54 protein-coding genes and 1 pseudogene (1 of these 55 only partly in view) are annotated in these 56,457 nt (G+C 63.1%); 27 read left to right on the top strand and 28 right to left on the bottom strand.

Translation table 11 applies throughout. The features are described from left to right. The 3 genes in view from VNW74_RS07090 to VNW74_RS07080 are tightly spaced (at most 36 nt apart) and all read right to left on the bottom strand, a layout consistent with a single transcriptional unit that may run on beyond the window. Positions 1-850: the 5' portion of a wax ester/triacylglycerol synthase family O-acyltransferase gene (locus VNW74_RS07090; protein WP_325675895.1), read on the bottom strand. It extends 587 nt beyond the left edge of the window; 850 of the gene's 1,437 nt are visible here — the first part of the coding sequence; the start codon lies at positions 848-850; its stop codon lies off the left edge, out of view. Between the two features lie 36 nt (positions 851-886). Next, positions 887-2,707, bottom strand: a complete 1,821-nt coding sequence (locus tag VNW74_RS07085) for an acyl-CoA dehydrogenase (protein WP_325675894.1) — start codon at positions 2,705-2,707, stop codon at positions 887-889. Between the two features lie 6 nt (positions 2,708-2,713). Continuing rightward, positions 2,714-3,400, bottom strand: a complete 687-nt coding sequence (locus tag VNW74_RS07080) for an isochorismatase family cysteine hydrolase (protein ID WP_325675893.1) — start codon at positions 3,398-3,400, stop codon at positions 2,714-2,716. A 162-nt stretch (positions 3,401-3,562) separates the two neighbouring features. On the opposite strand from VNW74_RS07080, the gene VNW74_RS07075 reads away from it, so the two are divergent. The 4 genes from VNW74_RS07075 (at position 3,563) to VNW74_RS07060 (ending at position 8,804) form a co-directional block, all read left to right on the top strand. Next, entirely contained in the window at positions 3,563-4,330 is a 768-nt protein-coding gene (locus tag VNW74_RS07075; RefSeq protein WP_325675892.1) for a glucose 1-dehydrogenase, read from the top strand. Between the two features lie 46 nt (positions 4,331-4,376). After that, a complete protein-coding gene (locus tag VNW74_RS07070; RefSeq protein ID WP_325675891.1) occupies positions 4,377-4,853 on the top strand; it encodes a winged helix-turn-helix transcriptional regulator in 477 nt (158 codons plus the stop codon). A gap of 61 nt (positions 4,854-4,914) precedes the next feature. Next, a complete protein-coding gene (locus tag VNW74_RS07065) occupies positions 4,915-7,653 on the top strand; it encodes an AAA family ATPase (protein WP_325675890.1) in 2,739 nt (912 codons plus the stop codon). 62 nt (positions 7,654-7,715) lie between these two features. Next, positions 7,716-8,804: a hypothetical protein gene (locus VNW74_RS07060; protein ID WP_325675889.1), complete on the top strand. Its 1,089-nt coding sequence runs from the start codon at positions 7,716-7,718 to the stop codon at positions 8,802-8,804. A gap of 24 nt (positions 8,805-8,828) precedes the next feature. Here VNW74_RS07060 and VNW74_RS07055 read toward each other — a convergent pair whose 3' ends face one another. Beyond that, the gene (locus tag VNW74_RS07055) at positions 8,829-9,362 is read right to left on the bottom strand and encodes a hypothetical protein (RefSeq protein ID WP_325675888.1); all 534 of its coding nucleotides are present in this window, start codon (positions 9,360-9,362) and stop codon (positions 8,829-8,831) included. Between the two features lie 236 nt (positions 9,363-9,598). On the opposite strand from VNW74_RS07055, the gene VNW74_RS07050 reads away from it, so the two are divergent. Beyond that, entirely contained in the window at positions 9,599-10,105 is a 507-nt protein-coding gene (locus VNW74_RS07050) for a carboxymuconolactone decarboxylase family protein (RefSeq protein WP_325675887.1), read from the top strand. Positions 10,106-10,127: 22 nt separating this feature from the next. On the opposite strand, the gene VNW74_RS07045 is transcribed toward VNW74_RS07050, so the two are convergent. From VNW74_RS07045 to VNW74_RS07035, 3 genes are all read right to left on the bottom strand, one after another. Continuing rightward, a complete protein-coding gene (locus tag VNW74_RS07045; RefSeq protein WP_325675886.1) occupies positions 10,128-11,960 on the bottom strand; it encodes an APC family permease in 1,833 nt (610 codons plus the stop codon). Positions 11,961-12,136: 176 nt separating this feature from the next. Next, positions 12,137-13,156: an alcohol dehydrogenase gene (locus VNW74_RS07040; protein ID WP_325675885.1), complete on the bottom strand. Its 1,020-nt coding sequence runs from the start codon at positions 13,154-13,156 to the stop codon at positions 12,137-12,139. 164 nt (positions 13,157-13,320) lie between these two features. After that, the gene (locus VNW74_RS07035) at positions 13,321-14,055 is read right to left on the bottom strand and encodes a class I SAM-dependent methyltransferase (RefSeq protein ID WP_325675884.1); all 735 of its coding nucleotides are present in this window, start codon (positions 14,053-14,055) and stop codon (positions 13,321-13,323) included. A gap of 81 nt (positions 14,056-14,136) precedes the next feature. On the opposite strand from VNW74_RS07035, the gene VNW74_RS07030 reads away from it, so the two are divergent. Then, positions 14,137-14,775, top strand: a complete 639-nt coding sequence (locus VNW74_RS07030; protein WP_325675883.1) for a TetR/AcrR family transcriptional regulator C-terminal domain-containing protein — start codon at positions 14,137-14,139, stop codon at positions 14,773-14,775. Here VNW74_RS07030 and VNW74_RS07025 read toward each other — a convergent pair. The 5 genes from VNW74_RS07025 to VNW74_RS07005 form a co-directional block, all read right to left on the bottom strand. Further along, positions 14,749-15,063 (bottom strand): hypothetical protein, encoded by a 315-nt coding sequence (locus VNW74_RS07025; protein ID WP_325675882.1) that lies wholly within the window; start codon positions 15,061-15,063, stop codon positions 14,749-14,751. The genes VNW74_RS07030 and VNW74_RS07025 overlap by 27 nt on opposite strands. Before the next feature lie 762 nt (positions 15,064-15,825). Continuing rightward, on the bottom strand, positions 15,826-16,497 hold the full coding sequence (locus tag VNW74_RS07020) for a nitroreductase family protein (RefSeq protein ID WP_325675881.1): 672 nt from the start codon (positions 16,495-16,497) through the stop codon (positions 15,826-15,828). 18 nt (positions 16,498-16,515) lie between these two features. After that, positions 16,516-16,899 carry a carboxymuconolactone decarboxylase family protein gene (locus tag VNW74_RS07015; protein ID WP_325675880.1) on the bottom strand — a complete coding sequence of 128 codons (384 nt, stop codon included), beginning with the start codon at positions 16,897-16,899 and terminating at the stop codon, positions 16,516-16,518. After that, entirely contained in the window at positions 16,896-17,717 is an 822-nt protein-coding gene (locus tag VNW74_RS07010) for an SDR family oxidoreductase (protein ID WP_325675879.1), read from the bottom strand. The genes VNW74_RS07015 and VNW74_RS07010 overlap by 4 nt, the downstream gene beginning before the upstream one ends. 15 nt (positions 17,718-17,732) lie before the next feature. Further along, positions 17,733-18,380 carry a TetR/AcrR family transcriptional regulator gene (locus VNW74_RS07005; RefSeq protein WP_325675878.1) on the bottom strand — a complete coding sequence of 216 codons (648 nt, stop codon included), beginning with the start codon at positions 18,378-18,380 and terminating at the stop codon, positions 17,733-17,735. 288 nt (positions 18,381-18,668) lie between these two features. Here VNW74_RS07005 and VNW74_RS07000 point away from each other — a divergent pair, with 288 nt between their 5' ends. Both VNW74_RS07000 and VNW74_RS06995 read left to right on the top strand, forming a co-directional pair. Then, entirely contained in the window at positions 18,669-19,379 is a 711-nt protein-coding gene (locus VNW74_RS07000; RefSeq protein ID WP_325675877.1) for an SDR family oxidoreductase, read from the top strand. Then, positions 19,366-19,725 carry a nuclear transport factor 2 family protein gene (locus tag VNW74_RS06995; RefSeq protein WP_325675876.1) on the top strand — a complete coding sequence of 120 codons (360 nt, stop codon included), beginning with the start codon at positions 19,366-19,368 and terminating at the stop codon, positions 19,723-19,725. Before VNW74_RS07000 ends, VNW74_RS06995 begins: the two co-directional genes overlap by 14 nt. A gap of 10 nt (positions 19,726-19,735) precedes the next feature. On the opposite strand, the gene VNW74_RS06990 is transcribed toward VNW74_RS06995, so the two are convergent. From VNW74_RS06990 to VNW74_RS06975, 4 genes are all read right to left on the bottom strand, one after another. Continuing rightward, positions 19,736-22,585, bottom strand: coding sequence for an RND family transporter (locus VNW74_RS06990; RefSeq protein WP_325675875.1), 2,850 nt, complete (start codon positions 22,583-22,585; stop codon positions 19,736-19,738). Continuing rightward, complete coding sequence (locus tag VNW74_RS06985; protein WP_325675874.1) at positions 22,582-22,980, bottom strand: MmpS family transport accessory protein; 399 nt, start codon at positions 22,978-22,980, stop codon at positions 22,582-22,584. Before VNW74_RS06985 ends, VNW74_RS06990 begins: the two co-directional genes overlap by 4 nt. 273 nt (positions 22,981-23,253) lie before the next feature. Continuing rightward, positions 23,254-23,679 (bottom strand): hypothetical protein, encoded by a 426-nt coding sequence (locus VNW74_RS06980; protein WP_325675873.1) that lies wholly within the window; start codon positions 23,677-23,679, stop codon positions 23,254-23,256. Positions 23,680-23,767: 88 nt separating this feature from the next. After that, positions 23,768-24,649 (bottom strand): aldo/keto reductase, encoded by an 882-nt coding sequence (locus VNW74_RS06975; RefSeq protein WP_325675872.1) that lies wholly within the window; start codon positions 24,647-24,649, stop codon positions 23,768-23,770. Between the two features lie 415 nt (positions 24,650-25,064). Between VNW74_RS06975 and VNW74_RS06970 the strand changes: the two genes are divergently transcribed. From VNW74_RS06970 to VNW74_RS06950, 5 genes are read left to right on the top strand one after another with little or no spacing between them, the layout of a single operon-like run. Then, complete coding sequence (locus tag VNW74_RS06970) at positions 25,065-25,808, top strand: SDR family NAD(P)-dependent oxidoreductase (RefSeq protein WP_325675871.1); 744 nt, start codon at positions 25,065-25,067, stop codon at positions 25,806-25,808. A 51-nt stretch (positions 25,809-25,859) separates the two neighbouring features. Beyond that, complete coding sequence (locus tag VNW74_RS06965) at positions 25,860-26,726, top strand: ABC transporter substrate-binding protein (protein WP_325675870.1); 867 nt, start codon at positions 25,860-25,862, stop codon at positions 26,724-26,726. A 19-nt stretch (positions 26,727-26,745) separates the two neighbouring features. After that, complete coding sequence (locus VNW74_RS06960) at positions 26,746-27,690, top strand: aldo/keto reductase (protein ID WP_325675869.1); 945 nt, start codon at positions 26,746-26,748, stop codon at positions 27,688-27,690. A gap of 5 nt (positions 27,691-27,695) precedes the next feature. Further along, entirely contained in the window at positions 27,696-28,934 is a 1,239-nt protein-coding gene (locus VNW74_RS06955) for a thiolase family protein (protein ID WP_325675868.1), read from the top strand. A gap of 15 nt (positions 28,935-28,949) precedes the next feature. Then, positions 28,950-29,558 (top strand): DNA-3-methyladenine glycosylase I, encoded by a 609-nt coding sequence (locus VNW74_RS06950; protein WP_325675867.1) that lies wholly within the window; start codon positions 28,950-28,952, stop codon positions 29,556-29,558. Here the strand turns inward: VNW74_RS06950 and VNW74_RS06945 are convergent. Genes VNW74_RS06945 through VNW74_RS06930 form a run of 4 tightly spaced genes read right to left on the bottom strand, consistent with a single transcriptional unit; the run spans position 29,555 to position 32,445 of the window. Further along, positions 29,555-29,854: a hypothetical protein gene (locus tag VNW74_RS06945; RefSeq protein WP_325675866.1), complete on the bottom strand. Its 300-nt coding sequence runs from the start codon at positions 29,852-29,854 to the stop codon at positions 29,555-29,557. The genes VNW74_RS06950 and VNW74_RS06945 overlap by 4 nt on opposite strands. Positions 29,855-29,869: 15 nt before the next feature. Beyond that, positions 29,870-30,757, bottom strand: a complete 888-nt coding sequence (locus VNW74_RS06940) for a fructose bisphosphate aldolase (RefSeq protein ID WP_325675865.1) — start codon at positions 30,755-30,757, stop codon at positions 29,870-29,872. Between the two features lie 38 nt (positions 30,758-30,795). After that, the gene (locus VNW74_RS06935; RefSeq protein WP_325675864.1) at positions 30,796-32,007 is read right to left on the bottom strand and encodes a thiolase family protein; all 1,212 of its coding nucleotides are present in this window, start codon (positions 32,005-32,007) and stop codon (positions 30,796-30,798) included. A gap of 39 nt (positions 32,008-32,046) precedes the next feature. Continuing rightward, the gene (locus VNW74_RS06930; protein WP_325675863.1) at positions 32,047-32,445 is read right to left on the bottom strand and encodes a Zn-ribbon domain-containing OB-fold protein; all 399 of its coding nucleotides are present in this window, start codon (positions 32,443-32,445) and stop codon (positions 32,047-32,049) included. 279 nt (positions 32,446-32,724) lie between these two features. Between VNW74_RS06930 and VNW74_RS06925 the strand changes: the two genes are divergently transcribed. Both VNW74_RS06925 and VNW74_RS06920 read left to right on the top strand, forming a co-directional pair. Continuing rightward, positions 32,725-34,386: a PP2C family protein-serine/threonine phosphatase gene (locus VNW74_RS06925; protein ID WP_325675862.1), complete on the top strand. Its 1,662-nt coding sequence runs from the start codon at positions 32,725-32,727 to the stop codon at positions 34,384-34,386. A gap of 49 nt (positions 34,387-34,435) precedes the next feature. After that, positions 34,436-34,783, top strand: a complete 348-nt coding sequence (locus VNW74_RS06920; RefSeq protein ID WP_325675861.1) for an STAS domain-containing protein — start codon at positions 34,436-34,438, stop codon at positions 34,781-34,783. Positions 34,784-34,810: 27 nt separating this feature from the next. On the opposite strand, the gene VNW74_RS06915 is transcribed toward VNW74_RS06920, so the two are convergent. Next, positions 34,811-35,380 carry a TetR/AcrR family transcriptional regulator gene (locus VNW74_RS06915; protein WP_325675860.1) on the bottom strand — a complete coding sequence of 190 codons (570 nt, stop codon included), beginning with the start codon at positions 35,378-35,380 and terminating at the stop codon, positions 34,811-34,813. A gap of 69 nt (positions 35,381-35,449) precedes the next feature. On the opposite strand from VNW74_RS06915, the gene VNW74_RS06910 reads away from it, so the two are divergent. The 4 genes from VNW74_RS06910 (at position 35,450) to VNW74_RS06895 (ending at position 40,555) form a co-directional block, all read left to right on the top strand. Further along, positions 35,450-36,382, top strand: coding sequence for a TauD/TfdA family dioxygenase (locus VNW74_RS06910; RefSeq protein WP_325675859.1), 933 nt, complete (start codon positions 35,450-35,452; stop codon positions 36,380-36,382). 86 nt (positions 36,383-36,468) lie between these two features. Beyond that, positions 36,469-37,065 carry a TetR family transcriptional regulator gene (locus VNW74_RS06905; protein WP_414686620.1) on the top strand — a complete coding sequence of 199 codons (597 nt, stop codon included), beginning with the start codon at positions 36,469-36,471 and terminating at the stop codon, positions 37,063-37,065. Positions 37,066-37,226: 161 nt separating this feature from the next. Further along, complete coding sequence (locus VNW74_RS06900) at positions 37,227-37,661, top strand: MmpS family transport accessory protein (protein ID WP_325675857.1); 435 nt, start codon at positions 37,227-37,229, stop codon at positions 37,659-37,661. Continuing rightward, complete coding sequence (locus tag VNW74_RS06895; RefSeq protein ID WP_325675856.1) at positions 37,658-40,555, top strand: MMPL family transporter; 2,898 nt, start codon at positions 37,658-37,660, stop codon at positions 40,553-40,555. The genes VNW74_RS06900 and VNW74_RS06895 overlap by 4 nt, the downstream gene beginning before the upstream one ends. A gap of 7 nt (positions 40,556-40,562) precedes the next feature. Here VNW74_RS06895 and VNW74_RS06890 read toward each other — a convergent pair whose 3' ends face one another. From VNW74_RS06890 to VNW74_RS06870, 5 genes are all read right to left on the bottom strand, one after another. Then, the gene (locus tag VNW74_RS06890) at positions 40,563-41,492 is read right to left on the bottom strand and encodes a TIGR03564 family F420-dependent LLM class oxidoreductase (protein ID WP_414686616.1); all 930 of its coding nucleotides are present in this window, start codon (positions 41,490-41,492) and stop codon (positions 40,563-40,565) included. Further along, positions 41,422-41,703: a hypothetical protein gene (locus tag VNW74_RS06885; RefSeq protein WP_325675854.1), complete on the bottom strand. Its 282-nt coding sequence runs from the start codon at positions 41,701-41,703 to the stop codon at positions 41,422-41,424. The genes VNW74_RS06890 and VNW74_RS06885 overlap by 71 nt, the downstream gene beginning before the upstream one ends. An 84-nt stretch (positions 41,704-41,787) precedes the next feature. Then, complete coding sequence (locus VNW74_RS06880; protein ID WP_325675853.1) at positions 41,788-43,563, bottom strand: SulP family inorganic anion transporter; 1,776 nt, start codon at positions 43,561-43,563, stop codon at positions 41,788-41,790. Between the two features lie 27 nt (positions 43,564-43,590). Then, positions 43,591-44,673 (bottom strand): sulfate ABC transporter substrate-binding protein, encoded by a 1,083-nt coding sequence (locus tag VNW74_RS06875; RefSeq protein WP_325675852.1) that lies wholly within the window; start codon positions 44,671-44,673, stop codon positions 43,591-43,593. A gap of 133 nt (positions 44,674-44,806) precedes the next feature. After that, entirely contained in the window at positions 44,807-46,024 is a 1,218-nt protein-coding gene (locus VNW74_RS06870) for a GNAT family N-acetyltransferase (RefSeq protein WP_325675851.1), read from the bottom strand. A gap of 130 nt (positions 46,025-46,154) precedes the next feature. Between VNW74_RS06870 and VNW74_RS06865 the strand changes: the two genes are divergently transcribed. The 7 genes from VNW74_RS06865 to VNW74_RS06835 all read left to right on the top strand — a co-directional run bounded on the left by VNW74_RS06865 (position 46,155) and on the right by VNW74_RS06835 (position 55,004). Then, positions 46,155-47,252, top strand: coding sequence for an LLM class flavin-dependent oxidoreductase (locus VNW74_RS06865; protein WP_325675850.1), 1,098 nt, complete (start codon positions 46,155-46,157; stop codon positions 47,250-47,252). Between the two features lie 296 nt (positions 47,253-47,548). After that, positions 47,549-48,754, top strand: a complete 1,206-nt coding sequence (locus VNW74_RS06860; protein WP_325675849.1) for an LLM class flavin-dependent oxidoreductase — start codon at positions 47,549-47,551, stop codon at positions 48,752-48,754. A 26-nt stretch (positions 48,755-48,780) separates the two neighbouring features. After that, entirely contained in the window at positions 48,781-50,175 is a 1,395-nt protein-coding gene (locus VNW74_RS06855; protein ID WP_325675848.1) for an NtaA/DmoA family FMN-dependent monooxygenase, read from the top strand. A 5-nt stretch (positions 50,176-50,180) separates the two neighbouring features. Further along, the gene (locus tag VNW74_RS06850; protein WP_325675847.1) at positions 50,181-51,305 is read left to right on the top strand and encodes an LLM class flavin-dependent oxidoreductase; all 1,125 of its coding nucleotides are present in this window, start codon (positions 50,181-50,183) and stop codon (positions 51,303-51,305) included. Between the two features lie 344 nt (positions 51,306-51,649). Continuing rightward, a complete protein-coding gene (locus VNW74_RS06845) occupies positions 51,650-51,865 on the top strand; it encodes a hypothetical protein (protein ID WP_325675846.1) in 216 nt (71 codons plus the stop codon). Between the two features lie 467 nt (positions 51,866-52,332). After that, positions 52,333-53,043 (top strand): hypothetical protein, encoded by a 711-nt coding sequence (locus VNW74_RS06840; protein WP_325675845.1) that lies wholly within the window; start codon positions 52,333-52,335, stop codon positions 53,041-53,043. Between the two features lie 2 nt (positions 53,044-53,045). Further along, positions 53,046-55,004 (top strand): YhgE/Pip domain-containing protein, encoded by a 1,959-nt coding sequence (locus tag VNW74_RS06835; protein WP_325675844.1) that lies wholly within the window; start codon positions 53,046-53,048, stop codon positions 55,002-55,004. Between the two features lie 179 nt (positions 55,005-55,183). Here the strand turns inward: VNW74_RS06835 and VNW74_RS06830 are convergent, their stop codons facing one another. Next, positions 55,184-55,501 (bottom strand): hypothetical protein, encoded by a 318-nt coding sequence (locus VNW74_RS06830; RefSeq protein WP_325675843.1) that lies wholly within the window; start codon positions 55,499-55,501, stop codon positions 55,184-55,186. Positions 55,502-55,663: 162 nt separating this feature from the next. After that, positions 55,664-55,930 (bottom strand): YdeI/OmpD-associated family protein, encoded by a 267-nt coding sequence (locus VNW74_RS06825; protein ID WP_325675842.1) that lies wholly within the window; start codon positions 55,928-55,930, stop codon positions 55,664-55,666. A gap of 150 nt (positions 55,931-56,080) precedes the next feature. Between VNW74_RS06825 and VNW74_RS31845 the strand changes: the two are divergent. Next, positions 56,081-56,206, top strand: a pseudogene (locus VNW74_RS31845) (VOC family protein); the annotation flags it as partial. Between the last annotated feature and the right edge of the window lie 251 nt (positions 56,207-56,457).

Genomic DNA, 56,457 nt, shown 5'->3' with positions numbered 1-56,457 from the left:
GCGCCATCACAACGTCGTTGACGGTGACACCGGCGGCGTTCTTGATCGCCTTTACTTCCGCCAGCGGGACGCTGGTGAAGGCCCATCGCCGATGCGGGCCGATGTTCTTGTTGAAGGGCGTTGCGGGCGCGATCAACGGCGGCGCCGACAGGATGACACCTCGGTCACGGCGCAGCAAAAACCGGTCGATCAGCGGCAGCCAGGGGCGCACGGGACTGTTGACCATCGCCGGCAACGAACGCACGATCTCCGCCGAGACCCGCGCGGCCCGAACCGGGTTAGTTGCCAGCGACACCGCGCTGCGCGCCAGCAGCTCCGCAGCCCCGGGCTCGGTTTCCGGACGCCACGAGTCTGGCTCGTCGGCGCCGCGGGGTTCCGGCGTGGTGTCCATCAACGCGGCGAGTAAATCGTTTCCCGAGACCCCGTCGATGGCCGCGTGGTGCACCTTGATGTAGACGGCCTGCCGGCCACCCTGCAGGCCGTGGATGAGATAGGTCTCCCACAGCGGGCGGCGGCGGTCCAGTGGCCGCGCGTGCAGCCGCGCCGCCTGTACCGCCAGCTGGCGATCATCCCCCGGGGCAGGCAACGCGAGTTCGCGGACATGGAATTCGATGTCGAAGTCGGGGTCTTCGATCCAGTAGGGATTGTCGAGACCGAACGGCACCTCCGCCAGACGTCGTCGAAACGGCGGGACCAGATGCAAGCGGGACTCGATGAGCGCGGTCAGCCGCTCAAGCGTCACCGCCCCGCCCGCCGGAGGATCAAGGATGGAGACACTGCCGACGTGCCCGTAGGCCGTCGGCGAGTCGAGCGCTAAAAATGCCGCATCCAAACCGGTTAGCTGCTGCATCCCACCTCCATGGGGAAACTTGGTCCAGCCCTCCCACTAGAACCAGTTTTCGTTCAAATCGGTCGTGGTTCGGTCACCGCTATCGAGCAGGTCGAACTGCGTGGCCGTCTTGGGGAGTTCGTAGTGGAAGAAGTATTGCGCGGCAAGACGCTTACCGTCATAGAAATCGCCGGTCTCGCCGTGCGCGGCTACAGCCTGCTGCAGCCAGATCCAGGCCAGCACGACGTGGCCGACGGCCTCCAGGTACGCCGTCGCGTTGGGCAGCGCGGCGCCGGGGTCGCCATCCTTCCAGAGCGATAGGGTGGCGTGCTCAACCCGCTGCGCGGCCGCTGCCAGTGCGTCTGCCCAGGCCGCCAGCGGATGTCCCAGTGCCGACGCCTGGCCGCTCGTGCGTCGGATTCTGTCGATCAGCAGGCGCAGGCCGCGGCCGCTGTCGATGAGCACCTTGCGGCCGAGAAGATCGAGGGCATGAATGCCGTGCGTGCCCTCGTGAATGGAGTTCAGTCGATTGTCGCGGTATAGCTGTTCGACGTTGTAGTCGCGGGTGTAGCCGTATCCACCGTGGACCTGGATAGCCAGACTGTTGGCCTCAACACACCACTGCGAGGGCCAGCTCTTGGCGATCGGGGTGAGCACCTCGAGCAGGAGCCGTGCGTCGTCGCGGTCGGCATCGGCTGGGGCGGAGAGTGTTTCGTCGATAAGGCGGCCACAGTACAGACCGAGCGCCAGAGCGCCCTCGACATAGCTCTTTTGGGCGAGCAGCATTCGGCGCACATCGGGATGGGAGATGATCGGAATCTCGTCGACGGATTCGCGCCCGCGCAACAGGGGTTTGCCCTGCGCCCGGGTCCGGGCGTAAGACAGCGCCTGCAGATACCCCGTATAGCCCAGGGCCGTGGCCGCTAATCCGACCCCGACCCTAGCCTCATTCATCATGTGGAACATTTGGCGCAGCCCGTCGAATTCCTGACCGACAAGGTAGCCGACCGCCCCGTTGACGCCGTTGGGCGTGATGGAGTCGTCGCCAAAATTCAACAGCGCGTTGGTCGTTCCGCGATTGCCCATTTTATGGTTGAGTCCGACCAGCACCACCGAGTTACGGGTCGACGGGCGGCCGCCGTCATCGACGAGAAATTTCGGAACGACGAACAGCGAGATGCCTTTGACGCCCGGTGGGCCTCCGGGTGTCTTGGCCAGGACGAGATGAACGATGTTGTCCGACATTTCGTGATCGCCGCCGCTGATCCACATCTTGGTACCGGTGACGCGGTATGTGCCGTCGTCCTGCTGGACCGCCTGTGTCGTGATGTTGGCCAGCGATGACCCCGCGTGCGGCTCCGACAAGCACATCGTGCCCAGATAGCGGCCGTCGAGCATCGGCCGCACCCAGGTGTCGATTTGTTCCTTGTTGCCGTAGGCGGCCAGCAGGTGGGCGTTGCCGATGGTCAGGCCCAGGTAGGAGGCGGTACTGATGTTGGCCGCCTGCAGCCAGGCGAAGGCGGCCCTCGACACGACGTAGGGGAGTTGGTACCCGTCGATGTCGTGGTCGAATTCGCCGGCAAGAAGTCCGGCGGTCCCCACCGCCGACAATGCCGCTTTCATCTCGGGCAGCGTGGTCACGGTGCCGTCGGGATTGGCGAACGGCTCCTCCGTGTCGGCGGTCTTGAAGTGCGGGGCAAAGCGTTTGACCGCAATGTCTGCCGCGAGATCCAGAACCGAGTCGAAGGACTCGATGGAGTGCTCGCTGTACCTCGGCCGGTCACACAGTGCTGCCACGTCGAGCCATTCGTAAAGCAAAAAGTCGATGTCGCGGGGATTCAGTAGCGGGGGGTGAGAGTCGGCGTAGATGCGCTTCATGAGGACCTAACTATTGATGTTCGTTGGGTTTCCGAATGTCCTCGGCCGTCGATGTGACTGAAAGCGTCCGACGATCTCGTCGGTCGAGACGACCGAGCCCGCGTAAGCCGGGATGTTGAACTGCAGCGAGGCGTCCATTTCGGCGTGCCCAAAGCTGCCGACAGCGTCCTTTACTACCGTGACCTCGTAGCCGAGCTCGGCTGCGAACCGGACGGTCGACTCGATGCAAGTGTTGGCGCGCATGCCGATCACAATGACAGCGCGGAGGCCGTGCTTCTTAAGCTGGAGGTCGAGGTCCGTGTTGGCGAATCCACTTGAGAGCCAATGCTCCTGAGCGACGACCTCGTCGGGATGCGGCTCGAAATCGGGGTGAAAACCTCCGCCCCAGGTTCCGTCGGCGAAAATATGCCCCTTGGCGGCGGAGGCCTGGACCGGCGGCATCGTCTTCCAATGACTATATGGATCACTTTCGCGCCAACGATGGTGCGGGGCGATGAAGACCCGCACGCCATTCGCCCGCGCGGCGGCGAGGACCTGCCGCATATGCTCGACAACGTTGTTCGCCTCGAGTGTCGAGCGGCTGAGTTCGTAGAGCTTGCCCCCCTCGGAGAGAAAGTCGTTGTAGGGGTCGACGATGAGCAACCCCGTCAGTTCAGGTTCGTAAGTCAACTCAGCTTGTGACGGCTGCGCCATACCGCTACTCCCTTTGGTCCACCGGGCGAGCTGCCAGCCGCCACCGTCGGCTCTTGCTCAGCGTCTGGGTCAACACCGGGTGGCTTCACACCGTACTCCGCTAGTAGTAATTTGCAACTAGATGGGAAATGGCGACTGTGCCTTGGACGAAAGGACAACCAGATGACGACGACGGTCCTCGATCGCTTCCGGCTCGACGGGAAGGTGGCAATCGTCACCGGAGCATCGTCCGGGCTGGGCATCGCCTTCGCCGAGGCGCTGGCCGAGGCGGGTGCCGACCTGGTGCTGACCGCGCGCCGCACCGATCGGCTCGAACAGACTCGCGCCCTGATCGAGCAGCGGGGCCCGCGCGCGCTAACCGTGACCGCGGACGTCGCACGTCCCGAGGACGCACAGGCCGTGGTCGACGCGGCGATGGCGGAGTTCGGCCATGTCGACGTGCTCGTCAACAACGCCGGTAAGGGCACCGCCGTACCGGCGACGCGCGAATCACCCGAGCAGTTCCGCGAGGTGATCGATATCAATCTCAACGGATCGTATTGGATGGCCCAAGCGTGTGGCCGGGTCATGAAACCGGGCAGCTCGATCATCAACGTGTCTAGTGTCGTCGCCCTGACCAGCGGCGGATTGCCCCAGGCGGCCTACTCGGCCAGCAAGGCCGGTGTGACGGGTCTGACCCGGGACCTGGCCGTGCAGTGGACCGGTCGTAAGGGCATTCGCGTCAACGCCCTGGCTCCGGGGTTCTTCCCCTCAGAGATGACCGATCAGTTCCCCGAGGGCTACATCGACAGCCAGCTTCCGCGGGTGCCGGCCGGTCGGCCGGGAGATCCAGATGAGCTTGCGGCCGCGCTGGTGTTCCTCGCGAGCCCCGCCGCGAGCTACGTCACCGGCACCACGCTCGTCGTCGACGGCGGCCTCACCATCTCGTGAACTAAGTTTTGAAACGCAACTGCAATCAGCGCTATCCTCATCGATGATGAAGCATGCCGATCTGCTCGAAGAAAACTGCGCGATCGCTCGTTCAGCGGCCATCGTCGGCGAGCGGTGGGTGTGGGTCATCCTGCGCCAAGCATTCAACGGGGCCCGGCGGTTCGAGGATTTTCAGCGGGGCATCGGTCTGGCGCGCAACGTGCTGTCGGAACGGCTGAACAGGCTGGTCGACCAGGGCATTTTGGAACGACGCCGCTACGCCGAGCATGCCGTGCGCGATCTCAACGAGTATCGGTTGACCGCCAAGGGCCGTGCGCTGTTTCCGGTCTACGTCGCTCTGATGCAATGGGGCAACGAGTGGACCGGTCTTGCGGCCCCGCCCGTTGACCTGCTGCACAAGCCATGCGGGCATCGCGTCGGCGTGTCGGTGGTGTGCTCCGACTGCGGTCAGGAGATCGATGCCCGCGATACCGAGCCGGTCGTCGGTCGCGGCTTGATCATGCATCGCGGTAATCGGCTATGAGCCCCCTCCCGCGGGGGGAGCAAACATCGTCGCCGTGCCGGCGGGGCTGAAAGGTCGGCCGATGAGACCTTATGGGCCGCTGCGGGGTCGCGACGAGGTCTTGGCGACGGCACTCGCTACCGTGCGCCGCACGCGTGTGCACGGGGCCAGCGGGGTGGTGCTGATCACCGGTGAGCCCGGGATCGGAAAGACGGCGCTGCTCTCCGAGATATGCCGTCAAGCAGCCCACACCCGCATCCGGGTCGCGCGCAGCAAGTGCGACGAAATCGAGCAGGCCTCCCCCGGCGCACCGATCATCGGGCTGCTGCGCAGCGGACGGGATCCGCTACTGACCGCGGCCCAATTCCAGGAGATCGCCGGGCTCGCCGCCGAGCCGCTGATACTGGTTGATCGCATCGCCGGGCTCCTCGAGCAGCTGGCGGGTGTGCATCGGTTGATGATCGCTGTGGACGACGTGCAGTGGGCGGACCGGCTCAGCCGATACGCGTTGCGGTCGTTGATCGCTCGGCTGTCTGGGCGACCCGTGGTGTGGGTGCTGGCCAGTCGCTCCGACGATGCCGGTCTCACCGTCAGCGCTGCGGACACCGTCGGAGTCGAGCACCTGAAGCTGGACCCGCTGCCGCGTGCGGTGCTCGCCGAGATCGCTCGGGATCGTCTCGGGAACAGCCTTGACGGCTGCGTCGACGAGCTGCTTGATGCCGCTGGTGGGAATCCGCTGTTGGCCACCCACGTCATTGACGGCGCGGCGCGGTACGCCGAGACGGGGCGCGACGAAGACATTCCAGCCGAATTCCGCGCCGCCGTGTATCGGCGATTGGATGACTTATCCTGCACGGCAGCAGAACTCATCGAGGCCCTAGCCGCTGCCGGACGCGCGATGTCAATCACCGATCTACCCGACCTATATGACGCGATGCCGGAAGGCCAACACGACGACGCGGTCACCGCAGCACTCGCGTCGGGGTTGGTGACCCTGGCCGCCGGCGAACTCAGCTTCGGACACGACCTGGTGCGGCAGGCGGTCTACGAACGCCTGTCCGGCGAGAAGCGGCGTCGGCTTCACGGACGATTGGCACGCCATTTCGCGGGCGCTGCGGCGGATCCGGTGTCGGCCGGCGTGCACGCGCGCGCAGCCGCCGCCTTCGGTGACGAGTCCAACGCTCGGATCATGGTCGCCGCCGCGGAAGCCCTGGTCACAACGAGTGCTGTCGACGCCGCCGATCTTGCGCTTCAGGCCTTTGCGACCGTGGGCCCCGGACAGCCGTACTGGCTGGAGCTGGGCGAACGAGCGGTATCGGTGCTGTCGCACGCACAACGTGCCAATGACACGATCGCCGTGGCCGACCGGCTGCTGGCCACCGTCGATGACGTGGACACGATCAGCCGGATCCAGACCCACGGTGTGAAAGCCCTCTGGCTCAGCGGACGCGTCGCCGACCTGATGGATCGCGCGGAGGACGGACTCGCTCGTAGTTCCGGTCGGCCTGATCTGGCTGCCCGATTTCAGGCCGCGCATGCGTTGGCGGCCACCCGTACCCTGGGTGCCGACGCGGCCGCTGAACAGGCCAACGCCGCGCTGTCGCAAGCCCGCGCGTCACGTGACGGTGACGCAATCGCGCTGGCCTTGCAGGCAGCGGGTGAAGCCGCTCACGCTCAGCGCCGACATCAGTTGGCGCTGAAGCATTTCCGCGAACTGCGATCGGTCACGAGGAATTCCTACCTCGCTGAGGAGATCATGGAATTGCAGCTTCTCGATCGCTACGACGATGCCCAGATACTCCTGGATGCCGCACGTGAGGACAGCGATAGTAAGTCCGAGTCGCTGCTGCCCGATCTGCTGTTCGCTGACGCTAAACAGCACTACAACCTCGGCCACCTGCCCCAGGCCGATCAGGTCGCCGAGGCCGTTGTGGAACTGGGGCAGCTAGTGGGCAACATGGTGCACGTCGTGGAGGGCACGTTGATCCGCGCTTTCGTCGCGTTGCTGCGCGGCCAGGCAGCACTTGCCGAGCAACGACTTGGGCTGGCCATCGACATCACGGCCGGACAACCGAGCGCGCATCCGGGTGTGACATTCACCCAGGGCTGGCTCACCGCGCTGCAGGGCGACCTTGACAATAGCCGCCAAATCTTGTCGGAACTCATGGCGGCGCCGCACCGATCGCGCAGCTACTGGGCGTGGTGGCCTTGCTGGATGACGATTCTTTTTGAAGTTGGGATAGCATGCGGCGCTTCCGATTTCACCGAGCGCGCGATTGAAGTTGCTGAAGAAGGTGCGCGGCATAATCCGGACGTCGCGACGCTGACCGGGTTGGCATTGAATATGCGCGGGCTGTTCAACCGTGATTCGGCCATGGTGGCCGAGTCGGTGAAAGTCCTGCAACACAGTCCGCGGCGGGTTTTGCGGGCCGTCGGAGCGGAAGGCTACGGCGGCATGCTGCTCAACGCCGGCGAACGTGAGGCTGCGCTGCACCAACTCGACGCCGCGTGGGATGACTACGACCATATGGGTGCGGTTGCCCGCCGGGCAGGGGTTCAGCGCGTCATGCGGCGAGCGGGCGCCCGGCGCGCAAAGTGGGCCCGCGACCACAGCGACCCGCAGCCCCGGTCACTCACCGAGGCCGAACGACGAGTGGCGTATCTGGTCGCCGACGGCCACACCGACAAAGCGGCTGCCAGGGCGCTTGGCATATCCGTTAATACCGTCGGGACCCACCTCCGCTCGATATATTCGAAGCTTGCAGTCCAGTCGCGCGTGCAGTTGGCCAATGCGCTGCGTGAACGCGGCGAACTGAACTAAGTGAATGTGGCGGCGGTGTGGTGATCGGTGCGTGGCTAGGCTTCGCTGTGGGGCTCTTTGTTGTGACGAGCACGACGTTCAGCGTGGTGGGCTCCCTTGTGGTGCCGCGCGGCGTCTATTCCCACATTTCACGCTTGGTCGATAAATCCTTGGACGTCGGGTTCTTCCAACTGACCAGACGGGTCCAGTCGTTCGAGCGTCGCGACCGGATGCTGGCGTGGCAGGCGCCGCTGTCGTTGCTGGTACGGCTGGCGGTATGGCTCGGCCTACTAACTATCGGCTTCGCGCTGCTGCTGTTGCCGAGTATGGACGGGCACGTCGCAGATGCGCTTACGCATGCTGGATCGTCGCTGTTCACTCTGGGGTACGCCGCCCCGACCGGTACGGGCAGCACGACGCTCGAATACTTGGCGGCCTTCACGGGGCTTGTCGTCATCGGCTTGCAGGTCGGCTACCTGCCCACGTACTACGCCGCGTTCACCCGGCGTGAGACCGAAGTCACCCTGCTTGGCTCCCGCGCCGGCGTCCCGGCGTGGGGGCCGGAGATTCTGGCCCGCACTCGTTGGGGGATCGGGGAGGACGGCGACGTACCGTTTCTCCTCGACGACCTGTTCACCAGATGGGAACGGTGGGCCGCCGAGGTCGCCGAATCCCACACCACCTATCTGACATTGGCCAGGCTCCGCTCGCCGCGACCGCTGTCGCACTGGCTGATCGCGCTGATCGCGGTGATGGATGCCGCTGCCCTGCACCTATCGCTGACTCCGTCGCGAGAACCCAAACTTTCCACGCGGTTGTCGCTACGGATGGGCTTTGTGGCGTTGCGGGAGATTGCAATTTCCATGGGCTTGCCGGTGCCCGACGACCCCCCTGACCCCGACGGGGCGGTCACGGTGTCGTTCGACGAATTCAAAGCGGCTACCGCGATGCTGCGCGAAGTCGGGTACCCGATCGAACAGACTGACGAGGAAGCCTGGCCGCATTTTCGCGGCTGGCGAGCCAACTACGGCAGCGTCGCAATGATGCTGACCTACAAGCTCGACGCACCACCGGCACTGTGGACCGGGTCGCGGCGATGGCCGTCGACGCCGATCCCGCCGCAGCGCCCTCCGGCCAGATTCTCACGGGACGTCCGACGACGGCGAACATAGCGAAGCACGTTCCGCGACAACAGATTAAAGGTTGCGCATCACGGTTTGCTTTGAGCGTGTCTCGCTTACTACGGGGTGATTCGGGAGCCAGCGAAACGCTTTGTAGCGCTTGGCATAGCCGTGGTAATGGACACCGGCTGGGATTTCGGCCAGCGCTGACGGCGAGTACTCGAAAACACGGCAGCCATGTCCGTCAATACGCAGTGGCATGGTCAGCGTGTCGTCGGCACCGTGTGCCTTCGGCAGGCGATCAGGCGCAGGTCCTCTCCAGGTATGCAGGTAGTCGAGGCGGTGCGCGCCATGGCCGCGCTGGGTCAGGCCAACGCTAGTGACGGTTACGGGTTCGGATCCGTTGTTGATCACGGCCAAGAGGAACACGGCACCGGCCGAGTGAATCGGCCCGTGCGGCGATGTGGTGGCGGGCAGCTCGCCGTTATGGCGTACGGCTACCTCGACGACGATCCGGGGCCACTTGAGCCACATCAACGCGACGTTTGTCACCAGCGCCGACAGCGAGATGAAAAACGCTGCCGCGGCGATCTTGTCCGTCGGTCCCATCCTTATGCACCCCGATCCCATCACCCAGGACGCGTGCGCACTCTATGACGACCACGCTGGTATATGACGATTACCACAGGCTCGTCAACGACATGGACGGGGAGTCCGCCTCGCCCAGGCCTTGGACCCGACAATGCCGCGCTTGTGTGTCTCTCCAATGATGCCGGTATTCTATAATCCAAGTGGCACAATGTGTTTCGGTTGCGTTACGGGTGTCGCAGACGTACCGTTTGCCCATGACGGATACACCCTGCTTACGTGTCAGGGCGCTTCGACATCGTGAAAAATATCCCAGTCTCGACAGACTGAAGGCTTGCACCGCTGCGCTGATCGTTGGCGTTGCCATGCTCATCCACACCGCCCCACCGGGTCGGGCCGATGGGTGCGGCGACGCTGCCGGTCCCGCCGCGGCGACCGGTGACTGCGCTCATCCCGGTGCGGACCCATCTGCACCTCCATGGCTCGGAGCGATCGGGCAGCGCGATCCGCAGTTCGGCGACTCCTACACCGCGATGCGCGAGCACATCTTGAAAGACGGTGCCATTTCGGGCAAGTACAAGCTACTCATGGGCATGGTCACCGACGCGATCGCCGCGCACCCGGACGGTGTGCGGGACCTCGCCAACGCTGCTCGCGCCGCGGGCGCCTCGGAGGCCGAGATCACCGAGGCTGTGGAGGTCGGATACCTCTACGGCGGGACGGCGGCGCTTGTGATGGGCTCCAACGCATTCGGGAGTGGCTAACAACTTTTGGCCGGGGCTCCGGTCAGTCGATGTGGATCGCCAGCGAGGCAATGATCGCGTCGGTGCGTGTGCGAAGTGCCGCCTCGAGGAGCGGGCCGCGCTGGTTGTACAGCAACCGGTGGCGCCAGTGCTTGGGCGAGACTTGGGCGAGCAACACGGTGACGTGGCGGCCTTTGTCGATCTCGCTTCGTACGAAGTTGATGGTGGGAGTGACTAGGCTGCGGTGCGGGCTGGGCAAGACCGTGAGTTCCACCCCGGGGTCCCAATCTTGCCATTGTCTGACCACCCGCTGAGTCGAATCCGGGTCGACCTCGACAGTGATTGGTACGACTTCGCCGCCCATCCGCAGCGCGGCCTGCACCGCGCGCTCGGCCACGCAGCTGACCGCGACGATCGGGACAACGATCATCGCCTGCGTGTCGACACCGCGCTCCGGCTTGACAGGTACCTTCCCTAGGCCCAACTGGACGGCCGCGTACCGGTAGTAGCGTTCGATCCGGTCGAAAAGCAGGATCAACGAGGGCACCAGTATCAACAGCAGCCACGCGCCTTCGGTGAATTTGCTTGCAAATAACACGATCCCGGCTACCGCTGTGAGGATTGCGCCGAAGCCGTTGAGCAGGATGTAGCCCTGCCACCGCGGGCCGCGTTCACGGCGCCAGTGCAACACCAGGCCGGTTTGGCTGATCGTGAACCCGATGAATACCCCGATCGCGAACACCGGTAGTAACCGCTGGGTGTCGGCGTTGACGGCGGCCAGCACCGCGGCGGCCAGCAGCGCCAACGCTGTGACGCCGTATCGGAACACCGGTTTTTCGGCGCGCAGCGCGAACATGTGTGGCAGACGGTGATCCCTGGCCAGCAGCTGCAGCAGCACCGGCAGGCCACCGAAGCTGGTATTGGCCGCAAAGGCAAGCACGAGGGTGACCGACAGGTTGATCACGTAAAAAGGCCATCCGGTTCCGAACGCGCCTGCCGACAACTGCGCCAGAATGGTCACGTTGTCGCGGGGAACTACATGGTGCAACCGGATTTGGACGGCCAGACCCAAAAGCATCGCCCCCAGCAAGACTCCCAATGCGATCTCACAGCGCTGGGCCCGCTTGACCGCCGGCGACCGGAACGCCGGCACCGCGTTGGCGATCGCCTCCACCCCGGTCAGCGAGGAGCAACCTGCTGAAAACGCCTTGAGAATCACCACCACGCCCAGCGCCTCGGTGGCGTGAATCGGGTGGAAATCGCCGATCATTTTCACCGGAGCGTCTTCGAAGAAGCCGAAAATGATGATTGCGAACATCCCGGCGATGAACAACAGTGTCGGACCCATCAGCACCTTGGCCGACTCTGCGATACCGACCAGATTGATCACGGCGAGTATGGCGAGTCCCGCCAGACACAGCGCGAGCCCGTGATGCGCCAGTGGCGGAAACACACTCGCCAAGCTGTCGGCCCCCGCTGACAGGCTCACCGCCACGGTCAAGACGTAGTCGACGACCAGACTCGCCGCGGCCAGCAGAGCCGGCCCTCGGCCTAGATCCTTCTTCGCCACCGCATACGAACCGCCACCGTCGGGATGGACGGCGATCACCTGCCGGTAGGAGATCACCAGCACCAGCAGCAACACGGCGATCGCTATGGAGATCGGCACCGTGAAACTCACCGCGGCAGCGCCTGCGACGACCAGACCGAGGACGATCGCTTCCGGGCCGTAGGCGACGCTGGACAAGGCGTCCAGCGACATCGCGGCAAGACCTCCGAAGGCGGTCAGCCGGTGCGAGTCGCCCTTATGATGTCGCCGGAAGCGAGGATCAGGGATTCGATGGACGTGCGGTGCTCGCTCTAGGGTTTCAACCACGGTCCGATTTAACCGCGTGAACGCGCGGGCCGCTGCATTAAAGCTCACCCAGGCCGTTTAGGTGACGATCAAGCAATCCAGTGTCAACGTGCGCATGTACGCAGGCCGACATCCAAATGAAATCGCGCGCCGTGGAACAATTTTCATTACTCGTTGCGGTAGCTGCGCTCTGTCGGCTATTGGGACTGCATGTCGAGGACCACACGAAATCTGGCCTGGCCGGACATCATTCGTTCATAAGCCGCGGGTGCATCTTCGAACGGCAGCACCTCGGTCATGGGTACGACGCCATGTGTGGCGCTGAACTGGAGGCTGGCCTCGTTTTCGATCGATGAGCCGGTCAGGCTGCCGACGATCGAGCGGCTACCAAAGACAAGAGCGGAGGCGTCGACCTCAATCGGGTCATTGCCGACGCCGACGACCACTAGCTGACCGCGCGGTGCGAGCCCGGCCAACAGCGGCGACATGGATGCGCCGCTGGCCGCGGTGGCGACGATCGCAACTGCTCCGCCGAGTTCCTGTAACGCCTTGGCGGGATCGACTGCGGCACTATCGATGTAGTGATGTGCGCCAAGCGCATCCGCCAGCGCGGCCTTATCGGTACCTCGTGCGATGGCAGCGACTCGGTAGCCCAATTTGTTCGCGTATTGCACACCCAGATGACCTAGTCCACCGATGCCCTGGATCGCGACTAGCGCGTCGGGTTCGGCCTTCAACTTCTGCAATGCGTTGTAGGTGGTGATGCCGGCGCACAGCAGCGGGGAGGCATCGACAGACTCCAGGGCGTCGGGAATGCGGACAAGCCCGCTGGCGCGGGCGTAGACCGCCTCGGCGTATCCACCGTCCGCGTCCGTGCCGGGTCGAGGTTGATCTTCGCAGTTGACGAAATCCCCGTGACGGCACCAGACACACACGCCGCAGTGACCGCCCAGAAAGCCAACGCCGACGCGGTCACCGACGCTCCATCCGGTTACCTCGTCTCCGAGGGCGTCGATGACGCCGACCACCTCATGCCCCGGCACCACCGGCTGGCGGGGGTCTGGACGCAGGCCCTCGACGGCGAGCACATCGCTGTGGCAGACACCGCAACTCTGCACACGAAACCGCACATGACCAGGCTGCGGGTCCAGCAGCTCACGCTCCGCCAATTCGAATTGCCGCTGCCCTGTGACTTGAAAGGCGCGATAGGTCGACATGCCAAGCCTCCTCCGGTGGGTTCAACGTGGCACGGCTTCGGCTGGCGCACCGTCATCCATTTAGGTGAGGTGCCCGCAGATTCCCGCCCGTGAGCGCCGGATCTTTGGGTCTGCCTGACGTCAGAGGTTTTTGGGCCTCGTTATTCATCGGGCGGTCATCGCGGTCAGTCAAGTCGGGTGGCTGCGAGTGCCCACACGGGCAGGTGGACCAGCTGGCTATCGCGCGCTGCGCCGGTTGTTTCCAGTTGCTCGACTAGCGATTTCATCACGGGGGCGATGCCGCGCCCTGATTCCACCTGCGCGAGAAAAGCCATCGTCTGAGGGCTGAAAACACTCAGGTAGGTTGACGTACTGAGATGATCGATTCGCCATCGAGCAGTAGTAAGCACCCGTTCGAGGGTGTCAGCGGACAGCCCGTCCAGATGCACCCCGTTGACCGGGTGACGCCCCAGCTCGAACATGAATAACCGTGCGCCTGGCCGGGTAACGCGGTGCAACGTGTGGGCGTAGCGCGCTTGGGCTTCCTCATCGTCGGCGAGGACGTGATAGAAGGCGCAGTCGATCACGGTGTCAAAGCAGTCGTCGAATCCGGTCAACGTCGTCGCGTCTGCTACCTGAAAGTCGACTCGCACGCCGGCGCGCTCTGCGTTGTGTTCTGCTCGGTCGATCGCCGCCGCCGAGGCGTCGACCCCGACCACCGAGTATCCGTGCGACGCACAGTGGATCGCGTGATATCCAGGGCCGGTGCCCGCGTCGAGTACCCGACCGCGCACGCCGCCGTAGGCCACCAACTGCTGCACGACCGGTTGGGGTCCGCCGATATCCCACGGAACCATGTCGGCGGCTGCGTGCTCGCCACCGTACATGGTGTCAAAGGTCGGATCGATCTGACTTGCCATGGCGTGAACTCCCTCGCCTGCCGAACGGACTCGCGGTGTTTCTCTATCGCTGACCAAGACTCGTCCAGTTATACTTGGTCAGTGACCAAGAGGCAAGAGGTTCGGCGCGCGAAGGCGGGGCTAACCCTCGATCACGTCGTTAGCGCCGCGTTCGTCGTCTTGAACCGCGACGGTCTGGCCAAACTGTCGACACGCGCGATCGCAGCAGAACTGGGTGTCAGCATGAACACCGTCATGTGGCATATCGGCACCAAAGACCGACTCTTGGACGTCATGGCCGACACCATCGTCGGGCAGGTTGATCTCGCAAAACTGCATGGATCAGACCGCGAGCAGGCCAGCGAGCTAATCGAACGGTTACGCCAGGCGATGCTGAGCCACCGCGACGGGGCGAGCGTCTTCGCGGGGACATCCCCCGTCATGTCCGCAACCCTGGCCTTCGGTGACCAGCTGCTTACGGTGCTGTTCGAGGTGTGCCCGACGTACAGATCGGCTGCCTGGACAGCATGGAATCTCCTCTACTTCACCTTGGGCCTCGTTCAAGAAGAACAACGCGCATCCACCGCAATCCGTCCGCAGTTGGAAAACGCCGTCGACGAGCACCGCTTCCCCGCGCTCAACGCAGTTCTCGACGACTTCACATCTCTTGACTACGGCGCCCGCTTCAATTTTGGTGTCGAGCAGATACTCCGCTCAGCAGCGAGCATGCGAGCGCCTTGATGACAGCGCACCCAACTCACCTGAATGGGTGATACGCCGCCAGCGAAAAGCTTGCCATGGTGGTCGCGGGTCGAGGAAGCGCCAACGCGAGAGGTTCTGTCCCACTTCAAATCCGGGTGACAACGCATGGGCGATCGGGTTAGCGGCCAGCACGTCCTGATAGCGACTCACGAGGATCGCCGGCATAGGGAACTGGTCGACGAGTTCTGCGATCGCGGTCGGCACATGCCCGGGGTGTGGTTGGCGGTGTGGACGGGCGCAGGGCAAGAAATTCAGTCTGGACGACATTCACTAGGCGGTAACCGAATCCGAATCGGTCGGGCGCAGCGGCAAGGTCTTTATCGTTCCCAACGCCGAAGACGACTGACGTTAGGCGGACGCTGTGGACGCCGGCTGGTCATTGGCGGCGTCCACAGCGTTGCCGGTCACCTCTCTCCTCACCTATCGGTCAGCAGGGAAGGAACGGGATGCAGGCTGGCGGTGGGGGAGGTGGCGGTCCCCACATCGGTGGCGGCTGGGGTGGGCCCCAAGCTGCCGCGGCGGGTGAGGGGCGTGATCCCATCTCGATCTCCCTTCGTTGGCGTAACAACACCGACGCTAGGCAGGGGACTTTGCCCTGACCTTTCGCTAACCTAAGTGTTAGCTATGTAGCACCGTTTTGTTGCGAATGGACCGCGAAAGTTCTTTCGGCGCTGGACTATTGACGACGTCATGCAGGTCGGTAACCCGCTGACCGCCGTGTTATCAGTTTGCCCTGCTGCCCCAAAGTCACCACTGGCACACGCGCCCGGACCGATGTCTCACACAAATCTGTGACCGATCGCGACATCGCCGGGTGGCAGTGTCGCTGGCGCGGTCTTCGTCGATACGTTGGCCCGACCGACTTCGAGAGAAGGTGAGGAACATCCCAATACCCTTCGATCGTGGCGAAGAACTAGCCCGAGCTCTCCCCGGCAGCGGACCTATCGCAGGCATCGATGAGGCGGGTCACACGCCGCCGGTCAGCCACCCAGAGCACACTCTGGAAGCTGCCACACGCTTCTTGAGTAGTTAGCCCTTCGCGCGAAACGGCTCACCGTCAAACCGCTCCCGGGTTGCGAGTTCGGCGACGCTGTTGCGCTTCAGCTTCGTCAGCTGCCGCTGCGGCTTTCCCAGCGGCAAGACCGCGGCGACCGCGTATGACTCCGGCAGGCCGAGTAGATCGCGGACCCGCGGTTCCTCCGCCACGACGTTGGTGGTGAGGGTGCCGCCGTAGCCCTCGTTGCGCGCGGCCAGCAAGATGTTCCACACCAGCGGGTATATCGAGGCGCCGCTGATCACGCCGATCCGGTCGAGGTCTTGGTCGATCGCGGCGACGACCTCGAGGTTGACGCAGACGACGAGCACCACCGCGGCGCTGAGTAGCGGCGCGGTGAAATGGGGCGGCACATCGGTGGCCGCTATCTCGGCCGCGGTCACCTTCGGCGGGTGCAGTGGGTTCCACGGGCTCTCACCGTTTGCCAGCTGCGCGGCATACCGTCGGACGCCCGGAATCGACAGCTCGGCCAGCGCTTCGCGGGTGGCCCGATCACGCACCACGATTACATGGGCGCCCTGGCGGTTCCCGCCGCTGGGCGCGAACCGCGCGTTGTCGAGAATGCGCTCGAGCACATCGTCAGGCAGGGGATCGCCGGTGAACTCGCGCACCGCGGCGGTGCTGCGCATGACGTCATAAATCTCCACGAGTCCATCCTGGCGTCCCTAGGTTGTGGCTCGCGGTGTGGGTAGCACTTCGCGGCCGATATTGCGGGCTGTCGCCGCTGCCGGGAAACCCGCGTAGCCGGCCATGTGGTAGACCACCTCCTCGATCTCCTCGATGGTCAACCCGTTGCGCAGGGCAATGGGGAAATGAAACCTAAGTTCTTCGGTGGCACGCAGCGCGATGAGCGCGCCGAGCGTGACGAGGCTGCGGGAACGGCGGTCCAACCCGGGACGGGTCCACAAGCTACCGAAAACGTGGTCGAAGCTCAGGTCAGCGAGTTCGTCGGCGAAGCTGCCGTCGCGCAAGCTTGCCAGGTTGTCCGGGATCAGTCCGGGCATCAGCTCTTTGAATACGTTGAGGCCATCCGTTCGGGCATCGCTCATCGGTCTTGGCCTTTCGGTGCGGAGGGTTCACGGGAGATCTGGTAATCGAGGTAGGCATCCCAGCTGTCGACGCGCCGGCGTAGCTCATCGACGACCTGCGGGTGGGTGGGCACGAAAAAGCGGTTGTGCAGAATCGCGTCGGCCACCAGGTCACCGACTGGTGCGGGGTCGAGCAGTTCGAATTGATCGCCGGGGGTACGCATGGCCGCGCCGGCGCCGAACTTCGGTACCGACGACGCGATGTTGGTCAGCACTGGTCCCGGGCACAGCAGCGTGACGCCGATATTCCTGGGTCGCAGATAAAGTGCCAGACCCTCGCTGATCTGAACGATGGCGGCCTTGGTCGCCGCGTAAGGCAGCCGGTCGTAGGAGTAGGTGAACAGGCCGGCGAATGACGCGGTGTTGACGACGTGTCCGCTGCCTTGGTCGAGGAGCAGCGGCAAGAACACGGTGTTGCTGCGGACAATCGACATCAGGTTGATGTTCAGGATGCGTTGCCATTCGCTGACCGGAATGTCTTGTGGCAGACCGTTGGTCAGCACGCCGACGTTGTTGACCACGATGTCGACATGGCCGAACCGCTCCAGTGCCGTGTTACGGACGTCGTCGAAGGCGTCAGCCCCCGAGATGTCCGCGGTGCAGGCCGCAGCGGTGGCTCCCTGGGCCGTGAGCTCCGTCGCCAACGTCGTGATGCCGACGGTGTCGATGTCGACCGCGACGATGTGAGAGCCGTGTCCGGCCAGGGAGTGTGCGATCGCGCGGCCGATACCGCTGGCCGCTCCGGTGACGACGGCGACCGTGTCCTCAAGCGTGTTCATCGGGTGCACCGCATTTCACGTAACCGTGGAGACAGATTGGGTTGCTCTCGCCTTCACACTGCGCAGGGTGGCAGCCGACGCAGCGGCGCTGAGATAGCCAACCAGTCCGTCGAAGAGGTCGTTGACGTGCAGCGCATAGTTGCGCCGCGGCGCGCCGAAGTGCAGCGCCCGCTGACGGTCAGCCGAGGCATGCAGGCACAGGGCTGCAACAGCTCCGATCCTCTCGGCCCGAAGTGCATGAGGCAGGTGCGGCATCAGATTTCCCGCCGTCCGCAGAAACTTGTTATGCGAGTTACGCAACGGTGCCGAGACACGCAGGAACGGGTGGTCGGCGCTGCGTCCGTACCGCTGCAATTGCTCGATGAACATCAGATAGTGGTTGTCGGCACTCTCGGCCATATCCACTGTGGGCAGCAGATGGGCTTCCAGCACCGACCGCAAATCTTCGGGATCGCAACGGGCAGCGAGTAATTCGCGGCGTTGGATGATGTGCGGTAGCCGGTACTCGACGATCGCCGTTACCAGGGCATCTTTGGAGCCGAAGTGATAGCGCACCGCCGAGTTATTCGAGGTGCCGGACTCCACAGCGATCTGGCGCAGCGAGACACCGTCGAGCCCGTGCATCGCAAACAGCCTTTCGCCGACTTCGATCAGCCGGTCCACCGTCGATCCCCGTGGCTCAGGGGATGTTTGGCGCGCCATGTCCCAAGGACAGCACTGCATGAAAATTATGTCAAGTGCCTTAATCTCCATAACATTTTACGGAGTCGCAGTGGTCGAACCTGCGCGCTCTTGACGCGTCACCGACAATTGATTGACGAGGAGGGTTGTAGGAAAGGGTCGGGGCGATGGCGCCGGGCAACATGCTGCTGTGCTGCACGCGACCAGCCCGCCCCGCAGAACCGATCGTCGTCGACCTGTGACAGCCACAAGCCGTTAAGGACCGGAACAATGAACGCTCAGCCGGTAGTCGTAATCAGCGGCGCCTCCCAGGGCATCGGCGCCGGCCTAGTCGTCGGCTACCGTGGGCTCGGCTACGCGGTGGTAGCCAACTCGCGGACTATCGCCGCAAGTGACGACCCTATGGTGCTCACGGTTCCCGGCGATATCGCGCAACCCGGTGTCGGCCAGCGCATCGTTGATGCCGCGATGGAGCGGTTCGAACGGATTGACACGGTTGTCAACAACGCCGGCGTCTTTGTCGCCAAACCCTTCACGCAGTACACCGACGAGGACTATGACGCCGTCACCGGGGTGAATCTCCGTGGCTTTTTTGAGCTTTCCCGTGCGGCGGTGTCAGCAATGCTAGCTCGCGGGGAAGGCGGCCACCTGGTCAACATCTCCAGCAGCCTGGTCGACCAGGCGAACTCTGCAGTTCCGGCCGCGCTAGCATCGCTGACAAAAGGGGGGTTGAACGCAGTGACCAAGGCGCTGGCCGTCGAGTACGCCGTGCGCGGCATCCGGTCCAACGCCGTCGCCCTCGGCAACATTCGCACCCCCATGCACGGCCCAGCGACCTACGAAGCTTTGGCAGAGATGCATCCAATGAGACGCATGGGCGAGATCGACGATGTGGTCGGGGCCGTGTTGTACCTGGAGAACGCGCATTTCGTCACCGGCGAGATCCTGCACGTGGATGGTGGTCAAAGTGCCGGACATTGACGCATTGCGCGATGCCCTGGACCGGTGGAAGGCTGCGATCGACGCGCAGGAGCCCGAACGGGTCGCCGATGTATTCACCGAGGACGCCATCTTCCAGGGTCTGCGCCCTTACAGCGTTGGCCGCCGAGGCGTCATTGACTATTACGCGAGCCAACGGCCGGGCATGACAGTCGACTATGAGATCCTGCAGACCCGCCCGCTGGGCGCTGATCGGGTGCTCGGATATGTCCACGCCGACTTCGCATTTCCAGACCGGCCCACAACCAGCGTGTTCCTCGGTGTGGTGATCGAGCACAACGGGGACGGCTGGAGCATTGCCTATTACCAGGCATCTCGGCTCGACTGACCGTCAACTATTAGCGTTGGCCCACTGGTTGGTCTTGTCGCTGCGGTAGCGGACGGGTACGCACCAGCGTTGGCCACCAGAACCACGGTCCGAGGATTCTGAGGACGCACGGTACGACGAACGAACGCACGATCAACGTGTCGAGCAGCAGGCCGATGCATACGGTGGAGCCCACCTGGCCGACAGTGCGGAGGTCGCTGCTGAGCATTGCGAGCATGGTGAACGCGAACACCAAACCCGCCGATGTCACCACGCCACCCGTGCTTCCGAGCGCGCGGATCAGGCCGGTGTGGATTCCGGCGTGAAGCTCCTCTTTGACACGCAGGATCAACAGGAGGTTGTAGTCGGAACCCACCGCCACCAGGATGATGAACGTGAGCGGCAATATCAACCAGTACAGGGGCAGGCCGATCAGGTGCTGCCAGACGAGTATGGAAAGCCCGAACGCTCCGGCGTAGGAGAAGGCCACCGTGCTAGGGATGACCAAGGCGGCCATCAGACTTCTCGTCAGGAACAACATGATCAAGAAGATCAGCACGAAGGCAGCGATCGCCACGATGAGGAGATCGGACATGGCGTATTGCTTAATGTCCTTGTTGGTTGATCCCGAACCGCCGATATAAACTTTCGCGCCGGCCAGCGACGTCTCTTTGAGCGCCGCAGTTATAGCTGCGGGGAACTGTTCGACATGCTGCACGCCTTCCGGGCCATTGGCGTCGCCTGTGTGGGTGATAATCAACCGAGCAGCCTTGCCGTCCGGCGACATCAGGAGCTTCATACCCGTCTTGACATCTTCGTTGTCGAAACCCTCGTGCGGAATATAGAAGAAGTCATCGCTGCGGGACTGGTCGAAGTCAAGCCCCACATTGACCTGGTCGAAGAATGTCTGGTCGGTCTGTGTGGACTGCAGAGACGAGGAACCGTAGGTGTTGGTTAAAAGACGCGCTAGAGCCTCCGAGTCGTCTGCCGTGAGTTTCAGCTGCGTGATGATTTGCGGAAAGGTCTTGTCTATCTCTTCCAGGGAGAGTTTCGCGTATTTGATGTCTTCGGCCAACTTGTCGATGTTGTCGATTGCCGCGAACACCGACCTGAACGTCCAGCAAATCGGTATGTCGAAACAATGCTTCTCCCAGAAGAAATAGCTTTTGATCGGACGGAAGAAGTCGTCGAGGTTCGAGATCTCCTCATTCAAATCGTCGGAGACCCTTTGCAGATCCTGGACGGTGAGAACCGTCTTGTGCAGCTCGTCCGACACTTTCTGGAAGTAGTCGATCTCTTTCCGCAAGACGGCCACGGTGTGGGTGGTGATCTGTGCCTGCTGGATGGTATTAGCGTTTTGTTGGACATTGAACGGGAGTTGTTGACCGCTCCCGCTGCCTTGTGTGGTGAACAAGTAGGGAATTGTGGCATGTTCCAAAGCTCGGCCCATGGGCCTGGTGATGCTTTGCACCATCGCGACGCCGGGAAGGCGCTCAAGAGCCTTGGCCGCGCGGTCCAGTGAGATGAAGTCAGCCGAGTTTCGCAGGTCGTGATCCGACTCGATCATCAGCATCTCGGAGAACAGCTTGCTTTTCGGGAAGTGCCGATCCGCCGCCTGGAAACCCTGATTGGCGGAGCCGCTGCGCGGCTGGTACTCACGGTCGTCATAGTTCTGCCGGTACGTCGGCACGAAGATCGCCCCAAGCATGACGGCAGCGGCGCTGGCGAAGAGGATCGGCACCGGCCACCGGACCACGCTCGTCCCGATCCGCCGATACAGATGCGCCTTGGCCTTGCTTTTTGGGTCGAAGAGCCCGAAGAGGCTGCCCACGGTCAAGAAGGCCGGGCCGAGCGTCAGCGCTGCCGCGATGGTGAACAGCATGCTGATCGCGACAGCCGGCCCCATCGTGTGGAAGTAGTTGAGTCGCGCGAAAGTCAAGCAGTAACACGCCCCCGCGATCGTCAGCCCCGAGCCAAGGATGACGGGTGTGACACTCCTATACGCGGTGTAAAACGCCTCCTCCCTGGTTTCGCCGTCGTGTCGCGCCTCGTGATAGCGGCCTATCAAGAAGATGCCGTAATCCGTTCCCGCTCCCAGGGTCAGCGCGACGACGATGTTCACGGCGAATGACGAGAGCTCGATGTACCCGAGATGCCCGAGGGTTGCGATAACCCCCTTCGCGACCAGCAGCTCGAACAGAACGCCGGCCAGGGGCACAAACAGGGTGACAGGGGAGCGGTACACCAGCAGCAACATCCCGATGATGAGGAAGATCGTCACGATCGTGATGTCGTTCAGGCTTGCATTCGCAATAGCCACCGTGTCCTTGGCGAGCGGCGCCGCGCCGCTGACGTAGACCTTGAGCCCGGGTGGCGGCGTGTCCTTCGCGACGATATCCCGAACGGCAGCAACGGACTCGTTCGCTTGCATTTGGCCGATATCGCCCGCGAGACGCAACAGCACGTACGAGGACTTGCCGTCAAGGCTCTGCGCCCCCGCCGCGGTGATCGGCTTCCCCCACAGGTCTATGGCGGACTGCACATGCTTGGTGTCTTGCAGCAGCCGGCGCATCAAATCGTCGTAGTACTGATGGTCCACGTCGCCCAGTGGCCGGTTGGCTTCCAGCACGACCATGGCCAAGCTGGTCGAATTGGACTCCTGGAACTTCGCACCGATGGCCAGCAACGCCCGTTGCGACGGTGCGTAGTGTGGGACCACCGGCCCCGCGAGCTCTTCTGCGACCCTCTCTACCTGGGGCATGAAGGTGTTCGTCGACACGGCGAGAAGGGCCCAAAAGGCGATGATCGGTATCGCGAAGGCGCGAACCATTCTGGGCACTAAGGGGCGTTTCGCCGGGGGCTCCTCCCGATGCTCGCTCATGCGGACTTCACCAGGCAAAAGACGTGCGCATCCTGATGGGTGTCGGACTGTTCAGCGCGGACAACGCCATTCACCCGTAACCGGCAGCCGACTTGACCACCATGAACCTGCGCCGAAATGCTGCCGGACACCACGGTGAGCGTGGTCGACTCCGTGTGCGACCACGGCAGGGTCGTGAGATTAACCTGATGCGGATGTCCGTCGATGTCTACCCAGACGAGCATCCCCCCTTGCCCGATGGAGCCGAACAACTCGTACGTGAGCCGTTTGATACTGAACTCCGGAGGTGCTGCCGGTTCATTGACGGTGACGACAGGAGGCGGCTCGGAAAACTGGTGCACCTTCCACATGGCCACCGCACCCACGCCGACCGCAACGACAGCAACTAAAGGCATCCAGACTCGCGCCAAGACAGTCCTGCCGACTGAACGAGGGCTCACTCCATCACCTTCCGGAATCGGTCCCCGACCTCGTGTTCTCGCTTCGCCTACCTCGGCCCTATATCAACTAGGTTGAGATAGGGCCGATACGACACTACCAGCCTCCGCAGGAACGCGAGCAAGCGGTGTGCGACGTTATCACCTGTTGGTCCAGTCGGCAGCGCGTAAGAATCAACGTCCAACGCACCGGAAACCACCGAAACGGCAGCAGCACATGCTCGATTTGCTTCATGAAATATTCCGCAGACGCCTTTTCAACCTTATGCTGCGGAGAATCTGAGCCGTGAAGTTCGTGGCGGCCAACATGGGGAACACTCCGAGAAATGTCCGCTCGGATGGCGTTGCTCCATGCAAGTGGTAAAGACTCCCGAATACATAAAAGGTCCCCAGCATGAACAGAGTGGCGGGGATGCAGAACGCGATCATGGAGCTACGAGCATCGATGATTTGCTTCGCATAGTCCAATTCATCGGGCGACAGGGGTTCGCCCTTGCGCACTTTGACCGTAACTGTTCTGGCACTGCCTATTTCGTCGCCTATCGGATTAAAGGTCTGGGCCTCGAGCCGCCTCACATATGCACCAGCAAAGATGGCGAAGAAGAACGCCAAGGCAAGGGCTACTACGGTCACAAAACCAAATAAAGCCGATTCCATTACGCTGCTCCTCGCTCCGCGGTCAACTACCGAAGACTCCTCGAAACGCTACCTCAGTAGGGGTGGTGCCGGTAGGGGTCGCTGGCGTTCACTCGGGTCGCGGAATGAACCCAGGCACGCCGCTGCCTACCACGGTGTTGAACCTGACGTTCGTGGTGATGCGGTTTCGGATGTCGGACATGACGTCTTCAGGCAGCGTTGAAACCTCGAAATTCTCTTGGATGCGCTGCGGCTTGGTCGAGGTGGTCAGGTAAGCGGTGCCGCGCTGCACAGCCCAGGACAGGGCAACCTGAGCTGGTGTCATGTGTAGGCGGGCTGCGGCAGCTGCAATTACCGGGTCCTCCAACAGGTTTGGTACCGAAGAATGCCCCAACGCCGCGAATGCCAACAGCACGATCCCATGCTCCTGACAGAAGGAGAGCAGTTCCCATTCGGGAAGGTACGGATGCGATTCGACTTGCACCACGGCCGGCTTGATGCGTGCGATCGCCACGATCTCGCGCACCTTTTCCAAGGTGACATCCGACAGGCCGATCGACCTGCAGTGGCCGTCGTCGACAAGGCCCTCCATCGCGCCCCACGTTTCCGCTAACGTGACGCCGTCGTCGTAGATCACTTCACCGTTCTCATCTCTCGGATCCTGATCATCGCCAGGACGGAAGGCGAACGGTGTGTGGATCAGATAGCAGTCTGCATAGTCGATTTGAAGGCGGGCGAGACTAGCGTCGAAGGCAGGCTTGACGCGCTCCGGGCGGTGATTGGTGTTCCACAACTTGGTGGTGACGAACAGATCCTCTCGCCGAACCGTGCCGGCGTCGAAGATCTCGCGAATCGCATCACCCACCGGTTCTTCGTTGCGGTACCGTTCTGCGCAATCGAGATGTCGAAAGCCCACTTCCAGTGCGGCCTTGGTGGCCTGTTTGGTCGCGGCAAGATCCGGAATGAGCGTGCCAAACCCGACGGCGGGCATCGCACCCTGTCCATCGGCAAGTCGAATCCTTGAACGGCGAACTGCATCGGGTGCTGTCATCGGATCCTCGACAATCGATTGGTCGCGCGGTCGTCAGGATCAGGCGCGAGTGGCATGGTGTCGGCCCTCATCCAGCCATGCGTCGGCGGGGATTCCACGATAGTGATCATGTCAGCAGCGGCGGCGGTACACCATAGGCTCACGCAGGTCGCGGGCGTTAAATCTGCGGTCGACATCTGTACCGGCACCGTTTCGCGCCGTAGCATCTGCTGCTGAAGACGTCCTGCAGAAATCAGGTGATGTTGCTGGGGCGAACTACCGCCCAATCGGCAAGTTCATGCGGCGCGGTCGGCCGGAGAAATTGTCATCACCTGCGGGTCAAAGACCTCAACTCTTCACACGGAGGCCAACTCTGATGTCACAAGTCGCGATCATCACTGGAGCCAGCCGCGGAATCGGCGCTGCGACTGCGCGGGTTCTTGCCGAACGCGGCTTCCGGGTGGTCGTCAACTACCACTCGAGCGCCGAGGAGGCAGAAGAAGTGGTCGCGGCGATCGCCGCGACCGGCGGTGAGGCGGTGGCGGTTCGGGCCGACGTCACCGTCTCGGATGACGTCTCGGCGATGGTCGGCGAAACCGAACAGCGGTGGGGCCGGATCGACGTGCTCGTGCACAACGCATTGATCCCCTACGACATCGTCTCGTTCGCCGATCTGACCTGGGAACAGCTCGGTGGAAAGCTGGACCGAGAGCTGCACGCCGCGTTTCTTCTCACCAAAGCCGTTGTGCCGGGCATGACTTCCCGTGGCTATGGCCGTCTGCTGTACCTCACCGCAGAGCCGTCGCGGCATCCACGCAACGGCATGATCAACCTCGGCGTCCCCAAGGCGGCCATGAATCAGTTTGCCCGCTACATCGCACTCGAGCTGGCGCCGCACGGAATCACCGCCAACCTCGTCGCACCGGCAACGGTGCAGGGTACGTCGATGAACCAGAAGTTGACGCCCGAACAGTTAAGTGCGCTCAGTGCGGCTGCGCCAATGGGACGACTCGTCACGCCCGACGAGGTGGCCAAGACGCTGGCTTTCTTGGCGAGTGAGGATTCCGGCTTCACCACCGGTCACTACTTCCCACTCGACGGCGGCCTGACGATGGATTGAATACGGCTGCGCTGCATCGGATCTCATCCAATTGAAGGAAGGACTCGCGCGATGCACACGATCGACCTCGCCTATGTCGGGCGCGGCATCCATGAGGAGTTGGTCGCCTACGTGGCCGATCAAGAGGGCTACTTCGAAGACGAGGGCGTCCACGTTGCCTTGCGGGATGGAACCCACTGGGACATAACGCGTGTGCGCACTTGTGCGACCATCGGGCTCGGCCGGGCCGTGTTATCGCGGCTCACCGACGGCTTCGAATGGACGGTGCTGAGCATGAACACCGACCGTCCATTGTTCTGGTTTCTTGGCAACGCCAGCGTGACATCCATGGCGGACCTACGCGGGCGCCGGCTCGCCGTACACGCGGCAAATACTCCGCCAGGGTGCTTCGCACGCATCGTGCTGCGTCAGCACGGTCTGGACCCCGACCGCGACGTGCAATGCGTGGCGCGGCATCCGGGTGACTACCAAATGGACCTGCGGCACCTGCGTGACGGCTCGATCGACGCCGCCTACGTCGGCAGCACCCTGGGACCTGAGCAAGTTGCCGAGGAGGAGGGTTTCCACGTGCTGGCCTGGGTGGGAGACCACTTCCAGATTCCCACCGTAGGAATCGCGGTGGACGCAACCCACAATCCGATCGACAGCCCGGCGGTGCAGGCGCTGGTGCGGGCCAACGAGCGCGCCCTGAAAACGATGGCCGACCAACCCGATCTGACCATCAAATACATTGCGTCGTTTCTCGACCGGATGACACATCAAGAGGTGCAGCGCTACTACGAGCGCTACATCCATCCGTATTACACCTCCGACGGCCGGGTGAACCTCGACGTCGCCCGGCGTGCGGTCGATGCGGTCGCAGCCGAGCTCGGAGTCGCGTCGGTAGCCGCAGACGGCATCTACGCGCCGTCTCAATAAATAGATGAGGCTGACAGCCATGGCATCGAATGAGAATCTCAATCAGCACAAATTTGTCCTGAACAACGGCAGCGGTGAGATCCCGGCGCTCGGGTTCGGGACCTCGCTTTCCGATAACAGAAAGACCGAAGATGCCGTCAAGACAGCAGTCGAGGTGGGCTTCCGCCACCTCGACGCTGCCGAGCGATACCGCAACGAAGCGCAGGTCGGTGCGGCGCTCAGAGAGTTGTTCGCGGCCGGGACGGTGCGCCGCGAGGACCTGTTTGTCACCACAAAGCTGTGGAACAACAACCATCGACCTGAACGGGTCAAGCCCGCGCTACAAGCCAGCCTGGACAGACTCGGGCTCGATGCCGTCGATCTGTATCTGGTGCACACCCCGTTCGCGTTCCAGCCCGGAGATGACCAAGATCCCCGCCACCCGCATGGAGATGTCATCTACGACGAAGGGATCACGTTAGAAGAAACGTGGGCTGCGATGGAAGCACTTGTCGACGAGGGACTTTCAGGAGCGATAGGTCTTTCTGACATCAGCGCGGAACGCACCCGGGAAATCATCGACACGGCCCGGATCAAGCCCGCGGTCGTCGAGGTGGAGTCGCACCCGTATCACCCGCAATGGGAGCTCCACGAACTATGCAAGACACATGGGATCATCCTGTTGGCCTTCGCGTCGCTGGGGCACGCCCTGGAACCGCGACTGCTCGACGACCCTCTCATCGTCTCGATCGCTGAGCGTTTTGAAAAAACCCCTGCGCAAGTGCTTTTGGCCTGGGGCATTCAGCGCGGCACCGCGGTTCTCACCGGATCGGTCACGCCGTCACGCATCAGGGAGAACTTCGATGTGACTGAGCTTCCCGAGAGCGTAATTCAGGAGATCAGCGAGCATCAAACTCGAATCCGGTTCAATTCCGTTGCCGACGGCGGAGAACCGGGATTCGCTGAGGTGCCTTCGGACAGGTGACAGATATGACTGATGCATTCGTTCTCGGCGGGACGCGTACACCGTTCGCGCGCTACGGGGGATCGCTTTCGCATCTGCGGCTCGACGATCTGCTGGGCATGACGATGCGAGGTGCCTGTGAGCACGTCGGGGTACCCCTCGAGCAGATCGAAGACATCATCGCCGGCTGCGTCAACGTAGCCCACGAAGGAATGGGTGACGTCGCCCGATGGGCCGCACTGGCCGCCGGCTTCCCCGACAGTGTCGCCGCCGCCACGATCAACCGGTTCTGCGGTTCGTCAGTGAGCGCGACGGTGGCCATCAGCCACGCGATCATGGCCGGTGACTTGAATGCCGGAATCGCCTGCGGGGTCGAGTCGATGTCCCGATCAGGCTGGGCCTACATGAAAGGAGACGCACCGTTCTCCCCCCGCGGCCCCGTTTTCTTGCTCGACACGATGTGGGCCGGGGCCGGTGGCCCACCAAACCCAACCCTGTTGGCCCGCAACGCCTACATATCGATGATCGAGACTGCGCAGAACGTGGCGGACCGTTACGGACTGACGCGCGAAGAGATCGACGCATTCGCCTTGCGGTCCCAACACCACGCCGCAGCCGCTCGTGATTCCGGCCGACTGGCCAAAGAGATTATGCCCGTGCCGATCCCGGCAACCAAGAAAACCCCGGCGCGGGTGTTCGAGCACGATGAGTTCATTCGCGATGACACCACCGCCGAACGGCTGGCCGCTCTGCCGGTCCAGTCCGGCACCACCCAGATGACCGCCGGCAACTCATCGCCGCTCACCGACGGGGCCAGCGCGATCGTGATCGCGTCCGGGGAGAAGGCGGCCGAGCTCGGTGTCGCACCTTTGGCCAGGGTGGTGTCGTCGGCGGTCTATGCACTCGATCCATTGATCATGGGTCTGGCGCCGGCGTGGGCGATTCCTTTGGCGCTCAAACGTGCCGGACTCACCCCTGACCAGATCGACGTTTGGGAAGTGCACGAAGCATTCAGCGCCCAAGCGCTCGGTGTGTTGCGTGAACTACCCAATCAATTGGACGGTTTCACTGTCCCCGACGACAAACTCAACCCCAACGGGGGAGCGGTCGCCACCGGGCACCCATTCGGTGCCTCGGGCACCCGGTATGCGCTGACCCTGGCCACCGAACTGCGGGAACGCAACGCGCGATACGGGGTAACGGGTGTGTGCATCGGCTCGGGGCAGGGCATCGCGCTAGTCCTTGAGAATCCACAGGCGCGGTAGCGAAACACTGTAGCGATGAAGGCGATGGCCGGTGTCGGCGTGCCGCCAGAGCTGGCCACCGTGATAACCGCCGCCGACGGCGTCACCCGCTGCCGCTGGGCGACCGAGACGGGCCGCGATCTGACCGCCTATCACGATCACGAATGGGGAACGCCGACACGCGACGAAGCGATGCTGTTCGAAGCGCTCGTTCTGACGTACTTCGAGAACGGCCTGTCCTGGGCGACTGTCTTCGACAAGCGAGACAACTTTCGCGCTGCGTTTTACGGATTCGACCCCGCGGCCGTAGCCGCGATGACCCACGACGACGTCGAACGACTGATGGCCGATACCTCGATCGTTCGCAATCGGCGAAAGATAGCGGCCACACTGCACAACGCTGGACTTTTGTCGAAATACTCGTTGTCGCAACTGGTGTGGCAGCATCAACCGCGGGAGCACTATCGTCTGCGCAGCTGGGCCGATGGTCGGATGACAAGCCCCGAGTCCCACCAGCTCGCCGCAGCACTACGCAAGGTGGGGTTCCGGCTGGTCGGCCCCGTCGTTGCCCACTCGTTTATGCAGACCGTCGGGATCGAGGACGGGCATTTCGAAGGCTGCTTCCGCGCGCCCGCCGCGGACTAACGAGGTCCTACACCACGTGACCAGCGCAGCTTTTTCGGATCGCTGCGGCGCACGATCTCGCCGAGGTACCAGACGGCGGGTCCGCTGAACGCGGCGTTGTCCGGGTGATCGATCGCATCCTCGGTCGGGAAATGATCAAAGATGATGTACGTCAACATATTCAGCGAGTCGAGCCCGAAGTCCCATCGGGTCGGGTCGCCGCCGCCGTAGCGGGTCACCCACTCAGGGAAGGCGCCTCGCTGGCGGTGTGCCCACGCTTGACCGTCGTCAACGGGATCCGCTGACTGCTCGCTCATTGAGGCGGCTACCGGTTATGTCACCGAGGCGGCGTAGATCTGATCGATATTCGATTGAAGCTTCTCGTCGAAGTCCGCATCGCTCTGGTCGATAGTCAAGCCCTCGGTCAACGCCCGCGAGAAGCTGGCGATCAGACGGTGATTGCGGGCCAGGATCGTGCAACTCTCCGCGAGGCTGTAGCCACCGGATAATGCGACCACACGCAGAACGCGGGGATGCTCAATCAGCGGCGCATAGAGGTTGTCCTCGTCGGGCAGGGTCAGCTTGACCATGACTTGCCCATCGCCGGCCAGCCCGTCGAGCTTGCTCTTCAGCTCTGCCACGAGCAGCCTGTCCGCTCGGGGCTTGTCGGGGCATTTGATGCTTACCTCGGGCTCGATGATCGGCATGAGCCCGCGTTCGGCGATCGTGTGCGCGTAATCGAACTGCTGGTCGACGATGGCTTTGATCCCGCCGTCGTTCGCTTCCTGGATGAACGAGCGCATTTTGGTACCGAAAATGCCCTTATCGACGGCCCGCTCGAGTAACGAATCGAGCTTCGTCATCGGCTTCATCAGCTGCACACCGTTTTCAGCGTCGCTGAGTCCCTGGTCGACCTTCACGAACGGCACGATGTGCTTTTGCTTCCACAGGAACGCCGCGGTGTGCTCGCCGTTGATGGCGCGGTCCATGGTCTGCTCGAAAAGAATGGTTGCCAGGATCTTGTCCCCGGAGAAGCTCGGACTCGACATCAGGCGCTCACGCATCTGATGGATGAGGTCAAACATCTCTTCGTCGCCGTGGTAGGCGTCCTCAGCAATCCCGTATAGCTTCAGAGCTTTTGGGGTGCTTCCCCCGCTTTGATCCAGGGCCGCGATGAAGCCACGCCCTGATGCCATCACGTTGCGTTGCTCTTGGTTCACTGCCGTCCTTCCTGGAGCCCTCTGCAGCCGCCGCCTGTCTAGGCCGCTGATTTTTCCAGGATGTGCACGCCGCAGGCGGAGCCCAGACCGATCACGTGGGCCAGCCCGATTTTGGCGTTCTCAATCTGACGATCGCCGGCTTCGCCGCGAAGGTGATGGCAGATTTCCCAGATGTTGGCGATGCCGGTGGCGGCGATGGGGTGGCCCTTGGACTGCAGCCCGCCCGACACGTTCACCGGTGTGGAGCCGTCGCGCCAGGTCGCGCCCGAGTTGAAAAAGTCTGCGGCGCCGCCTTCTTCGCACAGCATCAGATTGTCGTAGTGCACCAGCTCGGCGGTGGCGAAGCAGTCGTGCAACTCAACCAAGTCCAAATCAGTCGGGCCGACGCCGGCCTGCTGGTAGGCGGTCGCGGCGGCGTTGCGGGTCAGTGTGTTGACGTTCGGCAACACCTGGCAACCCTCCTCGTAGGGGTCGGTGGTCAGTACCGACGCCGACACCTTCACCGCACGCCGCCGCTGCTCGAGCGACAACGACTTCAGCGTCTCGCCGTTGCAGACGATTGCCGCTGCGGCGCCGTCGCAGTTGGCCGAGCACATCGGGCGTGTGTTCGGGTAGGCGATCATGACGTCGTTCATGATTTGCTCGAGAGTGAACTTCTTCTGGTAGGCGGCCAGCGGGTTCAGCGTCGAATGAGCGTGGTTCTTCTCGCTGATCTTGGCGAACAGCTCAAAGCTCGTGCCGCCGTATTTGTGGCCGTACTCCGTGCCGATCTGGGCGAACACACCGGGCATGGCCTCCGTGCCGATCCGTCCGTCGACCGGCGCGACAGCGCCGTAGCGGCCCTTGGGCTCCCAGACGTCGGCTTCGGCCTTCTTCTTGCCGCCCGCGCCGAGCAGCCCTGCGCCGGAAAGCTTCTCCACGCCGACCGCCAATCCGTACTTCACCTCGCCGGCCTTGACGGCCATGATGGCGGTCCGCAGCGCGGTGGCCCCGGTGGCGCACGCGTTGGCCACGTTGTACACCGGGATGCCGGTCTGGCCGATCTGCTTTTGCAGCTGTTGACCGATTCCGGCATTCGCGGCCATCAGGTTCCCGGCGGCAATAACACCGACGTCGGCCATGGTCACGCCGGCGTCGGCAAGCGCGGCGGTCGCAGCCTCGGCCGCCAGGTCGACGGTGTCCTTGTCGGGGTGCTTGCCGAACTTCGTCATCCGGATCCCGAGAATCCAAATCTCGTCGCTGGCGCTCATCGTCGTAGCTCCTTCTTCAGGCGGTTCTGTGCTGGTTGATCATTCGGCGGGCTCGAAGCCGAAGCCGATCGCTTCGGTACCCGCCGAGTCGGTCCCCATCGGGTAGGTTGCCAGGCGCACCTTCATCCCGTCGCGGACGTGCTCGGGATCGGGCTCGACGTTGATCAGGTTGGCGCGCACCTGGGTGCCGTCGCAGTCGACCACGGACGCCACAAACGGGGTGGGGACGCCCGGTGCGGCGAAGGTGACGATCGTGAACGCCCGGACCGTCCCCTCGGTCGGGACCGGGACGGTGGTGAACCCGGTCGCGAAGCAGGCCGCGCACGCGTTGCGTCGGTCGAAGAAGCGGGCGCCGCAATTGGCGCATTCTTGCGCGATCAGATGCGGATCGCCGTCGTCGAGCACCAGATAGTCAACCAACGGGATTTTCCCGGCCATACCAACCTCCGTCGCCTGTGTTATCGACCGTAGCGCTCGCGGACCAGCAACAACAGAGCGGGCACCTTCAAGTTAGAACAGGTGATGATCAGCCGACGAGAGTTGCTGGCTTCAACGGAAGCAAATACTCGGCCGACCGCTGAGATCGCCCGCGTGCCAACCAGTTTCTGCACATCCGCCTAATTGGACGCAAGCGAGCCTTTCACCGCGACGACCGATGTGCTTAAACTGCGGGCTAACGCTAGTTAAGTCGATACGACGATTCGTAGGTCAATTGCCATGCAGAAGCGGTCTCCCGTAGGTGTCGAGACCGATCTTGAATCGTTGTGGACCTACGTTCCCTGCCCCACGCTGGTCGTCGATCAGGCCGGAATCGTCCGGGCATCAAGTGCGTCAGCGCAGTCTTTGTTGCCCGCAGCGATACCGGGCAGTCGCGTGGAGAACACGGCCGGATGGCTGTCACAAGCACACGATCTTCTTGTGCAGCCATCTTCGGCTCCAGACGGCGAGGGGTTGCCTTTCGTATCCGGCTGCGTGGGCGGGCGCAAGTTCGACGCGCACCCGGCGAGGCTTCCGGGCGGAGAGGTGGCGTGGTCGCTGGTCGAGGATTCCGGCCAGGTGCTGCGGGAGGCGCAGCACGCACTGGCGCGCGAGGAGGAACGCGCGGTGTTTCTGCTCGAGGCGTCGTCGGTGTTGATGGCGTCAGTGAACATCGATCGCTGCCGGGAAGCCATCGCGCGCATGGCGGCCCGACACCTGGCGGATGCGGCAGTGGTCGTTGCCCCGGCAAGCCGTGGCCGGCGGTTGCCGATCTTTTACGGTGACTCAACCGGCGCGGTGGAGCAGCGCAGCGTCAATGCCGATCCGACAGTGGTCCCAGGTTTGAGTGACGCGCTACGCGGGTTCCCGCCGGTTCCCCTGCGCTGGATCGACCCCGCGACACTGCCGGATTGGCTGATCCCGCATAGCTTTACCGGGGCGGTGGGATCGGCGACGATCACTCCGCTGCCAGGGCACGGTGTTTCGGCAGGAGCGCTGGTGCTGCTGCGGCGCACCGACGAGGCGGTCTTCAGCGAAGGCGAAGAGGTGCTTGCGCGACTGTTCGCGGCGCGGGCCGGCGCGGCGTTGTCCGCCGCCCGGCTGTACGCGGAGCAGGCCGCGACCACCCGCACGCTGATGCGCGATCTGTTGCCTCCGCAGTTACACCCGGTGCACGGAATTGAGTTCGCCGGCGGTTACCGGGCCTCGGAGAATTACGAGGTCGTTGGCGGCGACTTCTACGACTTACACGCCGCGGCAACCCCAGAAGGGGAGACGCTGGTGGTGCTGGGAGATGTGTGCGGCAAGGGACTAGAGGCCGCGATGCTGACCGGCAAGATCCGCAACACGCTGCAGGCGTTGACGCCACTGGCCGGAGACCACGAGGCTGTGCTCGAATTACTCAACGCCGCAATGCTGTCCACCGAGCACGCCCGTTTCGCCACCTTGGTGCTGGCCTCGGTCGCCCACCGAGACGGCGGGGTGGGCCTGCGGTTGACCTGCGCCGGCCACTTGCCACCGCTGATCGTGCGCGACGGCGGGCAGGTGGAACAGGCCGACACCCGCGGCACACTCGTCGGCGCTTTGCCGAGCATCACAGTGCGGTCGTTTGAAACCTCGCTCGCGCCCGGCGAGACCTGCGTGCTGTACACCGATGGAGTCATCGAGGCACGGGGCGACTCGCTGGGCGGGTACATGTTCGGCGAGCAGCGGTTGAAGGCCGCGCTGGCCGAGTGTGCCGGAATGCCGGCCGAGGCGGTGGTCGATCGCGTCATGATGCTCGCCACGCAATGGGTCGGTCAGGAGGTCCACGACGACATCGCCGTCGTAGCCATCACCGCCCCGCGCCGCACACACCTCAGCGCGGTCGACCGCCACCCCCGGGGGAGGTACACAGCTTGAGCCTCTCTGACGTCCGTACCGCTACCACGAGCGTTACTGGTGCCGCTGCATGACTCTTTCCGTGACCATGACCACCACAGCACGATCGGCCTGCTTGCAGGTCGTCGGTGACCTCGACTACCTGACCATCGATGACGTGGTCGACACTGCAACACGGTTACTGGCCCAACAGATCGACCTGGCGAATCTGCATCTCGATTTCAGCGGGCTGACATTTCTCGACTCGTCGGCCCTATCCGGCCTGGCTCTCATCCGCCGCCGCGCCTCCCAGGCTGGCGTCCGTCTTCATCTCGACCACCGACCGCCCATCCTGGAACGGGTCCTGCACGTCACCGGGCTGTTCGGGCACTTCGTTTCGTCGCACTCCGATGCGCAAACGGATACCGGCGTTCGGTGACGCCGCTTGAGCTGTCGCGGTGGTCAGTCATTGCGGTGCAACGATTTTCGTGACTTGCTCTGCTACCGCATCTCGGATCTCGGCATCACTGAGGTCGTTGAGGCCGAACGCGACCCGCAAGGTTGGGGCCATCAGCCCCCACCCGAATTGCAGTGCCATCGCATGCGCGGCCGACAACCGTGCCTTGCGTTCGTCGGTGTGGCCGGAGCTCACCTGGTCCAGGAACCGTTCCATTCCCGGAAAGCGCTTCTGGAGTTCTTCGATGGGATATCCGTCGAGCGTCGAACGCACCATGACACGCGCCTGAAGTTCGTGCGCGGCCTCCAGTTGCTCCACCGACGCCCCGGAATCACGCAGCGCCGCCGCGGAATCGGCGAGATGCTGCAGCGTCGCTGCGAGCAGTTGGCGTTTGCTCCCGAAATGGCGATGCAGCAGGCCGTGGTTCACCCCGGCCCGTGCGGCGACCTCACGAATCGAAGTGGCAGCCGGTCCCCTCTCTGCGAATAGCTCGCCTGCCGCTTCCAGGACGGCGGCGACGACCTCCTCTTTGCCCATTGGTTTCGCGGTGACCGCAACCGTTGCCTCCGATGTAGCCATCTGTGTACAGTAGCTGATGACCATCGTGTAGACAGCCGCCTACACGATGAAAGACGGGAAGGGACGGCCATGAGCAGTGATCTTCGTGTGGTGAAGGTGAGCGAGAACATCGGTGCGCGGGTCGACGGCGTGCGACTCGGTGGCCTCGATGCTGAAACCGCGGCCGCGATCAATCGCACACTGGCACAGCACAAAGTGTTGTTCTTCCGCGGTCAGCAGCACCTGGACGACGAGTCACACTTCGCCTTCGCGGAGAGCCTGGGTGTCCCAACGACTCCGCACCCCACCCTGAAATTCGAAGGAAGCCGGGTCATGCGGCTGGAGTCTTTTGACGGTCAAGGCGCCAACCAGTGGCACACCGACGTCACCTTCGTTGACCGGGTTCCGAAAGCCTCCATCCTGCGCGCCGTCGAACTGCCTTCCTACGGCGGCACCACCACCTGGGCGTCGACCGTGGCTGCCTATCAGCAGTTGCCACAGCCTCTGCAGCAGCTCGCCGAGAGTCTGTGGGCGATGCATAGCAACGAGTTCGACTACGCCCAAATCGATCCGGCCAAGTTGGCGGCGTTGCAGGCCAACCCCGACGCAGTGTTGAAATACGCTGCCGAATTTCATTCGGCACATTTCGAAACTCACCATCCGGTGGTGCGGGTGCATCCCGAGACCGGCGAACGATCACTGCTCCTCGGTAACTTTGTCAAGCGCATTCTGGGCGTTACCGGCAGCGAGTCACAGGCCTTGTTCCGGATCTTCCAGGATCGTATTACCTGGCTAGAGAACACGATTCGATGGAATTGGGAGCCCGGCGACGTCGCGATGTGGGACAACCGTGCGACCCAGCACTACGCCGTCTCCGATTACGGAAAGCAGCCGCGCCGGATGCACCGGATTACGCTGGCCGGCGATATCCCGGTGAGTGTGCACGGTGAACACAGCCGGGTAGTCGCCGGCGACGCCACTGAATACTCCGTGATCGACAGCCCGACAACTCGCGTGGCTTGAGCCGCCGCCGCGCCCTGCCACGAGGCTCGACGCCATTTGGCTGCAATGTTTGCATTACGTGCAACGATGGGCGGGTGGGGACTCAGATGGGTCTGCGCGAGCGGCGCCGCCGTCAGACCAGCGCGGACATCCGCGATGCCGCGGTGCGGCTGGCGCGCGAGCGCGGCTTCGACAAGGTGACCATCGAAGAAATCTGTGTCGAGGCCGGGATTTCATCGCGCACGTTCTTCAACTACTTCTCGAACAAAGAGTCGGCGATCGCCTACGGCCCATCTGACATACCGGCAGAGCTGGTCGCCGAATTCGTCGCGGCCGGACCTGCCCCCTATTCGGTGGTCCTGGCAGAGCTGATCACCCTGGCGGCACACCATCTCCGCGACATGCCCCCGGCGCGCGAACAGGCGGAAGGCATGCTGGAACTCGCCAAAACGACCCCCGCGGTGTTGGCTGCTTTCCTGGCCGATTTGGAGCGGTTTCAGAACCACTTGACCGACATCGTCGCCCGCCGCCAAGCGATGCGGCCCGACGACGAGATCCCCGCGTTGATCTCCGCGCTGGCACTGACGGCCGTGCGTTCTGGCATCGAGAGTTGGACGAGCGGCGGGCCCAAGGATGCGGAGGACACACCGATGCCCTACGTCGAGCGCGCTGCTGCGCTGGTCAACAGCATTTTCACGAAGTGATCTGAAACACCGTTCATTAATGTTGCACATTCTGCAAAATCTGCACATTATGTAGTATGATTTCACAGCGGTACCTGACGATGCACGGGCGACCGCGTGAGTCTCTGCTATTACCGAAGCTCTTTGTGGTGCAACGTAACTCGTGGAAAGAAAGCGTCTAGGTGCAGTTATCGAAGATTGTCCGCAACGCGTGGCTGCCGCTGTTGATCACCGCGGTCATGGTGGCCGGCGGCTTCACCGTGGCGCGGGTCAAGTCGTTCTTCGGCGCCGAGAACGCCGCCGGCGTGACCAGCGCACGGGTAGACGACTCCAAGCCGTTCAAGCCCAAGGTCGTCAAATACGAGATCTTCGGATCGGCACCGCGCGCCAACGTCAACTATCTAGATCTCAGCGCCGATCCGCAGCGGATAGACGGAGCGCCGCTGCCGTGGACGTTGGTCCTCAGTACGACTGCCCCTTCGGTGTTCCCGAACATCTCGGCACAAAGCGACGGCGATTACCTCGGTTGCCGTATCACCATCGATAACGAGGTCAAGGCCGAGAAAATATCTAACGGAGTGCACGCCCTGACCTTCTGCTTGGTGAAATCAGCATGAGCACACGCTTCGACGACGCCCGAACCGATGCCATTCCCGTAGCCAAACACGCAGCGCGGCCTGCGATTCCGCGCTTTATCCGCACGTTCGCCGTACCCATCATCCTGGGCTGGATCGCGATCATCGCGGTGCTCAACACCGTTGTTCCGCAGCTCGACATCGTCGGACAGATGCGCTCGGTGTCGATGAGCCCCGACGACGCGCAATCGGTGATCGCGACCAAGCACGTGGGCCAGGTATTCGGCGAGTACAAGTCGAACAGCTCGGTGATGATCGTTCTGGAGGGCCAAAACCCGCTCAGCAACCAGGCGCACACGTACTACGACCAGATCGTCAGAAAGCTCGACGCCGACACCAAACACGTCGAACACGTTCAGGACCTGTGGAGCGATCCGCTGACCGGGGCGGGTGCCCAAAGCAACGACGCCAAAGCCGCCTACGTCCAGGTATACCTCGCCGGTAACCAGGGTGAAGCGCTCGCCAACGAATCGGTCGAGGCCGTCCAACAGATCGTCAAAAGCGTGCCCGCACCCACCGGGGTCAAGGCCTACGTGACCGGACCTGCCGCATTGTCGGCGGATCAACACATCGCCGGTGACCGCAGCCTGCAAGTGATCACAACCGTCACGTTCTTAGTCATCATTTCGATGCTGCTATTGGTCTACCGGTCGATCATCACGATGCTGCTCACGCTGGCGATGGTCACGCTCGAGCTCACTGCCGCCCGCGGAATGGTCGCCTTTCTCGGCTACTACAAGATCATCGGGCTCTCGACGTTCGCGACCAACCTGTTGGTCACGTTGGCGATCGCGGCGGCCACCGACTATGCGATCTTCCTGATAGGCCGCTATCAAGAAGCCCGCGGTGCAGGCGAGTCCCGAGAAGATGCGTACTACAGCATGTTTGGCGGCACCGCACACGTCGTACTCGGGTCGGGCATGACCATCGCCGGTGCGACGTTCTGCCTGCACTTCACCAACCTTCCCTACTTCCAGACGCTGGGTATCCCGTTGGCCATCGGCATGGTGGTCGTCGTCGCGGCGGCATTGACGCTCGGCCCCGCGGTCATCTCTGTGGCGACGCGCTTCCGGCAGATACTCGAGCCGCAGCGGACGCAACGCATTCGCGGCTGGCGCAAGATCGGCGCGGTCGTCGTGCGCTGGCCCGGCCCGGTCCTGATCATGACGATCGCGGTCGCACTGGTCGGCCTGCTCGCCCTGCCCGGGTACCAGACCAACTACAACGATCGCAAATACTTGCCCGCCGATCTGCCGGCGAACGCCGGCTACGCCGCAGCAGATCGGCATTTCTCCCAGGCGCGGATGAATCCCGAGCTGCTGATGATCGAAAGTGACCACGATCTACGCAATTCCGCGGATTTCCTGGTCATCGACAAAATCGCCAAGGCGATCTTTCGAGTGCCCGGAATCGGTCGCGTGCAAGCGATCACGCGGCCCCAAGGTACGCCCATTGAGCACACCTCGATCCCCTTTCAAATCAGCATGCAGGGCGTCACCCAACAGATGAACCAGAAGTACCAGCAAGATCAGATGACCGACATGCTCAAGCAGGCCGACGAGATGCAGACCACGATCGACAGCATGGTGAAGATGCAGAGCCTGACCCAGCAGATGTCCGACGATATGCATGCCATGGTGAAAAAGATGCACGACATGACCATCGATGTCGCCGAATTGCGGGACCACATGGCGGATTTCGAGGACTTCTTCCGACCTATCCGCAGCTATTTCTACTGGGAGAAACACTGCTTTGACATCCCGGTGTGCTGGTCTCTGCGGTCCGTCTTCGATGGGCTCGACGGCATCGACACGATGACCGACGACATCGAGAGCCTGCTACCCATCATGGATCACCTCGACACCCTCATGCCTCAGCTCACGGCGTTGATGCCCGAGATGATCGCGAACATGAAGAGCATGAAGACGACGATGCTGACGATGTACTCGACCCAAAAAGGTCTGCAGGACCAGCAGACGGAGGCGCAGAAAAACACCAGCGCGATGGGTAAGGCATTCGACGCATCCAAGAACGACGACTCGTTCTACCTGCCTCCGGAGACGTTCAACAACGCCGAGTTCAAGCGCGGTATGAAGAATTTCCTTTCCCCCAACGGCCACGCTGTGCGGTTCATCATCAGCCACCAAGGCGATCCGATGACGGCGGAAGGGATTTCACATATCGATGCGATCAAGAAGGCAGCGGCGGAAGCGCTGAAGGGCACGCCGCTGGAGGGATCGAAGATCTATCTCGGCGGCACCGCCGCCACCTTCAAGGACATGCACGACGGCAGCGACGATGACTTGCTGATCGCCGGAATCGCCTCGCTGTGCCTAATTTTCATCATCATGCTGATCATCACGCGAAGTGTGGTGGCCTCGGCGGTGATCGTGGGCACCGTTGTGCTATCGCTGGGCGCATCGTTCGGGCTGTCGGTGCTCATCTGGCAGCACCTCATCGGCATCGAACTGCACTGGATGGTGCTGGCGATGTCGGTCATCATCCTGCTTGCGGTCGGCGCCGACTACAACTTGCTGTTGGTGTCGCGGTTCAAGGAGGAGATCCACGCCGGCTTGAACACCGGGATCATCCGATCGATGGGCGGCACCGGGTCGGTCGTCACCTCGGCTGGGCTGGTGTTCGCCTTCACGATGATGACGATGGCGGTCAGCCAGCTGACGGTCATCGGCCAGGTCGGCACCACGATCGGCCTCGGCCTGCTGTTCGACACGCTTGTCGTCCGGTCACTGATGACGCCGTCGATTGCCGCGCTATTGGGCAAGTGGTTCTGGTGGCCACAGATTGTCCGGCAGCGGCCGGTCCCCTCACCATGGCCGGCGCCGGCCAAGAAGGCTGAATCTCTAGTTTCCGCTTAGGGTTCCGTCAGCTGGACGCACCGCTGCGCAGGAACGCCCGCGTTCTGTCCCGACCCTCGGGTGACGGGTCGAAGGCAATCGCGACGAACTCGTCGACATCTGCCGCGCGCACCTCGTCGAGCCGGTGTCGCACGGTGGCCTCGTCACCGATGAGCGCGGCGTCTTCCGGTCCCGCGTAGCCTTCGCGGTCCAACATCGCGCGATAGGAGGGTAGGTGGCCGTACATCGCGAACTGCTCGGCCGCCACTGCACGCGCCGCGGCCACGTCGTCGGTGACGGCGATGGGCAGGGCTGCGGCGACGCTGACAGCCCCGTCGGGGCGCCCGGCCTCGGCCGCCGCGGCGCGCATGGTGGGCCCGATGTGCTCCTTGAGCGTCTTCGGTCCGGTCATCCAGGTGATGGTTCCAGCGGTGCGCCGTCCGGCCAGCCGAAGCATCTGCGGGCCCAGTGCCGCGACATACACGTCGGGTGTGGGCGCGTCAGAAATCTGGAGCGCGCCCCTGGTTGTCAACATCTCGCCGGTCGCATTGGCCTGTTCCCCGGCCAGCAGCGGAAGCAGCCCATCGAGGTATTCGCTGAGGCGTCGCACCGACCGGTCCCAGGAGATTCCCCACATTCCCTCAGTCACGGCGCGGTGGGTGACCCCGACACCGAGGGTGAATCGTCCGTCGGCGATCTGGTTGAGCGTCAACGCCCGCTGCGCCATCAGCATGGGGTGCTGGTTCTGGATCGGCACGACGCCGCTCCCGACCTTGATGTCGCTCACCTCGTGCATTGCCGCGGCCAGCACGGTGATCAGATCGCAGTCGTACGGCATCTGTGTCATCCAGACCCGCTCGAAACCGTCGTCGCGGGCTTGAGTCAGCTCACGGATACAGCTGTCGAGAGGCGCTTTGTTGGACAGGTTGGCAATCAAACTGATCAGCACGAAAGGCAATCCTAGCCATCAGGCCCCGGTAAAAGGCCTTAATCGTCATCCACTCCGCGCCAGATCCCTTGAAGACGCCGTGGTCGTCATAGGAGTCCGCGGTGTAGCAGTCGATGATCGCATCCTGGTCGGCCCGGTCGACTGCCGCGGACAGTTTCGCCACGGCTTCGGTCAATGCGCCCTTGTCGACCCAGGCCTGTCCCTGCGGGTCGGCGGTCATGATGTCGCGGTGAACTCGAGGCCGGTGCGGCCGCTGCCAGAACACGGATTGCCGGCGGGGGCAAACGTCGCCGTCGTCAAGCGGTCAGACAAGGTAGTAGAGCACCGGATTCGGATGGTGGTCGATCCCATTCGTCGAAATAGGGTGTGCACTGTCGACCGCCAGTTTCGTGCGGGCATAACGCACTGCTTTGAGAGTCGCCGAGTACTCGGTGTCCTCTTCGGGGAACACCTGCTCGGCCGGCAGCCAGCGCTGCAGCCCCATGTTGCGCAGCATGGTGAGCGTGTCAGGTCGCACGCCCGCGAGCAGGACCGTCAATCCGTGTTCCTGTTGCTCTCGCACAAACCGCAGCAATCGCTCGACACACACCGCATCCGGATCCCGCACCCGTTTAAGCCGCAGCACCACGAATTTCGCAGCATTTGTTCTTACCCGCTCCTCTAGCGTGTCGAGATAGCGGTCCAAATCAGGTGCGGCCCCGAAGAACAGCTCACCTTCGAGGTCGTAGATCACCGTCGACGGGTCGACGAGATCGCCGGGCATCCGTTCGCGGACCACTCGCTCGGGTGTGACGACCAGTTCAGAGGCCTTGAGTTTGGCCGCGCGGGGGACGAATAGCACTATCGACAAACCGATCCCGAGCAGGACCGCCTTGTCAAGGTCGATCAGCACTCCGGTCAGTGCGGTGATAACCACCAGACCGGCGTCGTAGCGCGACGCCCTCACGGTGTCGATCAATCGCCGGTAGTCGACAAGTCGCGCCGCCGTGATGAGCAGCAATCCGGCCAGCGCGGCTTGCGGTATGTAATGCAGCAAAGGAGCGAAGAGCAGCAGAGCGACCGACACGGCGGCGGCCGCGACGATTCCGGACAACCGCGTGACGGCGCCGGCCTGAAAGTTGATGGCCGAGCGTGTCAGCGAACCCGACCCAGGCAGGCTCTGAAAAAACCCACCAGTCAGGTTGGCCAGCCCCTCGGCCAGGATTTGCCGGTTGTAATCGACTTTTTGCCGGCTCTGATGCGCGATGGCTTTGGCAATGGAGAGGGCCTCGATCAGACCGACGAACGCGACCGCCAACGCGCCCCGCGAAAGTTCACCGAGAGTGGAGAAGTCGACGTGCGGAATGTGCGGGGCGGGCAGGCTCTGAGGAATTCTCAAAGATAGCGGCACCGCCGTCTTCCCCTCGGTGCCGGCGACCGACCACCCGGCGATGTACGCGATCAGCGCCGCGACCACGAGAACGGTCAGCAGATCGATCTGCGGCCAGCCGTAGCGCTTGACCAGCCGGCGCAGCGCAACGGCGAGCGCGAGGGTCGTGACGCTCAGGAACACCGCTCGCAGGTTGATGGCGTCGCCGCGAAACACGGTCAGCCACAACCGGTGCAGGACCTGCATAGTGCCGTTGCCTCTGGATTTCACCCCTAGCGCGTTGCCGATCTGGCCGAGGGCAAGCAAGAAGGCCGCAGCGGCCATGAAGCCGACAATGACCGATTCAGAGATGTAGCGCGTCAGATCGCCGAGCCTGAAGACCGCGATGAGGATCTGGAATGTGCCCGCCAGCACCGCGATCAGGAACAGTCCCTCGAAGACGGCCGTGCGGTTGTCGGGGTCGATGAAGGCGAGGGAACTGAAAACCAGCAGTGAGATGGCGCTTGTCGGCCCGTTGATCAGATGCGACGACGACCCGAAAATTGAGGCGATGGTCGTCACGACGATCGCCGAGTAGACGCCGAATTTCGGATCGACGCCCGCGATCAAGGCGTATGCGATGCCCTGCGGGAGTGAAACGGCCGCAACCGTAAGGCCGGCGATCAGATCGCGCCGGCCTGTGGTCCAGTCGTAATTCACTGCGGGGCCCACGGTTTCACTCCCTACGGCCGGCCGTATTTAGACGCGAGGGCCGACTGTCGCTGGCACTGCGAGGTTGTCGATGATGCCGTTGTCTCCGAAGAACTTCTGTCGCGCATCGTCCCAGTCTTTGGCGATCGAGGAAATCGGAAAAAGCTTGATGCCCGGAAACCGGTCGACGTCTTTAGCGAGGATCCCGGAGTCGATCGGCCGGTAACCGTACTGCGCGAAGACCTCTTGGGCGGGGGCGGTGAACAGGTACTCGAGATAGGCCTTGGCGTAGGAGGCGGTCTTGTTGTCGGTGAGGTTGGCGTCGACCCAGGTGACGGCCGGCTCGGCGCGAATACTGACCTGCGGGTAGACGATCTCAAGCTCGTTGTTGCTGGCTTCGACCTCGCGCAGCGCCTCGTTTTCCCAGGCCAGATGGACATCGCCGATGCGCTGAACCGAGAAGCTGGTGGCGGAGGCACGCGCGCCGGCATCGAACGCCGCGACGTGACGGTACAGCGTATGCAGGTAGGCGAGCGCCTGTGCCGGACTACCGCCCCGCGTGGTGACCGAGCCCCACGCCGCCAGCACGCTCAGCTGGCCGTTACCTGATGTACGCGGGTTGGGGGTGACGACGCCGACGTCGCCTTTGACGAGGTCGGGCCAATCGTGAATGCCCTTGGGATTGCCTTTGTGGACAACGAAGACCACCGTCGATGTGTATGGCACCGAGTTATTCGGAAGGCGCCTCTGCCAATCCGGGGTGATCAGCCCGCGCTTGCTCAGGATGTCGATGTCGCTGATGAGCGCGAGAGACACCACATCGGCCTTTTCGGTGCCGTCGACCACGGCGCGCGCTTGGCGGCCCGAGCCACCGTGTGACTCCTTGATGTCCAGCGTTACGCCGGTTTGTTTGCGGTATTGCTGGGTGAACGCTTTATCCAGTGCCGCATAAACTTCGACCGTGGGGTCGTAGGAGACGTTGAGGAGTTGATTCGGGTTGTGGTCCGGCAGATTCCTGACCGTGATCAGAACGGCGGCTACGAGAATGGCCGCCACGCCGACGAGATTGAGGAGGGGAATGCGCAGCCAGAAACATGGCCGGTCCGACTCCGGTCGCGGGGATTGAGGCATGTGCGGCAACTTTGTGTATCAACGCGTTCTTATTGGCAGTTAGCCCAACTACCTTAACGGTCCAGCCAGGCGTGCCACTGCCTCGAAATCGGCGTGATTATTAATTCCGATCCTTGCCGGGGGTTGCCGGGGGTCAGAAGAAGAACCCTGCGTGTGGGGCGTTGTGCACCGTGAACAGCCGATCGGCGACGTCAAGAGCCACCGGATCGTCCCCGCGAACCAACCCGCTGGTGGCGAGACTGCGCCAGGTCGCACCGCCCAGCAGAACGGCGGCCAGGCCCGCAATACTGACGTGCAGTTGGGGGCGCCGGTCCGTCGGCTCGGCACCGCTGCGCGCGATGGTGAAGGTGGCTGAATTCTTCTGCGCAAGGGCATCATTGACGGCGATGATAACGACGCCGTCGCCGTCGTATCGGCGCGCCGACAGCGCCTTCTGCGCGTCGATGATGCGCAGCCACGTCTCGTCATGCACTGCCGTAGTCCGCGCGGCCCGTCGATCGACAAGCAGCCAGGGCAGTGGATCGTCGACCGGCAGCATCCAGAACATGATGCGATCAATGAGATCTAGTCCGAGCAGAAAGCGCAGCAGCCCGAGATAGGCCTCCATCGTGGGCGCGAAGAAGTCCTCGACGACGATGGTGCGCTGATCGCTGACGAACCAGGTCTGGGTGTCGATGGGACGGTAACGGGCGAAACCAGATTCGGATCCCGGTTCGCCGTGTATCGCGACATACGAAGCCCCCGAGGCGGATTCGGTGCGTAGCCGTAAGCCCTGCCACCATACCTCCGGGCGGTCGATGGTTCCCGGCCGCGATGAACGATTCTCGGTATAGATCCGCGGTAAGACCTCCCACGCTTCGGCCGTGTCAATCAAGCGCACCGGACCACCTGTCCCGACGTCGGGGCGCAGCGCGGCACGTGCTGTCTGCACCTCGACGCTTTGCGACGAACTGGCCACGCCGTAGCCGTACCGCTCATAGATCGTTGCCTCCGAAGCCCGCAGCGTTGCGACCACCTCACCCCGTGCGGCGATGTCGCGCAGCTGGTGGCGGATCAGTTCGGTAGCGATACCTTGTCGGGTGAATGACGGCAGCACCCCGATATGTGTCACGGCCGCGTGGCCCACGATCGCACCACCCGGCAGGGTCAGTCCGCTGGTCACCGCATCAGCCGTGCCAACAAGTCGTCCGTCGACGAATGCTCCTATGGTGCGTCCGGGTTCGAGCAGCTTGGTGATCTGGCCGGGTGCCAGGTTCGACAGTGGTGGGAAGCCGACCATGGCGGTGCGAAACAGGTTCGCCGCGGTGATCAGGTCGTCCTCACTGTCGAGAACGCGGATCTCGGTGGTCATCCGCCCATCATGTCTTGGGCCGGCAACGGCGCAGGCGAACATAATCAAATCCGTCCGGTGGCGCACGAGTTAAATGCGTCCAGAATGCAAACTTGTTCTCCGCCGCTCGGGAATTTAGCGTCAACACCAGATGGCTCCTCGATTTTTCTGGTTTTTACCCACCACTGGTGACAGCCGATCGATCGTCGGTGGGTCGCACGCGTCCTCGAACCGCGCGATTCCGAATGGATATCGCGCACCCAGCCGCGCATACCTGGCGGATGTGGCGCGTGCCGCCGACCGGCTGGGGTTCGAAGGCGTGCTGACGCCGACGGGGACATGGTGCGAAGATGCGTGGCTGACCTCGGCGGCGTTGCTGGCCGAGACTTCGAAGCTGAAATTCTTGGTCGCCTTCCGTCCCGGACTGGTGCCGCCTACCCTGGCCGCGCAGCAGACAGCGACGCTGCAGCGATTCTCCGAAGGCAGGGTGCTGCTCAACGTCGTCACCGGCAGCGACGACGCCGAACAACGCCGTTTCGGTGACTGGCTCGGCCACGACGAGCGCTACGCTCGCACGAGCGAATTCCTGCAGATCGTGAAATCGATATGGACGCAGGACTCGGTGGACTTCACCGGCAAGTACTACACCGTTGCCGATGCGCGAGTGTCGGCGCCGCCGAATCCGTTGCCGGAGACCTACTTTGGCGGCTCCTCGACGGCAGCGCTGCCGGTCGCGGCTGAGTTCGCTGATGTCTACCTGACCTGGGGTGAGCCGCCGGAGGCGGCGGCCGCCAAGATCGAACGGGTCCGGGATCAAGCCGGTGCCCTTGGCCGCAAAGTCCGGTCCGGCATTCGGCTGCATACCATCAGTCGTGACACGTCGGCTGCGGCCTGGGCTGTAGCCAACGAGATGCTTGCCGAGCTCACCGATGAGCAAATCGCCAAAGCAACCGCGCTGCACGCTAGTTCGGAATCCGAGGGGCAACGAAGGATGACCTCGCTGCACGGGGGCCGGGTCGACAAGCTCGAGATCTACCCGAATCTGTGGGCCGGAGTGGGCCTGGTCCGCGGGGGTGCCGGCACAGCGTTGGTTGGCAGTCACCAGGAAGTAGCCGACCTGATTACCGAATATCACATGCTGGGCTTCGACGAGTTCATCCTGTCGGGTTATCCGCATTTGGAAGAGGCGTACTGGTTCGCCGAAGGCGTGCTGCCACTGCTGACCCACAGAGGTTTGCGATCGCGATGATTTCAAAGACACCGCTCCGTATCCGGCGCTACTAACGCCCAGACGGTGATCGTGACCTTCGGCGCGGTCTGTTTTACCTCGCTAAGCTTGGAATCGCACGACTTGAGCGGTAGCGCAGGAGACGACATGCAGTCGACAAAGTCTGCGTACCACGATGGGTGTCGCCGGCCGGCACTTCACGCGTGCGCGGTGGCCGACCTGGAATCGACTGGCGATTCCCTTCGTTAGAGGTCGTTGTCGGCGTCTGTCGTTGCCGCGCCGGTCCGATACTCGTCTTTGCTAGGAAGGCAGGTCTCATGCCTGATTTGTCGACTCGCTTGCACCTTGCGGTGGCGTTGGACGGCGCCGGGTGGCATCCGGGCGCGTGGCGTGAATCTGACGCGCGAGCGTCAGAGTTGTTCGACGCGCGCTACTGGGCTGGTCTGGCCGGCGAAGCCGAGAGCGGATCGCTGGACTTCGTGACGATCGAGGACTCGTTGGGCGTGCAGTCCGACGATCATTTCGAACCCGACCACCGGACCGATCGCGTTCGCGGTCGGTTGGACGCGGTGCTCATCGCGGCCCGGATCGCGCCACGCACACGGGGAATCGGATTGGTGCCGACGGCCATCGTCACCCATACCGAGCCATTTCATGTGTCGAAGTCGATCGCCACGCTCGACTATGTCAGCACAGGCCGGGCCGGCGTGCGTGTTCAGGTCTCGGCACGCCCCGACGTGGCGGCTCACTTCGGGCGCCGTGAACTGCCCAGGCTGACGGTCGATGCCATCGATGACCCAGCCGCCCAGCACCAGATCGGCGAATACTTCGCCGAGACCGCGGATTACATCGAGGTGCTGCGCCGTCTGTGGGACAGCTGGGAAGACGATGCCGAGATTCGCGACGTCGCCAGCGGACGGTTCATCGACCGGCACAAGCTGCATTACATCGACTTCGAGGGACGCTGGTTCTCTGTGAAAGGGCCCTCGATCACTCCCCGTCCGCCGCAGGGCCAGCCGATCGTCGCCGCGCTGGGTCACGGCGGTGTGTCCTATGAGCTGATCGCGAGCAGCGCCGACGTTGGATTCGTCACCCCGCATGACGCCGCTGAGGCAGCGGAAATTGCCGGCGAGATCGCGGCGCTGCAACTGGCGGCCGGCCGACGCCGCGATACCGTGCACATCTTCGGTGATCTGCTGGTTTTCCTCGATCGCACTCCGCAAGCGGCGCGCGCGCGTCGAGACCGGCTCGATCATCTCGCCGGTGCCGAATACCGGAGCGACGCCGAGATTTTTGTCGGCACTCCCGCGGACCTCGCCGATGTGCTGCAGGAGTGGCACGCGGCCGGGTTATCCGGATTCCGGCTCCGACCTGCGGCACTGCCACATGACCTCATTCAAATCACCGAGGGTCTGGTGCCCGAGTTGCGCCGCCGAGGGCTGTTCCGGAACGGCTACGAGGCCGACACATTACGCGCGTTGCTCGGACTAGCCCGTCCCGCCAACCGCTACGCCATCGCCTGACGCCCTCGCTACCAAGGATCCTTCCAATGAGTAAGCCGATCAAACAGATTCACTTAGCGGCGCACTTTCCCGGCGTCAACAACACAACGGTGTGGAGCGACCCGGCGGCCGGCAGTCACATCGAATTCGGCTCGTTTGCGCAATTTGCCCAGACGGCCGAGCGGGGCAAGTTCGACTTCCTGTTCCTGGCCGAAGGTTTGCGGCTGCGCGAACAAGGCGGCGAAATCTACGAGCTGGATGTGGTCGGGCGCCCGGACACCTTCACGGTGCTGGCCGCACTGGCGGCAGTCACCGAGCGGCTCGGGCTGACAGGCACCATCAACTCGACGTTCAATGAGCCCTACGAGGTGGCCAGACAGTTCGCGTCGTTGGACCATCTCTCCGGCGGCCGTGCCGCCTGGAATGTCGTGACCTCGTGGGATGCGTTCACCGGGGAGAACTTTCGCCGCGGCGGGTTCCTGGCTGAGGATCAGCGTTACGAGCGGGCGAAGACATTCCTGCAGACCACACAGGAGCTCTTCGATTCTTGGCGCGGCGACGAGATCGTGGCGGACAAGGCGGCTGGTGTCTTCTTGTCCGATCCGAATGCCGGCGCATTTGCCCACGGGGACAACCATTTCGACATCCACGGCCAATTCAACGTTCCGAGGAGCCCGCAGGGTCGACCGGTGATCTTCCAGGCCGGCGACTCCGAACAGGGGCGCGACTTCGCGGCCTCCGGTGCCGACGCGATCTTCTCCAGACACAGCACTTTGGCGGCCGGGCAAGCATTCTATGCCGACGTGAAGGGCCGCCTCGCTCGCTATGGCCGCCACCATAACGAGCTGCTCATCCTGCCGGCCGCGACATTCGTCATCGGCGAGACCGACGAGGAGGCCGCCGAAATCGCACATGACGTGCGACTGGCCCAGGTGTCGCCGCAGACGGCGATCAAATTCCTCGAACAACTCTGGAACCGGGACCTCTCCGACCACGACCCGGACGGTCCGCTGCCGACCGTGGACCCCGTGGTGGGGGAGAACACCATCTCGCGCGGCCGGGCCAGCGTCCGCATGTTCCGGGACCCGATTCCGATCGCCAACGAATGGCGAGCTAAAGCCGAGGCGGAGAATCTGAGCACGCGAGAACTGATCGTCGAGGTCACCGGGCGGCAATCTTTCATCGGGTCACCGCAGACTGTCGCCGCAGCGATCAACGACTTGGTGCAGGCCGATGCCAGCGACGGATTTATCCTCGTTCCGCACATCACACCCGGCGGCCTCGATCCGTTCGTCGACCAAGTAGTGCCGCTTCTTCAGGAGCGCGGAGTATTCCGGGCTGACTACACCGGCACGACGCTGCGTGATCATCTGGGTCTCGCCCCGCTGCCGGCCCCCCGGCGCCGCCTCAGCCCCGATGCCTCGACGTGGGCGGCGTCCTAAGCGCTATGACGACGCCGCTTAACGTGCTCGACTTGGTCCCGATCTCGTCGGGCTCGACCGCGAACCAGGCCCTGCATAACAGTATCGATCTCGCCCGCCAGGCCGAGGCCCTCGGTTACACGCGCTACTGGTTCGCCGAACACCATCTCAACCCCGGGGTGGCCGGGACTTCCCCTGCAGTGGTGCTCGCTCTGACCGCCGGCGAGACGTCGACGATTCGGCTCGGTTCGGGCGCAGTGCAGATGGGACACCGCACCGCGCTGGCGACGGTGGAGGAATTCGGTCTGCTGGACGCGCTGCACCCAGGCCGCTTCGATCTCGGCTTAGGGCGTTCTGGAGGTAAACCACGTGAGCCGGCAGTACAGGTAGCGGCCGCCACCCAGCCGGTCACCGACGGACATGCGCCGAATGGGTTGCTGATTCCCGAAAAATTCGATGTCACACCGCTTTTGAAATCGCCGCGCTTCGCGTTGCATAAGGCGTTGCTGCAGCTACCGGGAGCGAAATCACAAGGCTACACCGAGCAAGTCGACGACATTCTGGCACTCATCGCAGACACGTATCGGTCCGACGATGGCGAAGAGGCTCATGTCGTGCCCGGGGGTGGTGCGGATCTTCAGGTGTGGATCTTGGGCAGCAGTGGCGGTGAGAGCGCCGCCGTCGCCGGCAGCAGGGGTCTGCGGTTTGCCGCCAATTACCATGTCGCTCCCGCCACGGTGCTGGAGGCGACCGAGGCTTATCGGGCCGCCTTTCGACCCTCAGCCGAACTTGACCGGCCCTACGTCTCCGTCTCGGCAGACGTTGTCGCGGCGGACGATGAGGACACCGCTCGCGACTTGGCCGCGGGTTATGGGCTCTGGGTGCGCAGTATCCGTACCGGTGAAGGTGCGATCCCGTTCCCAACCCCAGATGAAGCGCGTGCTCACACGTGGACCAGCGCTGACTGCGAACTAGTCACGGATCGGGTGGAGACGCAGTTCGTCGGGTCGGCAAAGCAAGTAGCCGACGAGCTGGAGCGATTGCGTGATGCGACCGCGGCCGATGAGCTGATCATCACAACGATCACGCACGATCACGAAGACCGGGTGCGGTCCTACCGGCTGCTCGCCGAAGAATGGGCCCGCCGGTAGAGAAGGCTCGCGGACCGGCATCAGTCGATGCCGTGGCTTCCGCGTGCGGCGTGGCCCACGACCGCACAGCGATGAGGTTGTCCTCCCCGTCGAGGACGCGGATTTCGGGGGTGATTCGCCAATCACGTCGTGGGGCCGCGGCGGCAATCCCGGCATGTCGTCAGGTACGGCGTTAACACAAACTTCATCAGGCCCGTCTTCGGCCTTTTGACCTGCACAAACCCACTGAGGCCGTGCTTCGTTCCCGAATTACGAGCTTGACGTCGACGTCGATAGCCGCGCCGGAGTGATCCGAGCGGTCTCTTCCACTTGCGAACAACACCGAAACCCAAAAAAATGTCTCTATGAAGAAAAAACTGGTGATTGCCGCGGCCGTCGCGGCTGCGCTGCTGTCCAGCAGCGGCGTTGCCCTTGCGGACCCCGCTCCGGCACCTGACCCGAAAGGGCCGAAATGCTGGGGATGGAACGATACGGGTTACACCCATTGGGCGTATACGCCCTGCGGCTGGACCTATTCGGACGATGCAGGCTGGCAGCAGATTCCGCCCCCACCTCCGTGACCGGTTCGCGCGTCAGCGGCTAAATCTTCAGCGGCCGGCGCTGACTGACCACATCGACGGCGTGGCCAGTGTGGCGTCCAGTCCTTAGGGCGTCGTCGCGTCACCGACGGTTTGACACCGGTGCTCAGTGCCTCCGTGATTGAGCCGGTTCGCGCGGAACTCGACCTGAGTTGACCCCGAACTCATACCCCGCGTCTGACGCACCCTCAACCATTGCTGCCACACCGGCGATCGCCGATCAATTAGCGGCAGCTATCCAAACCGCCAGCACTGGAGCCTGAAAGGATCTGGCGTTCAGTCCCACACTTGACGCGAAGACTCGGTCGCGGATAGCGCAGCAGCAGACGAAGAACTACTCGCCGTCGTCGGCCCTGACCTGCTTGGGTGAAAGTTGGCACGCGTTCACATGAGCATGGCGCGTTCTGATCGAATGGACCTAACGTCCGCCATTTGAAAAGAGCAACGCTATGGACGCACGGGACGAGCAGGACGCTGCCGCGCCGCCAAAAGTCACGGACACCGACTCCGTAACGACGCTGATCACCGCCACCGGACTGGGGGTGGATGGCGAGCACGGACCGCTTTTCTCCGACATCGACCTTGCGCTCACGTCGGGCTTCCACGCGATTCAGATGCCCGGAGGACCAGGGCAGACAGCCCTGCTGTTGACCCTCGCCGGACGGCTGAAGGCCACCCACGGCACGGTGACCGTCCTGGGCGATACGCAACCGCGTGCGATCCGTCGGCACTGCTCGGTCGCGGCATTCGACGAGATCGACGAGTTGGAAGAATTGGTCACCGTGCAGACCGTGCTCGCTGAGCAGCGCAGTTGGCTGGCTCCCTGGTACGCCAGGGTGCCGATCGACGCCGGCCGGGACGAGCTGGCCAAGGTTTTCGGTGAGATACCCGCGCCGTCGGCCGAGTCGTACATCGTCGAGCTATCTGACCTGGAATTGTTCCTGCTGCGCATCACGCTGGCGCTGTTTTCAAATCGCCCGATCCTGGTGGTTGGTGACCTCGAACAGGTCCGCGACAACTCCCGGCGGGCGATGGCGGTCGACCGGCTCGGCGCGATCGCGACGCGGCGCACGGTCGTTGTGGGGGTGACCAATCCGCTCGGCGCTAATGCTCCCGACCATGAACTCCACGATCACCGCATCCTGACGGGAAGGGACTAACGATGCTGGCCGGCCTCGCATTCGGTTCGGAAATCAAGCGTTTCGGCCGCAGCCGGATGACCCGCGCAGCGATCGTGGTCCTGACGCTGCTTCCGCTCGTGTACGGAGCGCTCTACCTATGGGCGTACTGGGATCCCTTTGGCCATGTGAACAAGATGCCCGTGGCGCTGGTCAACTCCGACCGTGGCGCCGTCGTCTCCGGGCAGCAAATCAACGCCGGCGATGAGATCGCCAAAAGCTTGACCGCCGACCGCAGCCTGGACTGGCACGTCGTGAACCCCGAGGAGGCACACGATGGAGTCGAACACGGCAAGTACTACTTCATGCTCGAGTTGCCCCCTGACTTCAGTGCGGCGATCGCATCGCCAGTGACCGGGCAACCGAGACAGGCCAATCTCATCGCCGTGTACAACGACGCCAACAACTACATTTCGACAAGCATTGGCCGCACCGCTATCAGCCAGGTACTCAACGCCGTGTCGACCCGGATCTCTGGGCAAGCGGTCAATCAGGTGCTGTCCGTGGTCGTCTCGTCCGGTTCAGGGATCAAGCAGGCCGCCGACGGGGCGAAACAACTCGCCGACGGAGCGGCGCGGGTCGATGACGGCGCCAACCAGCTTTCGGCCGGTCTGCACACCGCCCGATCCGGCTCGGCGCAGCTTGCCACCGGCGCCAAGCAACTCTCCGACGGCATCAACGAGGCCACCGACCCACTGCTCGCGGTGACCAAGGCGCTCGCGACGGTCGGCGGCAACACCGAGCAGTTGCGCCAGGGTGCAACCGCGATGCAGCAAGCCGCTGACCAGATCAACGCCATCGCCATGGCACAGGACGCCGCCGCCAACTCACTCTCATCGGCGATCGATCAGCTATCCGCGAGCCAAGATCCGGTCGCACGCAACGCGGTCGCGACCCTGAACGGGGTACAGGATCAGCTCCGACAACACCAGTTCACGCCTCAGATCCGCCAGCAGCTCACCGACGCGCAAAACGCCGCTAACACGTTGACCTCGACGCTGGGCGCACCCGGTAGCGCGCTGAAGTCTGCCCTTGACCAAGTCGGCAGCAAGGGACAGGACCTGACGAACAAGCTCACCCAACTGCGCACCGGAGCTCAACAGCTGGCGTCCGGAAATGCTGAGTTGGCAAGTGGTATCGCCAAACTCGACGACGGTGCCGGGCAGCTGGCATCGGGAACCGGGCAACTAAAGTCGGGCTCCGCCGAGCTGGCGACCAAACTCGCTGACGGCGCCAAGCAGGTGCCCGACTGGACCAATCAGCAGAAGGCCGCGATCGCCGACACCATTGGCGGCCCGGTTAACCTGGAAACCACACATGAGAACGCCGCGCCCAACTTCGGCACCGGCATGGCACCGTTCTTCCTTACACTCGCCCTGTTTTTCGGCGCACTTGTGCTGTGGATGGTGCTGCGGCCCTTGCAAAATCGCGCTATCGCCGCGGAGGTGTTGCCAATCCGCGTGGCGCTCTCGAGCTATCGACCTGCCGCGGTGATCGGGATAGTGCAGGCGGTCATCCTTTACGGCGTGGTGCGATTCGCCCTGGGGATGCACGCCGCTCATCCTGTCGGGATGTTGGCCTTCATGATTCTGGTTTCCTGCGCGTTCGTCGCCGCGACGCAGGCGATCAATGCACTCGTCGGCCCGGCGGTAGGACGCGTACTGATCATGGCGTTGCTCATGCTGCAGCTTGTCAGCGCCGGCGGCATGTACCCGGTGGAAACCACGTCGAGGCCATTCCAGATTCTGCACAACTACGACCCAATGGCCTACGGGGTCAACGGACTGCGGCAGCTGATACTGGGCGGCATCGATTTCCGGCTCTGGCAGGCGGTCATCGTGCTCATCGGCATATGGGCTGTCGCATTGGCGATCTCCTCTCTATCGGCCAGACGCAATCAGCTGTGGAACCTCACCAGACTGCTACCGGCGATAAAGATCTGAGCGAAAGGCTACGGATCGATTGTTCACGGCCGCTCACGCCAAGGTAGACGCTAGGTAGTTGAAGACCGCCTCGTGAAGCTGATACATCGCACCTTCGTGGCAATGGGCGCCCGCACCGTCGGCGCTGCGCATCGAGACATGCTTGTGCGGTGCCTGCAGTTGTCGTGCCAGCGCCGCAGCTAGGCCGACCAATAAGGCTGCTGGTGCAGCAGCACTCGCTCGAGAAATCCTAGTGTCGCCTGCTCGTCGGCCGGGATGTCATCACCATGAGCGAGTGGGCACCGGGACGGAGCGCCTTCGATGATCCACACGGCTTTTACCGGCTCATAAATGGGGGCACCCGCGGGCGGTGAGATCAGGTCGGCGGCGAACCCGCGCGCGCTAGCCCAAGTGAATCCGTCGCTGTAAATTACTTCATCGTCGTGGTTTTCAGCGATGACGTGGTAGTGCGGGAGCCCGGCCAACTCGTCGTGATGCCGACTCGCCCAATCCGCCATGCGGTAAGCGTATTACGTCAACGGCTATCGAGAAGAGAAGAGCGAAGGCTACTGCCGGTGATCCAGCAGTGCGGTGAGGACGCGTTGCTCGACGGGGTGGCTGGCTTCGGAGAGGGCGGCGTCTTCGGAGGCGGGGTCGGCGAACAGGAATGTCGCGTCCGGTTACCTGCCGGTGCGCTCGCGGTGCTTGCACCCCGGCCAGCAGCAGGGCCGGCGCTGGCCTTCTTCGAGCTCCTCCTGGGTCCGGCGAATGCGCCGCTTGCGAGTCACCTCTTGCTTGGCATCCTCGACCCAGCAGATGAACTCATTGCGGGCCAACGGCGTGATGTCCTTCCAGGCAGTGAGCGCCTCGGAGTTCGCTATCAGCGCCGCGCGCAGGTCTGCCGGCAGCTTGTGCACCACCCCACCCGGCACCCGGTTGCCAGTCACGGGGTCAGGGTAACCCGTCGTGCAAGCAAGATGGCGGACCTGACTCGGCCGGCCTGACCGACAAGGAGAAGCACATGCAAGCTACCAAAGTGATGGCCAACCTTCGAGTGGCCGATATTGAGGCGGCCAAGAGCTTCTACGCCGACTACCTCGGAGGCTCGGAAACTCGGCTACGAGATCGTGCATCCATTGAGTACAGAGGCATGGGGCCTGCGCCGGTTCTTCGTCCGGGCCCCGGACGGCAACGTGATCAACATCGTGAACCACCGAGACTGAAGCTTCGACCGGCCCGCTCGCTGAAGACCGAAATCGCCTCCAGGGCTGCGTAAGCTATTTTCGATATTGATGTTTTGCACATATGTGGAAGTGGGTATGAGACGCGCATGTTAGCGAAATTGAATCTGATGAAAGCGCTGGTAATTGGTGGAGCTGTTGCTGCGGCGATTGCTGTTACGCCTGTGGCGTCAGCTGAAGCTTTCGCAGCCGGCCCGGCGATGACCGGCACGGCACCGACGCATGTGGTCTTC

It is taken from the genome of Mycobacterium sp., from assembly GCF_035570115.1.
Lineage (GTDB): Bacteria > Actinomycetota > Actinomycetes > Mycobacteriales > Mycobacteriaceae > Mycobacterium.
The sequence above is the reverse complement of the archived record's forward strand: the minus strand, read 5'-3'. Positions and strand labels throughout refer to the sequence as shown.

Excerpts from the sequence above, each read along its gene's own strand:
- VNW74_RS06870 (WP_325675851.1), bottom strand. The coding sequence starts at position 46,024 with ATGACCACCGAGATCCGCGTTCTCGACAGTGAGGACGACCTGATCACC.
- VNW74_RS06965 (WP_325675870.1), top strand. The coding sequence starts at position 25,860 with ATGCACACGATCGACCTCGCCTATGTCGGGCGCGGCATCCATGAGGAG.
- VNW74_RS06850 (WP_325675847.1), top strand. The coding sequence starts at position 50,181 with ATGACGACGCCGCTTAACGTGCTCGACTTGGTCCCGATCTCGTCGGGC.
- VNW74_RS06855 (WP_325675848.1), top strand. The coding sequence starts at position 48,781 with ATGAGTAAGCCGATCAAACAGATTCACTTAGCGGCGCACTTTCCCGGC.
- VNW74_RS06840 (WP_325675845.1), top strand. The coding sequence starts at position 52,333 with ATGGACGCACGGGACGAGCAGGACGCTGCCGCGCCGCCAAAAGTCACG.
- VNW74_RS07070 (WP_325675891.1), top strand. The coding sequence starts at position 4,377 with ATGAAGCATGCCGATCTGCTCGAAGAAAACTGCGCGATCGCTCGTTCA.
- VNW74_RS06835 (WP_325675844.1), top strand. The coding sequence starts at position 53,046 with ATGCTGGCCGGCCTCGCATTCGGTTCGGAAATCAAGCGTTTCGGCCGC.
- VNW74_RS07035 (WP_325675884.1), bottom strand. The coding sequence starts at position 14,055 with ATGGCAAGTCAGATCGATCCGACCTTTGACACCATGTACGGTGGCGAG.
- VNW74_RS07050 (WP_325675887.1), top strand. The coding sequence starts at position 9,599 with ATGACGGATACACCCTGCTTACGTGTCAGGGCGCTTCGACATCGTGAA.
- VNW74_RS06990 (WP_325675875.1), bottom strand. The coding sequence starts at position 22,585 with ATGAGCGAGCATCGGGAGGAGCCCCCGGCGAAACGCCCCTTAGTGCCC.
- VNW74_RS07055 (WP_325675888.1), bottom strand. The coding sequence starts at position 9,362 with ATGGGACCGACGGACAAGATCGCCGCGGCAGCGTTTTTCATCTCGCTG.
- VNW74_RS06915 (WP_325675860.1), bottom strand. The coding sequence starts at position 35,380 with ATGGCTACATCGGAGGCAACGGTTGCGGTCACCGCGAAACCAATGGGC.
- VNW74_RS07085 (WP_325675894.1), bottom strand. The coding sequence starts at position 2,707 with ATGAAGCGCATCTACGCCGACTCTCACCCCCCGCTACTGAATCCCCGC.
- VNW74_RS06910 (WP_325675859.1), top strand. The coding sequence starts at position 35,450 with ATGAGCAGTGATCTTCGTGTGGTGAAGGTGAGCGAGAACATCGGTGCG.
- VNW74_RS06950 (WP_325675867.1), top strand. The coding sequence starts at position 28,950 with ATGAAGGCGATGGCCGGTGTCGGCGTGCCGCCAGAGCTGGCCACCGTG.
- VNW74_RS06845 (WP_325675846.1), top strand. The coding sequence starts at position 51,650 with ATGAAGAAAAAACTGGTGATTGCCGCGGCCGTCGCGGCTGCGCTGCTG.
- VNW74_RS06975 (WP_325675872.1), bottom strand. The coding sequence starts at position 24,649 with ATGCCCGCCGTCGGGTTTGGCACGCTCATTCCGGATCTTGCCGCGACC.
- VNW74_RS06920 (WP_325675861.1), top strand. The coding sequence starts at position 34,436 with ATGACTCTTTCCGTGACCATGACCACCACAGCACGATCGGCCTGCTTG.
- VNW74_RS07080 (WP_325675893.1), bottom strand. The coding sequence starts at position 3,400 with ATGGCGCAGCCGTCACAAGCTGAGTTGACTTACGAACCTGAACTGACG.
- VNW74_RS06955 (WP_325675868.1), top strand. The coding sequence starts at position 27,696 with ATGACTGATGCATTCGTTCTCGGCGGGACGCGTACACCGTTCGCGCGC.
- VNW74_RS07075 (WP_325675892.1), top strand. The coding sequence starts at position 3,563 with ATGACGACGACGGTCCTCGATCGCTTCCGGCTCGACGGGAAGGTGGCA.
- VNW74_RS06875 (WP_325675852.1), bottom strand. The coding sequence starts at position 44,673 with ATGCCTCAATCCCCGCGACCGGAGTCGGACCGGCCATGTTTCTGGCTG.
- VNW74_RS06905 (WP_414686620.1), top strand. The coding sequence starts at position 36,469 with ATGGGTCTGCGCGAGCGGCGCCGCCGTCAGACCAGCGCGGACATCCGC.
- VNW74_RS06970 (WP_325675871.1), top strand. The coding sequence starts at position 25,065 with ATGTCACAAGTCGCGATCATCACTGGAGCCAGCCGCGGAATCGGCGCT.
- VNW74_RS06945 (WP_325675866.1), bottom strand. The coding sequence starts at position 29,854 with ATGAGCGAGCAGTCAGCGGATCCCGTTGACGACGGTCAAGCGTGGGCA.
- VNW74_RS07015 (WP_325675880.1), bottom strand. The coding sequence starts at position 16,899 with ATGAGCGATGCCCGAACGGATGGCCTCAACGTATTCAAAGAGCTGATG.
- VNW74_RS07040 (WP_325675885.1), bottom strand. The coding sequence starts at position 13,156 with ATGTCGACCTATCGCGCCTTTCAAGTCACAGGGCAGCGGCAATTCGAA.
- VNW74_RS07000 (WP_325675877.1), top strand. The coding sequence starts at position 18,669 with ATGAACGCTCAGCCGGTAGTCGTAATCAGCGGCGCCTCCCAGGGCATC.
- VNW74_RS06885 (WP_325675854.1), bottom strand. The coding sequence starts at position 41,703 with ATGACCGCCGACCCGCAGGGACAGGCCTGGGTCGACAAGGGCGCATTG.
- VNW74_RS06985 (WP_325675874.1), bottom strand. The coding sequence starts at position 22,980 with ATGCCTTTAGTTGCTGTCGTTGCGGTCGGCGTGGGTGCGGTGGCCATG.
- VNW74_RS06930 (WP_325675863.1), bottom strand. The coding sequence starts at position 32,445 with ATGGCCGGGAAAATCCCGTTGGTTGACTATCTGGTGCTCGACGACGGC.
- VNW74_RS06980 (WP_325675873.1), bottom strand. The coding sequence starts at position 23,679 with ATGGAATCGGCTTTATTTGGTTTTGTGACCGTAGTAGCCCTTGCCTTG.
- VNW74_RS07010 (WP_325675879.1), bottom strand. The coding sequence starts at position 17,717 with ATGAACACGCTTGAGGACACGGTCGCCGTCGTCACCGGAGCGGCCAGC.
- VNW74_RS06865 (WP_325675850.1), top strand. The coding sequence starts at position 46,155 with ATGGCTCCTCGATTTTTCTGGTTTTTACCCACCACTGGTGACAGCCGA.
- VNW74_RS07025 (WP_325675882.1), bottom strand. The coding sequence starts at position 15,063 with ATGTCGTCCAGACTGAATTTCTTGCCCTGCGCCCGTCCACACCGCCAA.
- VNW74_RS06830 (WP_325675843.1), bottom strand. The coding sequence starts at position 55,501 with ATGGCGGATTGGGCGAGTCGGCATCACGACGAGTTGGCCGGGCTCCCG.
- VNW74_RS06895 (WP_325675856.1), top strand. The coding sequence starts at position 37,658 with ATGAGCACACGCTTCGACGACGCCCGAACCGATGCCATTCCCGTAGCC.
- VNW74_RS06960 (WP_325675869.1), top strand. The coding sequence starts at position 26,746 with ATGGCATCGAATGAGAATCTCAATCAGCACAAATTTGTCCTGAACAAC.
- VNW74_RS06860 (WP_325675849.1), top strand. The coding sequence starts at position 47,549 with ATGCCTGATTTGTCGACTCGCTTGCACCTTGCGGTGGCGTTGGACGGC.
- VNW74_RS06925 (WP_325675862.1), top strand. The coding sequence starts at position 32,725 with ATGCAGAAGCGGTCTCCCGTAGGTGTCGAGACCGATCTTGAATCGTTG.
- VNW74_RS07065 (WP_325675890.1), top strand. The coding sequence starts at position 4,915 with ATGAGACCTTATGGGCCGCTGCGGGGTCGCGACGAGGTCTTGGCGACG.
- VNW74_RS06935 (WP_325675864.1), bottom strand. The coding sequence starts at position 32,007 with ATGAGCGCCAGCGACGAGATTTGGATTCTCGGGATCCGGATGACGAAG.